Annotated in this window: 63 protein-coding genes (1 of these 63 cut by a window edge); 9 read left to right on the top strand and 54 right to left on the bottom strand. The window is 32.3% G+C overall.

What is annotated here, in order from left to right; all coding sequences use genetic code 11:
* The 5 genes from SHI72_RS17610 to panB form a co-directional block, all read right to left on the bottom strand.
* Nucleotides 1-3878, bottom strand: partial view of a PAS domain S-box protein gene (locus SHI72_RS17610; protein WP_323490854.1) — the 5' portion only. It extends 151 nt beyond the left edge of the window; only the first 3878 of its 4029 coding nucleotides appear in the window; its start codon is at nucleotides 3876-3878; its stop codon lies beyond the left edge, outside the window.
* Nucleotides 3879-3972: 94 nt separating this feature from the next.
* On the bottom strand, nucleotides 3973-4770 hold the full coding sequence (locus SHI72_RS17605; RefSeq protein ID WP_323490853.1) for a hypothetical protein: 798 nt from the start codon (nucleotides 4768-4770) through the stop codon (nucleotides 3973-3975).
* A gap of 197 nt (nucleotides 4771-4967) precedes the next feature.
* The gene (locus tag SHI72_RS17600; RefSeq protein WP_039116172.1) at nucleotides 4968-6296 is read right to left on the bottom strand and encodes an aldehyde dehydrogenase; all 1329 of its coding nucleotides are present in this window, start codon (nucleotides 6294-6296) and stop codon (nucleotides 4968-4970) included.
* Nucleotides 6297-6369: 73 nt separating this feature from the next.
* Nucleotides 6370-7059 carry an RluA family pseudouridine synthase gene (locus SHI72_RS17595; protein WP_039116171.1) on the bottom strand — a complete coding sequence of 230 codons (690 nt, stop codon included), beginning with the start codon at nucleotides 7057-7059 and terminating at the stop codon, nucleotides 6370-6372.
* Between the two features lie 205 nt (nucleotides 7060-7264).
* Entirely contained in the window at nucleotides 7265-8083 is an 819-nt protein-coding gene (gene panB, locus SHI72_RS17590) for a 3-methyl-2-oxobutanoate hydroxymethyltransferase (RefSeq protein ID WP_039116170.1), read from the bottom strand.
* A 441-nt stretch (nucleotides 8084-8524) separates the two neighbouring features.
* Between panB and SHI72_RS17585 the strand changes: the two genes are divergently transcribed.
* The 9 genes from SHI72_RS17585 to SHI72_RS17550 all read left to right on the top strand — a co-directional run bounded on the left by SHI72_RS17585 (nucleotide 8525) and on the right by SHI72_RS17550 (nucleotide 20259).
* Complete coding sequence (locus tag SHI72_RS17585) at nucleotides 8525-9868, top strand: sigma-54 dependent transcriptional regulator (protein WP_323490858.1); 1344 nt, start codon at nucleotides 8525-8527, stop codon at nucleotides 9866-9868.
* A 291-nt stretch (nucleotides 9869-10159) separates the two neighbouring features.
* Entirely contained in the window at nucleotides 10160-10441 is a 282-nt protein-coding gene (locus tag SHI72_RS17580) for a hypothetical protein (RefSeq protein ID WP_035626556.1), read from the top strand.
* Nucleotides 10442-10788: 347 nt separating this feature from the next.
* Entirely contained in the window at nucleotides 10789-10866 is a 78-nt protein-coding gene (gene kdpF, locus SHI72_RS23620) for a K(+)-transporting ATPase subunit F (protein WP_016362011.1), read from the top strand.
* 92 nt (nucleotides 10867-10958) lie between these two features.
* Nucleotides 10959-12680 (top strand): potassium-transporting ATPase subunit KdpA, encoded by a 1722-nt coding sequence (gene kdpA / locus SHI72_RS17575; protein WP_039117207.1) that lies wholly within the window; start codon nucleotides 10959-10961, stop codon nucleotides 12678-12680.
* Nucleotides 12681-12691: 11 nt separating this feature from the next.
* Complete coding sequence (gene kdpB / locus SHI72_RS17570) at nucleotides 12692-14725, top strand: potassium-transporting ATPase subunit KdpB (RefSeq protein ID WP_323490852.1); 2034 nt, start codon at nucleotides 12692-12694, stop codon at nucleotides 14723-14725.
* Nucleotides 14726-14825: 100 nt separating this feature from the next.
* Nucleotides 14826-15392, top strand: coding sequence for a K(+)-transporting ATPase subunit C (locus SHI72_RS17565; protein ID WP_039116165.1), 567 nt, complete (start codon nucleotides 14826-14828; stop codon nucleotides 15390-15392).
* 479 nt (nucleotides 15393-15871) lie between these two features.
* A complete protein-coding gene (locus SHI72_RS17560; protein ID WP_323490851.1) occupies nucleotides 15872-16948 on the top strand; it encodes a porin in 1077 nt (358 codons plus the stop codon).
* A gap of 89 nt (nucleotides 16949-17037) precedes the next feature.
* Nucleotides 17038-18165, top strand: a complete 1128-nt coding sequence (locus tag SHI72_RS17555; RefSeq protein ID WP_039116163.1) for a histidine kinase — start codon at nucleotides 17038-17040, stop codon at nucleotides 18163-18165.
* 375 nt (nucleotides 18166-18540) lie between these two features.
* A complete protein-coding gene (locus SHI72_RS17550) occupies nucleotides 18541-20259 on the top strand; it encodes an ATP-binding protein (protein ID WP_039117211.1) in 1719 nt (572 codons plus the stop codon).
* Nucleotides 20260-20474: 215 nt separating this feature from the next.
* On the opposite strand, the gene SHI72_RS17545 is transcribed toward SHI72_RS17550, so the two are convergent.
* The 49 genes from SHI72_RS17545 to SHI72_RS17305 form a co-directional block, all read right to left on the bottom strand.
* On the bottom strand, nucleotides 20475-21902 hold the full coding sequence (locus SHI72_RS17545; protein WP_086894021.1) for an L-serine ammonia-lyase: 1428 nt from the start codon (nucleotides 21900-21902) through the stop codon (nucleotides 20475-20477).
* 297 nt (nucleotides 21903-22199) lie between these two features.
* Nucleotides 22200-22646, bottom strand: a complete 447-nt coding sequence (locus SHI72_RS17540) for a carboxymuconolactone decarboxylase family protein (protein ID WP_323490850.1) — start codon at nucleotides 22644-22646, stop codon at nucleotides 22200-22202.
* A 78-nt stretch (nucleotides 22647-22724) separates the two neighbouring features.
* A complete protein-coding gene (locus SHI72_RS17535; RefSeq protein WP_039116156.1) occupies nucleotides 22725-23297 on the bottom strand; it encodes a Crp/Fnr family transcriptional regulator in 573 nt (190 codons plus the stop codon).
* A gap of 151 nt (nucleotides 23298-23448) precedes the next feature.
* Entirely contained in the window at nucleotides 23449-23904 is a 456-nt protein-coding gene (locus SHI72_RS17530) for a GyrI-like domain-containing protein (protein WP_323490849.1), read from the bottom strand.
* A gap of 52 nt (nucleotides 23905-23956) precedes the next feature.
* Nucleotides 23957-24382: a DUF3995 domain-containing protein gene (locus SHI72_RS17525; protein ID WP_323490848.1), complete on the bottom strand. Its 426-nt coding sequence runs from the start codon at nucleotides 24380-24382 to the stop codon at nucleotides 23957-23959.
* A gap of 28 nt (nucleotides 24383-24410) precedes the next feature.
* A complete protein-coding gene (locus tag SHI72_RS17520) occupies nucleotides 24411-25211 on the bottom strand; it encodes a class I SAM-dependent methyltransferase (RefSeq protein WP_323490847.1) in 801 nt (266 codons plus the stop codon).
* 226 nt (nucleotides 25212-25437) lie between these two features.
* Complete coding sequence (locus SHI72_RS17515) at nucleotides 25438-25902, bottom strand: SRPBCC family protein (protein WP_323490846.1); 465 nt, start codon at nucleotides 25900-25902, stop codon at nucleotides 25438-25440.
* A gap of 25 nt (nucleotides 25903-25927) precedes the next feature.
* On the bottom strand, nucleotides 25928-26686 hold the full coding sequence (locus tag SHI72_RS17510; RefSeq protein ID WP_323490845.1) for a methyltransferase domain-containing protein: 759 nt from the start codon (nucleotides 26684-26686) through the stop codon (nucleotides 25928-25930).
* A gap of 294 nt (nucleotides 26687-26980) precedes the next feature.
* Nucleotides 26981-28720: a CocE/NonD family hydrolase gene (locus tag SHI72_RS17505; RefSeq protein ID WP_323490844.1), complete on the bottom strand. Its 1740-nt coding sequence runs from the start codon at nucleotides 28718-28720 to the stop codon at nucleotides 26981-26983.
* A gap of 65 nt (nucleotides 28721-28785) precedes the next feature.
* The gene (locus SHI72_RS17500) at nucleotides 28786-29535 is read right to left on the bottom strand and encodes a DUF3667 domain-containing protein (protein WP_323490843.1); all 750 of its coding nucleotides are present in this window, start codon (nucleotides 29533-29535) and stop codon (nucleotides 28786-28788) included.
* 52 nt (nucleotides 29536-29587) lie between these two features.
* Nucleotides 29588-30280: an aspartate/glutamate racemase family protein gene (locus SHI72_RS17495; protein ID WP_323490842.1), complete on the bottom strand. Its 693-nt coding sequence runs from the start codon at nucleotides 30278-30280 to the stop codon at nucleotides 29588-29590.
* A 44-nt stretch (nucleotides 30281-30324) separates the two neighbouring features.
* Nucleotides 30325-30711 carry a DUF5367 family protein gene (locus SHI72_RS17490; protein ID WP_323490841.1) on the bottom strand — a complete coding sequence of 129 codons (387 nt, stop codon included), beginning with the start codon at nucleotides 30709-30711 and terminating at the stop codon, nucleotides 30325-30327.
* Nucleotides 30712-30732: 21 nt separating this feature from the next.
* A complete protein-coding gene (locus SHI72_RS17485) occupies nucleotides 30733-31245 on the bottom strand; it encodes a DUF1772 domain-containing protein (RefSeq protein ID WP_323490840.1) in 513 nt (170 codons plus the stop codon).
* An 88-nt stretch (nucleotides 31246-31333) separates the two neighbouring features.
* A complete protein-coding gene (locus tag SHI72_RS17480) occupies nucleotides 31334-32191 on the bottom strand; it encodes an AraC family transcriptional regulator (protein ID WP_323490839.1) in 858 nt (285 codons plus the stop codon).
* 16 nt (nucleotides 32192-32207) lie between these two features.
* Nucleotides 32208-32600: an ACT domain-containing protein gene (locus SHI72_RS17475; protein ID WP_323490838.1), complete on the bottom strand. Its 393-nt coding sequence runs from the start codon at nucleotides 32598-32600 to the stop codon at nucleotides 32208-32210.
* Nucleotides 32601-32931: 331 nt separating this feature from the next.
* Nucleotides 32932-33690 carry a hypothetical protein gene (locus SHI72_RS17470; RefSeq protein WP_323490837.1) on the bottom strand — a complete coding sequence of 253 codons (759 nt, stop codon included), beginning with the start codon at nucleotides 33688-33690 and terminating at the stop codon, nucleotides 32932-32934.
* 37 nt (nucleotides 33691-33727) lie between these two features.
* On the bottom strand, nucleotides 33728-34108 hold the full coding sequence (locus SHI72_RS17465; RefSeq protein WP_323490836.1) for a VOC family protein: 381 nt from the start codon (nucleotides 34106-34108) through the stop codon (nucleotides 33728-33730).
* A 143-nt stretch (nucleotides 34109-34251) separates the two neighbouring features.
* Nucleotides 34252-35496, bottom strand: a complete 1245-nt coding sequence (gene fabF, locus SHI72_RS17460) for a beta-ketoacyl-ACP synthase II (RefSeq protein ID WP_323490835.1) — start codon at nucleotides 35494-35496, stop codon at nucleotides 34252-34254.
* A complete protein-coding gene (locus SHI72_RS17455; protein ID WP_323490834.1) occupies nucleotides 35496-36053 on the bottom strand; it encodes a TetR/AcrR family transcriptional regulator in 558 nt (185 codons plus the stop codon). The genes fabF and SHI72_RS17455 overlap by 1 nt, the downstream gene beginning before the upstream one ends.
* 136 nt (nucleotides 36054-36189) lie before the next feature.
* A complete protein-coding gene (locus SHI72_RS17450; protein ID WP_323490833.1) occupies nucleotides 36190-36738 on the bottom strand; it encodes a hypothetical protein in 549 nt (182 codons plus the stop codon).
* 20 nt (nucleotides 36739-36758) lie between these two features.
* Nucleotides 36759-37340 carry a TIGR00730 family Rossman fold protein gene (locus SHI72_RS17445; protein WP_323490832.1) on the bottom strand — a complete coding sequence of 194 codons (582 nt, stop codon included), beginning with the start codon at nucleotides 37338-37340 and terminating at the stop codon, nucleotides 36759-36761.
* Between the two features lie 35 nt (nucleotides 37341-37375).
* Nucleotides 37376-37690, bottom strand: coding sequence for a barstar family protein (locus SHI72_RS17440; RefSeq protein WP_323490831.1), 315 nt, complete (start codon nucleotides 37688-37690; stop codon nucleotides 37376-37378).
* Between the two features lie 7 nt (nucleotides 37691-37697).
* Nucleotides 37698-39092 (bottom strand): alpha/beta hydrolase family protein, encoded by a 1395-nt coding sequence (locus tag SHI72_RS17435; protein WP_323490830.1) that lies wholly within the window; start codon nucleotides 39090-39092, stop codon nucleotides 37698-37700.
* 106 nt (nucleotides 39093-39198) lie between these two features.
* A complete protein-coding gene (locus tag SHI72_RS17430) occupies nucleotides 39199-39705 on the bottom strand; it encodes a GNAT family protein (RefSeq protein ID WP_323490829.1) in 507 nt (168 codons plus the stop codon).
* Nucleotides 39706-39715: 10 nt separating this feature from the next.
* Nucleotides 39716-40414, bottom strand: a complete 699-nt coding sequence (locus tag SHI72_RS17425; protein WP_323490828.1) for a formylglycine-generating enzyme family protein — start codon at nucleotides 40412-40414, stop codon at nucleotides 39716-39718.
* A 123-nt stretch (nucleotides 40415-40537) separates the two neighbouring features.
* Nucleotides 40538-41107 carry a Crp/Fnr family transcriptional regulator gene (locus SHI72_RS17420; protein ID WP_039116125.1) on the bottom strand — a complete coding sequence of 190 codons (570 nt, stop codon included), beginning with the start codon at nucleotides 41105-41107 and terminating at the stop codon, nucleotides 40538-40540.
* Between the two features lie 3 nt (nucleotides 41108-41110).
* A complete protein-coding gene (ribB, locus tag SHI72_RS17415; RefSeq protein WP_323490827.1) occupies nucleotides 41111-41779 on the bottom strand; it encodes a 3,4-dihydroxy-2-butanone-4-phosphate synthase in 669 nt (222 codons plus the stop codon).
* Complete coding sequence (locus SHI72_RS17410) at nucleotides 41776-41997, bottom strand: DUF2798 domain-containing protein (protein ID WP_323490826.1); 222 nt, start codon at nucleotides 41995-41997, stop codon at nucleotides 41776-41778. The genes ribB and SHI72_RS17410 overlap by 4 nt, the downstream gene beginning before the upstream one ends.
* A gap of 510 nt (nucleotides 41998-42507) precedes the next feature.
* The gene (locus tag SHI72_RS17405; protein ID WP_416348482.1) at nucleotides 42508-43023 is read right to left on the bottom strand and encodes a ClbS/DfsB family four-helix bundle protein; all 516 of its coding nucleotides are present in this window, start codon (nucleotides 43021-43023) and stop codon (nucleotides 42508-42510) included.
* Nucleotides 43024-43068: 45 nt separating this feature from the next.
* Nucleotides 43069-43320, bottom strand: a complete 252-nt coding sequence (locus SHI72_RS17400; protein WP_039112898.1) for a hypothetical protein — start codon at nucleotides 43318-43320, stop codon at nucleotides 43069-43071.
* A gap of 76 nt (nucleotides 43321-43396) precedes the next feature.
* Nucleotides 43397-43939, bottom strand: a complete 543-nt coding sequence (locus SHI72_RS17395; RefSeq protein WP_323490824.1) for a Crp/Fnr family transcriptional regulator — start codon at nucleotides 43937-43939, stop codon at nucleotides 43397-43399.
* Nucleotides 43940-44031: 92 nt separating this feature from the next.
* On the bottom strand, nucleotides 44032-44358 hold the full coding sequence (locus SHI72_RS17390; RefSeq protein WP_039112896.1) for a DUF2085 domain-containing protein: 327 nt from the start codon (nucleotides 44356-44358) through the stop codon (nucleotides 44032-44034).
* Nucleotides 44359-44556 carry a hypothetical protein gene (locus tag SHI72_RS17385; RefSeq protein WP_323490823.1) on the bottom strand — a complete coding sequence of 66 codons (198 nt, stop codon included), beginning with the start codon at nucleotides 44554-44556 and terminating at the stop codon, nucleotides 44359-44361.
* A 15-nt stretch (nucleotides 44557-44571) separates the two neighbouring features.
* On the bottom strand, nucleotides 44572-46071 hold the full coding sequence (locus tag SHI72_RS17380; protein WP_323490822.1) for a serine hydrolase: 1500 nt from the start codon (nucleotides 46069-46071) through the stop codon (nucleotides 44572-44574).
* A 104-nt stretch (nucleotides 46072-46175) separates the two neighbouring features.
* Nucleotides 46176-46910: a class I SAM-dependent methyltransferase gene (locus SHI72_RS17375; RefSeq protein WP_323490821.1), complete on the bottom strand. Its 735-nt coding sequence runs from the start codon at nucleotides 46908-46910 to the stop codon at nucleotides 46176-46178.
* Nucleotides 46911-46945: 35 nt separating this feature from the next.
* Entirely contained in the window at nucleotides 46946-47485 is a 540-nt protein-coding gene (locus tag SHI72_RS17370) for a GNAT family N-acetyltransferase (protein WP_323490820.1), read from the bottom strand.
* 103 nt (nucleotides 47486-47588) lie between these two features.
* The gene (locus SHI72_RS17365) at nucleotides 47589-48323 is read right to left on the bottom strand and encodes a phosphodiester glycosidase family protein (protein ID WP_242667420.1); all 735 of its coding nucleotides are present in this window, start codon (nucleotides 48321-48323) and stop codon (nucleotides 47589-47591) included.
* Between the two features lie 7 nt (nucleotides 48324-48330).
* On the bottom strand, nucleotides 48331-48687 hold the full coding sequence (locus tag SHI72_RS17360; protein ID WP_086893994.1) for a hypothetical protein: 357 nt from the start codon (nucleotides 48685-48687) through the stop codon (nucleotides 48331-48333).
* A gap of 112 nt (nucleotides 48688-48799) precedes the next feature.
* On the bottom strand, nucleotides 48800-49198 hold the full coding sequence (locus SHI72_RS17355; RefSeq protein ID WP_086893993.1) for a hypothetical protein: 399 nt from the start codon (nucleotides 49196-49198) through the stop codon (nucleotides 48800-48802).
* 31 nt (nucleotides 49199-49229) lie between these two features.
* Nucleotides 49230-49916: an SH3 domain-containing protein gene (locus tag SHI72_RS17350; protein WP_323490819.1), complete on the bottom strand. Its 687-nt coding sequence runs from the start codon at nucleotides 49914-49916 to the stop codon at nucleotides 49230-49232.
* Nucleotides 49917-49998: 82 nt separating this feature from the next.
* Nucleotides 49999-50676 (bottom strand): carbonic anhydrase, encoded by a 678-nt coding sequence (locus SHI72_RS17345; protein ID WP_323490818.1) that lies wholly within the window; start codon nucleotides 50674-50676, stop codon nucleotides 49999-50001.
* A gap of 110 nt (nucleotides 50677-50786) precedes the next feature.
* On the bottom strand, nucleotides 50787-51689 hold the full coding sequence (locus tag SHI72_RS17340; protein WP_323490817.1) for an arginase family protein: 903 nt from the start codon (nucleotides 51687-51689) through the stop codon (nucleotides 50787-50789).
* A gap of 303 nt (nucleotides 51690-51992) precedes the next feature.
* Nucleotides 51993-52424, bottom strand: coding sequence for a GNAT family N-acetyltransferase (locus SHI72_RS17335; RefSeq protein ID WP_323490816.1), 432 nt, complete (start codon nucleotides 52422-52424; stop codon nucleotides 51993-51995).
* 9 nt (nucleotides 52425-52433) lie between these two features.
* Nucleotides 52434-53312 carry a DUF4349 domain-containing protein gene (locus tag SHI72_RS17330; RefSeq protein WP_323490815.1) on the bottom strand — a complete coding sequence of 293 codons (879 nt, stop codon included), beginning with the start codon at nucleotides 53310-53312 and terminating at the stop codon, nucleotides 52434-52436.
* Between the two features lie 69 nt (nucleotides 53313-53381).
* Nucleotides 53382-54284: a PhzF family isomerase gene (locus tag SHI72_RS17325; RefSeq protein WP_323490814.1), complete on the bottom strand. Its 903-nt coding sequence runs from the start codon at nucleotides 54282-54284 to the stop codon at nucleotides 53382-53384.
* Nucleotides 54285-54286: 2 nt separating this feature from the next.
* On the bottom strand, nucleotides 54287-54910 hold the full coding sequence (locus SHI72_RS17320) for a class I SAM-dependent methyltransferase (RefSeq protein WP_323490813.1): 624 nt from the start codon (nucleotides 54908-54910) through the stop codon (nucleotides 54287-54289).
* 110 nt (nucleotides 54911-55020) lie between these two features.
* A complete protein-coding gene (locus SHI72_RS17315) occupies nucleotides 55021-55602 on the bottom strand; it encodes a hypothetical protein (RefSeq protein ID WP_323490812.1) in 582 nt (193 codons plus the stop codon).
* A gap of 164 nt (nucleotides 55603-55766) precedes the next feature.
* Nucleotides 55767-57023, bottom strand: a complete 1257-nt coding sequence (locus SHI72_RS17310; protein WP_323490811.1) for a retropepsin-like aspartic protease — start codon at nucleotides 57021-57023, stop codon at nucleotides 55767-55769.
* A 57-nt stretch (nucleotides 57024-57080) separates the two neighbouring features.
* Nucleotides 57081-57647, bottom strand: coding sequence for a hypothetical protein (locus SHI72_RS17305; RefSeq protein ID WP_323490810.1), 567 nt, complete (start codon nucleotides 57645-57647; stop codon nucleotides 57081-57083).
* Between the last annotated feature and the right edge of the window lie 24 nt (nucleotides 57648-57671).

Genomic DNA, 57671 nt, shown 5'->3' with positions numbered 1-57671 from the left:
TTTAATTTACGTATTGCTTTTGTAGCTTCATATCCATTCATGACAGGCATTTGTATGTCCATAAAAATAATGTCTGGATTAATTACTTTGTGTAATCTAACGGCTTCTTCACCGTTTTCGGCATCGTAAATAATAGCATTTACAAATAGGTTTTTTATAGTGGCTCTAAGTAATAATCTATTCACGTTATTATCCTCTACAACAAGGAACTTTATTTCTCTAGTGAGTAGGTCTTTGTTTAAAGTAGAAGTACTATTGCTGTTTTCGGTCTCATTTATGAAAAGATAAGGCACATATGTATCGCAACTTTTTATATCTAAATCAAAATAAAAAGTACTTCCAATATTTAGTTTGCTTTCTAGTTTTAAATGGCTGTCCATTAAACTAAGTAGTTTATTAGAAATGGTCAATCCTAATCCTGTACCTCCAAATTTGCGGGTGGTCGAGCTGTCTTCTTGTGAAAACGCTTGAAAAATTCGTTTTTTATTTTCTTCAAGAATCCCAATGCCAGTATCAGAAACCGAAAAGCGTATTGTGTATGTATCGTTAATCTTATCGAGTACAGACACATTTAGTGTTATAGTTCCTTTCTCGGTAAATTTAACGGCATTTGCTAGTAAGTTAATCAGGATTTGTTTTATTCGGAGTACGTCAATCCAAAAGCAATTTGGTACATCTTCGTTTATGTTTAATTCTAATGTAAGTTTCTTGAGATTAGATTCGTATAATATTAAATCGACTACTTGATTGAGTATTTCTCTAATATCATATTTATCGATATTTAGTTCTAATTTTCCAGCTTCTATTTTAGAAAAATCAAGAATATCATTTATAATATTTAGCAATGATTGAGCCGATTGATTAACGGTAATCATATATTTTTGCTGAATTTCCTGAAGATTAGTTTTCATCAATAAATTTGTAAAACCAATAATTCCGTTTAAAGGTGTTCGGATTTCATGAGACATATTTGCCAGGAAATCTGATTTTGATTTATTTGCAGCTTCTGCTAATTGCTTTGCTTTTATAGCATCTTCAGTTTCTTTTTTGCTTGTAATATCAAAATAAATTCCACCAACAAAATCAATTGTATTTCCTTTTTTAATTACATCACCAAATTCTTCTACCCAAATGTATTCGCCAGATTTTCTTTGTATTCTGTAAACACAATGTATTGGTATTCCTCTTTTTAAATCATTTATTTGGTTTTTAATGATGTTTTCTTTGTCCTCTGGATGCATTAAGGAAATAAAGGATAATCTGTTTTCGAGAAACTCAGTTTTTGGATATCCGGTTAAATTCTCGATTTCATCGTTTAGGAATACTTTGGAGCCTAATTCATCAAATTTGGATAAATAAACTGTACCAGGAATATTATTAGCGATTAGCTTAAATTTTTCTTCACTTTCGTGAATTCTAGCTTCATTTCTGTTTCTTTCTAAGGTCGAAGAAACGTTATTAGCAAGCGATTGTAAAATATAAATTTCGTCTTCAGACCATTTTTTTTCATTTGTACAATCATCAAATCCTATAAAGCCAGTAAAATCGTCATTAATATATAACGGAAGTATCAAGATTGATTTGATTTCATTGGCTATTAATAGCTCTTTAAAAAACGAATCTTTAAGTTTTCTGGTTAGTGTATTTAAGATTTTTTTGCTTTGAGCCTGATTGAATATCTCATGTAAATTATCGGAGGTAAAACCTCGTAATTCGGTGATTTGCTTAGTAATTCCTTCTCTTGCCCATTTGTATTTCTGACTTACAAGATGGGTGTCATTATTTTTTTCATAATAAAACATATGATCCACCTTTGTAGCTTTTCCTATTATTTCAAAGGTTTCTTCAAACATTTTAGAAGTGCTTTTGCTTAGTAAAAACTTTTCGGTACATAAAGCAAGTGCGGATAATAGCTGACTTTTGAATTCTAATTTTTTCTCGGTCATTAACCTCATTTGCGAAGAAATTGCTAATGAAATAATATCCGAAATGGTTCGGGCAAAATTGATGTCTTCATTATCCCAAATCCGTTTGGTTTTGGTAGATTCAAAACAAAGAATACCTGTTAGTTGTCCATTCGTAAAAATAGGAACATCTAGCATCGATTTAATATCGTTTATTAAGAAAGCTTCTTTTGTAAATTCTGATATTTCTAAATGATTAAAAACATCTGGAGCATTGATGATGGTTTTGTTTTTTATTGAGTTAAAATAGATAGGGTATAATTCTCTTTTTAAAATCTTTTTTTTCTCTAGTTTGTGATTGTCTACGCTAAATAAATTAGTACAAGTAATTATATCTTCAGTATATTTCCAATGGCTAACCCGATTGGCTTTAGAAACAATTGCGGCTTCTTTTATGATCAGTTCTACAACACTATCTATGTCATCGTAATTACTGAAGTTTGTGGTCGATAATTTTTTGGAGACAGTATTGTAATCTTCAATTTTTTCATGCCTGATCTTATTCTCGTTTTCAATATTTTTTAATTTTGTAATATCTCTGGCAATACCTGAATAACCAATTATTTGGCCTGCATCATTTTTACGGATAATTACTTTTAGGGAAACCCATAATTCTTCGCTATTTTTTTTCAATAACGGAATTTCTATAGCAGGAAAATCATTTTCCTTTTTCTTTAAGTTTTCTTCCAGATTTTCATAAAAATTCACCGTATTTATGGTGTAATCAACGTGAATGAATTCTGAATAATTATGAGAAATAATTTCTGACTCTGAATATCCTAATGATGAAATTGCAAATTCATTGATGAAAGTAAAGTTACCGTCATCATCGGCTTCAAAAATTAAATCGGTAGCGGTCTGGATTAGATTTTTATATAAATCTTTAGTGTTTATTTGCTCCGTTATATCTTGTCCTATACTAATTATTAGGTCCTCTGAGAATTTTTTATCTTTCCATTGAATGTATTTATATTCTCCGTTTTTACATTTTAATTTACGGATGTAGAGTTTGTTGTCGATATAAGTTAAATGGTAATCTTCGCCAATAAACTCGGGATCTTCTGTAAGATTCCAGAATCCAATTCCCATAACTGCTTCGGGTGAATATCCTAAAATATCGATTATAGTTTCACTACAAAATAAGATTTCTCCTTTGCGATTACTGGCAATTGTAAGAGAGTTTCCTTTATGTACTATTTCGTTAGAAAACCGAAATTTGTCGTTTTCGTTTAATAAAACAGCATATTTTACGTAGTTGACAACAAATACAATAAGAGAAAAATTAATTAAAATTACAGATGTTTTTAAAGGAATAGAATGTGAAATAGTAACATCAACTAAAAACAAAAATAATAAGGCTGTAAAAAACCAATATAATTTTATAGGTTTTAAAATAGTATACGAAAAGTAATAGGCTACGACAAAACTAATTATTGGGGTTATATCATTAGGAAGAGAAATGATATTGCGTAATATATAACCAAAGAATAGTAAAAATAATACAATGAAGATAAATTGTACTTTTTTACGTAAGTATTTAACTTTACTAGTTATAAAGTAGAATAATAAAAAGAAAAGACCAATCGAGGTATTAATGATAAGTAAGCTTTTTGGTCTAATTTTAAATAGCTCATTAACAATCTCCATTACAATAATGGTAATCCCAAAAAACAAAAAATAAAGAAGATACTCTTTATCAGTAGTATCATTTTCTTTCTCTTTTTCGATAAAATTACCTAATTGCTTTTTTATATTAAAAAAATGATAACCTAAAAAAATAATAAAACCCAATAAAGCCAGTCCTAGTGCAGGAAATTTAGGATTATTGTAAGAAACAATCCATTGGAGGTTTACGTCGCTAAATAACAATAAATTATGGGCCAAGCCTGTTAGGTTTGGCCATGAGGATATCATTGTTATAAAACTACAGTAAAATACCATAGATTTTTGGTTAATTTAGGTTTAATTAAATAGATTCCTGGAGAAATTATTATATCAATTCTATCTGTTATAAAAATGTTTTTGGTCCTGATTTAGATTCTTCAATTTCGTCTAATGCATCTACACCGATAATTGCGCAATAAATTGCATAGGTCATAGAATAAATAAAAGGAAGGGTAAAAACTACCCCAATACAGCATCCTATAAATCCTACCATTGCTGCGATTCCGGCAACAATTAATAACCCAATAAGAATTAGAGGTTGTTTTGAAACAAGCATAAAGCTAGTTTTAATAGCATTAATGGCATTAAAATTTCCAAAGACAATTAATGGAATTGTTAGGTAAGTAAAAAGCGAAATTAGTAATGAAATTACTGTTCCATAAATTGATAGATTTATCATTTCTGTCGCTATTGATATGGCGATACTTATAACCGATATAATAAAAGTAGCTCCTATAATGTTTGTTAAGTATGGTAATTTGTAGTAATAAAAAATTGTAGCAAAATTAAATTCTTTGTCTTTATCTGCACAATCGGCCATTTTTAAAAACCCAGCAGTAAAGGGAGCAATAAATACAGCCAATAAAATCATAGATGTCATATATATTATAAGGAAATTTCCAGATAATTTTAAATGTTGTAAGTTTTCTATAGATTCTTTTGTTAGACTTCCGATTCCAAATAAAGAAATCACAATACTCGAACCGAAAATAGCAAGTACAAAGTAAAAAATAAGAAGAATAGACCCTGCGTAAAGCGCTATTTTTTTATAATTTTCGAAAGCATGATTAAATACATTTGAAAAGTCTAATTGATAACCAATTTTGTTGATTTCTTCTATTCGTTGTTGCGTACGATTCATAATTTTTGAAAGTAGTTATTCGTTATATTTTGGATTTTTTTTAGATTATCTTTTTATAAAATATCAGAAGTAAATATAGTATATTTTTTAAGTCGGCAAAGTTAAAATCGGGTTTTTAGCAAAATGATTTAACGCAATTATCTGATTTAGTTACGGAAAATAATTTTGATTAATTGATTGTTTAAACTAAGATAAATTTAGATCCAGTCTAATAATTTTTTTATAGTCGCTAATTTATCTTTATATGGTGCATATCGCATTGGTAAATCGAGCCAGTTGGCTTTTTTTACAATGCTTTTATGATGAGAGAAAGTATCAAAACTTAATTTGCCATGATAGGCTCCTAAGCCACTATGACCAACACCTCCAAACGGAAGCCTGTTATTTGAAAAATGAACAACGGTATCATTAATGCATCCTCCGCCAAATGAGTAACGTGTAATTATTCTTTTTGTAAAATTCTGGTTGTCACTAAAAACATATAAGGCAAGAGGTTTTTCGTATTGCTCGATAATGTTTTTTATATCAGCTTCGGTTTTGTAAGCAAGTATAGGTAATAATGGCCCGAAAATTTCTTCTTGCATAATATTACTTTCCATACCTGGTTCGTCGATAAGAGTTGGTGCGATATAAAGTTTTTTCGCATCGGTATGTCCTCCAAAAACCACTTTGCCAGGTTCGATCATGCTATCTAATCGTACCCAGTTTTTGGTATTTATAATTCTGGCAAAATCTGGTGATTCTTCGGGATTTGCGCCGTAAGCTTTATTAATTTCATCTTTTAGATATCCTATAAAATGAGTTTTCATATCTTTATGAATCAAGATGTAATCGGGGGCTATACAGGTTTGTCCTGCATTTATAAATTTTCCCCAAACGATTCTTTTTGCAGCTAGTTTTAAATTAGCAGTTTCATCTATAATACATGGGTTTTTTCCGCCAAGCTCCAGCGTAACAGGAGTAAGGTGTTCTGCAGCGGCTTTTGCAACAATTTTCCCAACGGCTACACTTCCTGTAAAGAATATATAATCCCAGCGTTTCTCTAAAAGTTTTTGCGAAACATCAACTCCTCCTTGTACCACTTCGACATGATTAATGTGAAATGTTTTCTGGATGATTTCGGTTATAATTTCGGCAGTTTTAGGAGTAAGTTCTGATGGTTTTAAAATGACTTTGTTTCCTGCTGCTACAGCTGATATTAATGGACATAAAGCTAGTTGAAAAGGATAATTCCAAGGAGCAAGAATTAATACTTTTCCGTAAGGTTCTTTGTAAATATAATCGGTAGAAGGAAAGTTAAGTATCGATGGGAAAACACGTTGTGGTTTTGCCCAGCGATAAATATTTTTAATGGTATCTTTTAATTCCGAAATAACATAATTGGTTTCGGTTAGAACGGCTTCAAAAGCAGGTTTTTTGAAATCATCATACAAAGCTTTAATGATTAAATCTTCGCTTTTTTGTATGTTGAACAATAGTTTTTTAAGCGTCTCTTTTCTGTAACCGATGTCATTTTTATAGTCCATTTTAAAATCTGCTTAGTTTTTACTATGCAAGTTAATTTTAAAATTTTAAATAAAAGTGATTTTTATCCAAAAATCATATAGCATTCCATATCACTTCATCTGGAGTAGGAGCAATAATGGTAAGTGGTTCTTTGGTTACAGGATGTATAAAGGTTAATTTTCGGGCATGAAGATGTATTCCTCCATCGGGATTACTTCGGTCAAAACCATATTTTAAATCTCCTTTTATAGGTGATCCAATAGCTGATAGTTGTGCTCTAATCTGGTGGTGTCTTCCTGTATGTAAATTAATTTCGAGGGCTACGTAATTCTGAAGTTCCTTAAAAACAGTATAATCTAAGCTTGCCAATTTACTATCAGGAACTTCTTTTAAATGCGCTTTTGAAGTATTGTTTTTCTCGTTTCTTTTTAGAAAATGAACCAATTTGGCGCTTGTTTCTACAGGTTTGTTCTTTACAACTGCCCAATAGGTTTTTTGAGTTTCGCGATTACTAAACAATTCGTTCATACGCGTTAATGCTTTGCTTGTTCTGGCAAAAACTACAATTCCAGTTGTAGGACGGTCCAATCGATGAATTACACCTAAAAATACGTCACCAGGTTTATTGTATTTGTCTTTTATGTATTCTTTTACAACATCCGATAATGGTTTATCGCCTGTTTTGTCACCTTGTACAATATCGCCTACGCGTTTGTTTACAACAATAATATGGTTGTCTTCGTGTAGAACCTGGAGATTATCTTTATTGGAAATGATTTTCATAGTTTATTTTTGGAGTTCCTAAGTGGCTAAGTTTCTAAGATGCTAAGAAGAAACCTTAGAACCTTATTTCCTTAGCATTTTAGAACCTTAAAGAAGTTTGGCTAAAGCCTGATTAACTTAAAATATTCCTCCTGCTTTAGCAGGAGGCTATTCAATTTTAAAACCTTTGAACCTTTGTTGCTTAGAACCTTAGTGCCTTAAAAAATTAATATTGCTCACCAGAGTTAGGGAAATCTCCAGATTTTACGTCATCAACATATTGGCTAATTGCAGTAGTCATTCCTTCGTATAAATTCATGTAACGTCTTAAGAAACGTGGACTAAACTCATTGTTCATTCCTAACATATCGTGAATTACAAGAACCTGACCATCTACCTGACCACCAGCACCGATTCCGATTACAGGAATAGAGATGCTTTCGGCAACTTTTTGAGCTAAATGTGCAGGGATTTTTTCAAGAACTAAAGCAAAACAACCAATTTTTTCTAGCAATTTTGCATCTTCAATTAGTTTTTCGGCTTCGTCTTCTTCTTTGGCACGAACGGTATATGTACCGAATTTATATATTGATTGTGGTGTTAAACCCAAATGTCCCATAACTGGAATTCCTGCGTTTAATATTTTTTTAATTGATTCTTTAATTTCTTTTCCACCTTCTAATTTTACTGCGTGACCACCGCTTTCTTTCATGATTCTGATAGCAGAACGCAATGCTTCTTTAGGGTCTGATTGGTAACTTCCGAAAGGTAAATCAACAACAACCAAAGCTCTTTCGATAGCTCTTACTACAGACGACGCATGATAAATCATTTGGTCTAAAGTAATTGGTAAGGTAGTTTCGTGACCAGCCATTACATTCGAAGCTGAGTCTCCTACAAGGATTACATCGATTCCGGCAGTATCAACAATTTTGGCCATTGTATAATCGTAAGCCGTAAGCATTGAGATTTTTTGCCCATTGGCTTTCATCTCAATTAATGATTTGGTAGTAATTCTTTTGTAATCTTTTTTTGCTACAGACATTGTAATCTATGATTTAGTACCGATAGAATCGGGATTGATTTATATTTTGAATCTGTAAAAGTAATAAAATGAATTTTTTTAAAATGAATTTTGGTAGGGAATATAAAAAATGAGAAGTAAAATTAATTGAGAAGAGTATATGTACTAAATTATAAATTGCCTCCTGCATTAGCAGAAGTCAATTTAAAACTTAAAGTAACTGAAAGTATTTCTGCGTTATCGTTGTGTTGATATTTTAGGGTCTGAGCAATCTGTTTTGTTTCTAGCCCTGATGGGAACGGCATCCTTTTATGGCTTTTTTTGCCATAAAAGATATAGTGTACAGCGGGATTAGCTCCTAAATAAAAGGGTAGATTATTTTATGCTAAAAAAGTATTTGGAAGTATTTAATTGACAAATGGGTAAAATAACTAATTTTGAAAAACTAATTCACAAATCCCCATTTTGAAAAATATTCTTATTATTGACGACGAAGAAAAATTACGCCATCTTCTCGCCAGAATTATACGCTCGGAAGGTTTCGAAGTTTTTGAAGCAGCAGATTTAAAATCGGGTTTCAAAAAGTTAGAACACAATGATATTGATGCTGTGTTGTGTGATGTAAAACTTCCTGATGGAAATGGTGTTGATTTTCTTCAGAAAATAAAAGCGGCTTTCCCGTTTACAGAAGTTATCTTATTGACGGCTTTCGGTAAAATTTCTGATGGTGTTCAAGCCATGAAAAATGGCGCTTTTGATTATATCGTAAAAGGTGATGATAATGATAAAATTATCCCGCTTTTATACAAAGCTTTGGAAAAAGTACAATTGCAAAAGAAAGTTAAACAACTTGAAAAGCGAATCTCTGATAAATACTCATTTGATAATATTATAGGAAAATCTAAAGGGCTTGAGCAGGTTATCGATTTGGCTCAAAGGGTTTCTAAAACAGATTCGACTGTGCTTTTGATGGGAGAAACCGGAACTGGTAAAGAGGTTTTTGCTCAGGCAATTCACGAAAACAGTAATAGAGTTGGTAAGTCGTTTGTGGCTTTAAACTGCAGCACTTTTAGTAAAGAAATTCTGGAAAGCGAATTGTTTGGACACAAACAAGGTGCTTTTACGGGAGCTATTAAAGATAAAAAAGGATATATTGAGGAGGCTAATGGTGGTACTTTATTTCTGGATGAGATAGGAGAGATGCCATTAGAACTGCAAGCTAAGTTATTACGTGTTCTGGAAACAAGCGAATACATTCAGCTTGGAGATACGAAGCCAAGAAAATCGAATTTTAGATTAATTGCAGCTACCAATCGAGATTTAAAGGTAGAAAGTGAAGAACACCGTTTTCGTTCGGATTTATATTTCAGGTTGAATATTTTTGAAATTAAAATTCCGCCTTTGCGAGAAAGGGTTAAGGATATTTCGCCGTTGGCACATTATTACGTAAAGCAATTTTCTGAAAAAATAAATAAGAAAGCTTTATCTATTGATGAAGGGTTTATGCAAAAAATGGAATCGTACCAATGGCCAGGAAACGTTAGAGAATTAAAGAACGTTATTGAGCGTTCGGTTATTCTGGTAAATGGCGATGTTTTAACTCAAGATGTTTTACCTTATGAAATGCAACACCAAGTAGTTAAAACAAATAAAAGTGTATCGGCATTCTCTATGCAAAGTGTAGAAAAATTGCATATTCAGAAGGTATTTAATTATACTAAGGGTAATAAAGCCGAAACGGCACGATTACTCGAAATAGGGATTGCAACCCTTTATCGAAAATTAGACGAATACAATATTCAATAATAATTTTAAATTCCAATTTAAAAGCTTCATCGGAGGGATACATATTTTGATTACGAAACGTTTGTCTACTAATTTTTAATTTTTCTATAAATATATTGTCCCAATGGGACTCAAAACTAAAAAATTAAAATCCTTATCATTTCAATAAAAGCCTATCATTTTGATAGGCTTTTTTTATGCCTGAATTTTAAGTAAATTTGATAAGGTGTTAGTTTATAGTGTATTGGGTTAAAAGTTTTTTTTTGGAATGTATTTTGGCATAAGGGAGGAAGAACAAAAAAAATCATTCTTATGAAAAATCAAGTCACCACGATTTATAAGCAAGCTGAACGGTTTGCCGAAATCACTAAGACAGCAATCATTAGCGGGAATATTGTCAGAGCAAAAAAATGTCTGGCGCTTGCCGAGCGATTATATACTACAGGGAGTTACGAAACTAAAAGTGCCATTTCGAACGTATACGTTTTCTCGGTTTCTTCTTTCATGGAATTACGGCATTGTACGATTTCGGATTTATTTCCAAAATCGTTGAAGGCTGAATATATAAAGCAAATTAATGCGTCGGGTGTCTAGGAAAGACTGATAGAGCCAAGAGAATAGGGTTAAGAGAATAGAGCCAAGAGAATAGAAACAAGATGTTAGGAGGTAGAAGAAAGACTAAAGTTGTTTTTTGAAATCTATTATCTATAAATGTTTAATCTATAATCTTTAAGTCTTGCCTCTTGTTTCTCCTCATCTTTAAATCTTGCCTCTTGCTTCTCCTAGTCTAGTTTCTTCTAATCTCGGAGTCTAAAAAATAATAATCCAATAATCTAAATAAATCAAAACCTATGTTAATCACTATTCTTTTACTCGCACTGGCAGTTTTGCTCTTTGCGATTTGTTTTAAATCTGTCGAATTTTTTGAAAAAATTTAAATCATGACTGCACTATTTATTATTGCCCTTGCCGTTTTCGGCTATTTGGTTTACGTATTAATCAAACCCGAAAAATTTTAATGATGTTAAAAGTTATAAGTGAGATGTTAGATGTTATACGTCGGTCTCCTTTTACAAATCACATCTGACATTTTACTAAAATTTAAAAAATTATGAACACAGAATTATTTGGCGTCATCAGTATTTTTATCATTACGATAGTTTTAGCCATTCCTTTGGGAAAATATATTGCTAAAGTTTATTTGGGTGATAAAACATTACTTGACCCGATTTTCAATCCAATTGAAAAACTTATTTTTAAAATCAGTGGAATCAATTCCACCGAAGAAATGAACTGGAAGCAACACTTAAAAGCACTTTTAAGTATAAACATGGTTTGGTTCTTTCTTTGCTTCTTTATCTTATTGTTTCAAGGGTCGCTATTTTTAAACCCCGACAACAATCCATCGATGAGTCCAGATTTGGCATTTAATACTGCCATTTCATTTATAGTAAACTGTAATTTACAGCATTATTCGGGCGAAAGCGGTGTGTCTTATTTATCACAAATGTTCTTGATGTTCTTGCAATTTGTTTCGGCTGGTGTCGGAATGGCTGCTGCAGCAATGGTTTTTACTGCAATGAAAGAAAGATCTACAGATAAATTAGGTAACTTTTATAACTATTTTATCAAAAGTTGTACTCGCGTTTTATTACCATTAGCTGCTATTGTAGCTACTGCTTTGGTATTTAGCGGTTCACCAATGACTTTTGAAGGTAAAGATGCTATCACTACTTTACAAGGTGATAATGTGGAGGTTTCTCGCGGACCTGCTGCAGCATTTATTGCCATAAAACATATAGGTACAAATGGAGGAGGTTTTTTTGGAGCTAACTCAGCACATCCATTAGAAAACCCTACTTATTTTTCTAATGCTGTCGAATTATGGGCTCAATTAATTATTCCGTTTGGGATGATTTTTGCCCTAGGTTTTTATCTAAAGAAAAGAAAATTATCATACGTTATTTTTGGCGTTATGACGGTTGGATTCTTATTACTGGTTATCCCAACGGTTATTAGTGAGATTAACGGAAATCCTGCTATCGAAAGAATGGGAATTACCCAGGCAACAGGAGCAATGGAAGGTAAGGAGGTTCGTTTAGGGCCAGCTATTTCGGGTTTCTGGAGTATTGCAACAACGGTAATTTCTACAGGTTCGGTTAATAGTATGCATGATAGCTCGATGCCAGTATCTGGTGCTATGGAATTGCTTGCCATGATGGTTAATGCATTTTATGGTGGTTGTGGTGTTGGTATTCTTAACTTTTATGTTTTCATTATTCTGGCAGTATTTATTTCTGGTTTAATGGTTGGTCGAACACCTGAATTTTTAGGAAAGAAAATTGAAGCTCGGGAAGTTAAAATTGCTGCTTTTGTTGCTATTCTTCATCCTTTATTAATATTATCAGGAACAGCTTTGGCTTCGTATTTTGCTGCACATGATACAGCAATGGGATGGTGGTTTAATGGGAATGCAACAGGTTGGTTAAACAACCCGGGAAATCATGGATTTTCAGAAATGTTATATGAATATACTTCTAGTGCAGCCAATAATGGTTCTGGGTTTGAAGGTTTAGGAGATAATAATCCGTTCTGGAATATTACTACTGGTATTGTGTTGTTGTTGAGTCGTTTTATTCCTATAATCGGGCCATTGGCTATTGCAGGATTATTGGCTAATAAAAAATATATCCCAGAAAGTGCAGGAACTTTAAAAACAGACACTTCTATTTTTGGAGTAATGGTTTTTGCAGTAATTGCAATTATCGCCGCCTTATCATTCTTCCCAGCGTTGGCTTTAGGTCCATTGGCAGAATATTTTACATTAAAATAATATAAAAGAAAATGACTAACAATAAATCCAATTCATTGTTTGAAAGTAAGCAGGTAAAAGATGCCTTAGTGCAATCTTTTGTGAAGCTTAATCCAAAATTGATGATTAAAAATCCGGTAATGTTTACCGTAGAAATTGGGACTGCCATTATGTTTGCTGTTTGTATTTCCATTTTGATGGGAGCAAACGATCAAGGTAGTTTTGCATATAATTTAATTGTGTTTTTAATTTTATTAGCAACTCTTTTGTTTGCCAATTTTGCCGAAGCAATTGCCGAAGCAAGAGGTAAAGCTCAAGCCGATAGTTTAAGAAAAACACGGGAAGAAACACCAGCAAGACAAATCCTTGCTAATGGAGAAATCAAAAATATTAGTTCTTCGGAATTAAAAAAAGGAGATGTTTTCGTTTGTGAAGCTGGGGATTTAATTGCAACTGATGGTGAAATCATCGAAGGTTTGGCAACTATTGACGAAAGTGCGATTACTGGAGAAAGTGCTCCTGTAATTCGTGAAGCCGGTGGAGATAAATCATCGGTAACTGGAGGTACAAAAGTATTGTCGGATAAAATTAAGGTTATCGTAACATCTGAGCCTGGCGAAAGTTTTCTTGATAAAATGATTGCTTTGGTTGAAGGAGCAAGCCGTCAGAAAACACCAAACGAAATTGCATTGACTATTTTGTTGGCTGCATTTACTCTAATCTTCGTGATTGTTTGTGTTACCTTAAAACCATTTGCAGATTATGCTAATGCGCCGATAACAATTGCTGCTTTTATCTCTCTTTTTGTATGTTTAATTCCAACAACAATTGGAGGATTACTTTCAGCAATCGGAATTGCGGGAATGGATAGAGCGTTGCGTGCTAACGTAATTACAAAATCTGGAAAAGCGGTAGAAACTGCTGGTGATATTGATGTATTACTTCTTGATAAAACAGGAACGATTACTATTGGTAACAGAAAAGCTACTAATTTTTATCCTGCTAAAGGTGTTACAGAAAAAGATTTTATAGAATCTGCAGTATTAAGTTCTCTTGCAGATGATACTCCTGAAGGAAAAAGTATTGTAGAGTTGGCTGGTCCAACTGTAGCTCAAAACTTATCTATTGAAGGTGCTACTTTAATCAAATTTACTGCTGAAACCAGAACTAGTGGTGTTGTCTTAAAAGACGGAACTAACATTAGAAAAGGGGCTCAGGATGCTGCAAAAAATATTGCTCTTCAGGCTGGAAATAATTTCCCTGAAGATATTGCTCAAAAAGTAATTGATATTTCGTCTAAAGGTGGGACGCCGTTGGTAGTGGTTAAAAATAACCAAGTACAAGGGGTTATCGAATTGCAGGATATTATTAAAACTGGAATGAAAGAACGTTTTGACCGTTTGAGAAAAATGGGTGTAAAAACGGTAATGGTTACTGGAGATAATCCTCTTACGGCTAAGTTTATTGCTGAAGCTGCTGGTGTTGACGATTTTATTGCCGAAGCTAAACCTGAGGATAAAATGAACTACATTAAAAATGAGCAACAAATGGGTAAACTTGTCGCAATGATGGGTGACGGTACGAATGATGCACCGGCTCTTGCGCAAGCAGATGTAGGTGTTGCAATGAATAGCGGAACTCAAGCTGCTAAGGAAGCCGGAAACATGGTCGATTTAGATAATGACCCAACCAAGTTAATTGAGATTATTGAAATTGGAAAACAGTTGTTGATGACCAGAGGTACACTTACAACATTTTCTATTGCAAATGACGTAGCGAAGTATTTTGCTATTGTTCCTGCACTTTTTATCACTGCGATTCCTGCTTTGCAAGGTTTAAATATCATGCATTTGCATAGTCCTGAGAGTGCGATTTTATCGGCTGTAATCTTTAATGCGATTATTATCCCAATATTGATTCCGCTTGCGTTAAGAGGTGTTGATTATAAACCAATCGGAGCGAGTGCAATCCTTAAAAGAAACTTGTTGATTTATGGTTTAGGAGGATTGATTATTCCTTTTATCGGAATTAAATTAATTGATTTGGTTGTAGCTTTATTTATGTAATCTAAAAAAAGGTTCTGAGATACTAAGTTACTAAGGTTCTAAGGTTTTTTCTTAGCGTCTTAGAAGCTTAGTCTCTTAGAAACTAAAAAAAATAAAAACAATGAAAAATATATTTTCAATAGTAAAATTTACCCTACTTACGGTGGTTCTGTTTGCAGTTATTTATCCTCTGGCAATTTATGGTATTGCTCAGCTTGCACCTAACCAAGGTAAGGGAGAAACTATTTCGGTTAATGGTAAAGTGGTAGGGTATCAAAAAATAGGTCAGAAATTTGATAAATCTAATTATTTCTGGGGACGCCCTTCGGCTGTAGATTATAATGCTGCTGGTAGTGGTGGAAGCAATAAAGGACCAAGTAACGCTGATTATTTAGCGGTGGTTCAAAAAAGAATTGATACTTTTTTAATCGTTCATCCTTATTTAAGAAAATCTGAAATTCCTGCCGATATGGTTACTGCTTCAGGAAGTGGTTTAGACCCAAATATTTCCCCTCAAGGAGCTTTGGTACAGGTAAAACGGGTTGCTAAAGAAAGAAAATTAGCTGAGGATAAAGTTAAGGCTTTGGTTGAATCTAAAATCAATACTCCTAAGGTTATGGGAACTGCAATGGTAAATGTTCTGGAATTGAACATTGCTCTTGACGAACTTTCTAAAAAAGGTTCTTAGGTTTTTATCCTACAAGGTTTTTAAAACCTTGTAGGTATGACATTCAGTAATCAGTACTTAGATACCTAACAGGTTTTTAAAACCTGTTAGGATAACAAAAATACTTGTAAATATGATGATTAATACTAAACCCAACAGTCCCGAAATTTCGGGATAAAAACCTGTTGGCGAGGTTGCTAGTGCCTTGTATGTATGAAAATTTATGGACAAAATATAGATAGACTTGTAGTTGTTTTATCTGAGTTTGCCCTTTATTACCTAACAGGTTTCCAAAACCTGTTAGGATGACTAAAGCCCTTGTTGCCCCAAGTGTTTTAGCCCAGATGGAAGCGGTATCCTTTTTCTGTCCGCCGCGGCGGACAGAAAAAGATATAGCGGACAGCTGGTCCCGAAGTTTCGGGAGCTCCTAAAAAAAACTAATAACAAATAGAATAATTAAGAGAACGAGATTATTTCGTTTCTCGCAATGATAAAATAAAATGAAAAAAATAATACTTACAGCTTTAATAGCTTTCGGATATACAACAATGAATGCTCAGGAAGAATCTAAAAGTCCGTTTACGTTTTCGGGGTATATAGATACTTATTACAGTTATGATTTTGGAAATCCTGATAATCATACTCGCCCAAGTTTTCTTTATAATTATAACAAACACAATGAGGTAAACTTGAATTTAGGTTTGGCAAAAGTGAATTATGCTAAAGACAATGTTCGAGGGAATTTTGCAATTATGGCGGGAACTTATGCCGAATATAATATGGCTGCAGAACAAGGCTTGTTAAAAAATGTTTATGAGGCTAATGTGGGAGTAAAAATCTCAAAAGAGCATAATCTTTGGGTTGATGCGGGAGTTATGCCTTCGCACATTGGTTTTGAAAGTGCAATCGGGAAAGATTGTATGACTTTAACCAGAAGTATTCTTGCTGAGAACTCTCCGTATTATGAGGCGGGTGTTAAGTTAGGATATACATCTAAAAGTGAAAAATGGTATTTGGCAGTAATGTATTTAAATGGCTGGCAACGTATCCAGAAGGTTGAGGGAAATCAGACTCCGGCTTTTGGAACACAGGTTACTTATAAACCAACTTCGGCAGTTACATTAAACTGGAGTACATATGTTGGGAATGAACAACCGGATGTAGATAGAAAATGGAGATACTTTAATGATTTTTACGGACAGTTTAAAGTGTCTGAAAAAGTAAACCTGATTGCAGGTTTTGATATTGGAGTGCAACAAGCTACTAACGGAAGTTCTGATTATGATGTTTGGTATTCGCCAATTGTGGTGGCTCAATATAAACCAACAAATAAAATTATGGTTGCAGCAAGAGGAGAGTATTATCAGGATAAAAAAGGTGTAATCATTGCAACTGATACTCCAAACGGTTTTAAAACGTATGGTTTCTCGGCAAACTTTGATTATTTAGCCGCAGAAAATGTAATATTTAGATTAGAAGCACGAACTTTGAATAGTAAAGATGATATCTTTTTGAAAAATAATGATCCAACAGATAGTAACGTATTTATAACGACTTCTTTGGCAATTACTCTTTAGACTTTAGGCTATAAGCTTTAAGCAATAAGCTTTTTTTAGAGTTTGTATTGCTTAAAGCTTACTGCTTATAGCATAATGCAAATAAAATTATGGATAACGAAAAGGAAAATAATGTTAAGCACTTTCTCGATTTAATTCAGAAATCCCGTAAAGGAAAGTTTAAGGTCTACATTGGCATGAGTGCTGGTGTAGGCAAAACTTTTCGTATGCTACAGGAAGCGCATACATTATTAAAGAATGGAATAGATGTAAAAATCGGATACATAGAAACGCATAACCGTAAGGAAACGCATGAATTGCTGGATGGTTTGCCTGTGATTCCGCGTCGTTCTATTTTTTACAAAGGAAAGCAACTGGAGGAAATGGATGTGCAAGCCATAATTAATTTGCGACCAGAAGTGGTTATTGTAGATGAGTTGGCGCACACAAACATAGAAGGTAGTAAGAATGAAAAGCGCTGGCAAGATGTTCTGGAGATTTTAGAATCTGGAATAAACGTGATTTCGGCAGTTAATATTCAGCATATCGAGAGTTTAAACGAAGATGTAAAACGGATTACCAATGTTGATGTTAAAGAACGGATTCCTGATAATGTATTGCGATTAGCGGATGAGGTTGTAAACATCGATTTGACTTCAGAAGATTTAATTGACCGATTAAAAGAAGGGAAAATCTATACGGAAGATAAAATCCAGACTGCGCTGAATAATTTTTTTAAGTCTGATCAGATTCTACAATTGCGAGAATTGGCTCTTAAAGAAGTAGCGAGTCAGGTGTTGCGAAAAGTAGAAAATGAAGTTCCTAAAACTCAGGCGCTGCGACACGAAAAATTATTGGCATGTATAAGTAGTAATGAACGAACGGCAAAGAATATTATCAGAAAAACGGCTCGATTGGCTAGTTATTATAATAGCGATTGGTATGTTTTGTATGTTCAGTTACCAAGAGAAAGCAGTGATAAAATAGCGCTGGATAAACAACGTCACTTAATTAATAATTTTAAATTGGCGACTCAACTCGGTGCCGAAGTAATTAAAATAGAAAGTACCAATATTACTGATACGATGCTTAAGGTTGTAGAACAAAAAGAAATTACAACGGTTTGTATTGGGAAACCTCATTTTAATTTTTTTAAGGTAATTTTGGCGACATCGATTTTTAGACGTTTATTAACTCGTCTTTCTTTATCGAATGTTGACCTTGTTATTTTGTCTTAGGTATTGAGAGTTGTTAGATAATTGAGAAGCAAGATTTGAGATTTTTGATGTGAAAAGAGTTACCATATAAGTTATGTAAGTTCATTTAAGTTGTTTGAGGAGAGTTACTTTATAGTTTTAAAGTATTTTAGGAAACTTATATTTTCTTAAAAGGCTTATATGTTTAAAAAAGATTAATGTTGTTTGATGTGAAGAGATTAACCATATAAGTTATGTAAGTTCGTTTAAGCTTAGTTTTGGATAGGCTTATATTTTCTTAAATGTCTTATATGTTTAAAAAAAGATTAATCACTTAAGTTATGCAAGTACTTATTAAGCTGTTTAGAAAAGTTAGATACTTGGATAAAAAATAAAATGTTTTGTAAATCATAGGAAATGAAAATTAAAACGAAATTAAACTTGGGCGTGGGATTGTTATTTTTAATGATAATTATCCTTGCATTAGTTAGTGCCTTTTATATTTTTTTGATAAAAGGAGACACCGAAAATATTTTGAAAGCCAATTATAACACATTGGAATATTCTAGAAATATGCTCACTTCGCTTGATGAAATAAGTGGTAATGAAGATAAAGCAATTGTTTTTTTTAAAGACAATTTGAAAAAACAAATTATCAATGTAACCGAAGCTGGTGAAGATAAGGTAACGACTAATTTACAAATGAGTTTTAATAAATTAGAAAATAACTGGGAGGATCAAGCTGTTAAAAGTCAGATTCGTCAGGATATTTTTGCCATTATGAAACTCAATATGAATGCCATAAAACAGAAAAGTGATATTGCCAAGCAAACTGCCGAAACGGCTAATTTTTCGATTGCAATTGTAGGCACACTTTGTTTTTTGATTGCTTTTAATTTACTAATTAATTTGCCTAATAATATTGCAAATCCAATTAAGGAATTGACCGAAAGTATTAAGCAAATTGCGAATAAAAACTATTCAGAACGGGTACATTTTATGAATCATAACGAATTTGGGGATCTAGCAAAATCGTTTAATACAATGGCCGAAAAACTCGAGGAATATCATGATAGTAATTTGTATAAATTATCATTTGAAAAGAAACGACTGGAGACTTTAATAAATAATATGCATGACCCAATTATTGGACTTGATAATCAAGGGAAAGTTTTATTTGTAAATAATGAAGCACTTAAGATTATCGGAATGAAATCGGAGGAAGTAATTGGGGAATTGGCTACAACGCTGGCATTGAAAAATGATTTGATGAAATCTTTAATCATCAATGATCTCGAAAGTACAAAAGCACACCCGATGAAGATTTTTGCCGATGGTAAAGAAAGTTATTTTGATAAAGAGACTGTTAATATTACTATTACGCCAACAGGTGAGGATAAAACGATTAATATTGGCGATGTAATTATTTTACGAAATATTACGCTGTTTAAGGAACTTGATTTTGCCAAAACTAATTTTATTGCAACTGTTTCGCATGAATTAAAAACACCTATATCATCTATTAAATTAAGCCTTCAGTTATTAGAAAAGCCGAACACAGGAAGTATTAATGAGGAGCAAAAACAATTAATAGATAGTATTAAGGATGATAGCCAACGCTTGTTGAAAATTACGGGTGAGTTGCTGGATATGGCACAACTGGAAACAGGTAATATTAAGCTAGATATTGGACAATGTAGTCCGTATAAAATTATAGATTATGCTCTTGAAGCTGTGAAAGTGCAAGCAGAGCAAAAACAAATTGAATTGATTGTTGAAAGCGAACCTAATCTTGCAGATATAAAAGCTGACTCGGAGAAAACAACTTGGGTGATGATTAATTTTTTAACGAACGCTATTAGATACTCTTATGAAAAAAGTAGTATTACAGTTAAACTGAAAAAAGAAAAAAATCAGATTGTTTTTGCAGTAGTCGATACTGGTAAAGGAATCGATAGCCATTATAAATCCAAAGTATTTGATAAGTTTTTCCAGATTCCGGGAAGTCATAAATCAGGAACGGGATTAGGGTTATCTATTAGTAAGGAATTTATCGAAGCACAAAACGGAACAATTGGCGTAGAAAGCGAGTTGGGATTAGGAAGTTCGTTCTGGTTTAAACTTTTGAAAGCGTAGTTTTTAGTGTTCAGTACCAGTTTCAGTTTTCAGTCGCAGTCGCAGTTTTTAGTACCAGTCGCAGTTTACAGTTTTTGATAATTGTAAAGGTATAATTAAAAAAAGTGTTCAGTACAATCTGTAGTTTTTTAAAACTGCGACTGCAACTGAACACTTTTTTTATTGAATACTGAATACTGTGACTGTAAACTAAAACTGAAAACTGCGACTGAATACTAGCAATCCGCCATATTCACGGCAATTGCCAATCCTCCTTCGGAGGTTTCTTTGTATTTAGAGTTCATATCTTTTGCTGTTTGCCACATCGTATCGATTACTTTATCGAGAGGCACTTTTGCATTTTTAGAGTCTGTTTCTAGGGCTAATTCGGCTGCATTGATGGCTTTTATAGCTCCCATTGTATTTCTTTCGATACAAGGTATTTGTACTAATCCACCAATTGGGTCGCAGGTTAATCCTAAGTGATGTTCCATGGCGATTTCGGCAGCCATTAAAACTTGTGCTGGAGTTCCGCCCATTAATTCGCAAAGTGCTGCTGCTGCCATAGATGACGAAACACCTATTTCGGCTTGACAACCACCCATTGCGGCAGAAATTGTAGACCCTTTCTTAAAGATACTTCCTATCTCGCCAGCAACCATCAGGAATTGTTTGATTTCTTTTTCGCCTGCATCATGGTTTTCAATTACCAAATAATACATTAAAACGGCAGGAATTACACCAGCACTACCATTGGTAGGAGCAGTAACTACACGTCCTAAAGCGGCATTTACCTCATTTACGGCAAGTGCAAAACAACTTACCCATTTTAGGATTTGACGAAATTTAACCTCAGTTTTTCTTATTTCTTCTAGCCACGTTTGTGGAGAATTATAGTTGGATAAACCGATGAGGTTTTGGTGCATATCAAATGCTCTACGACGTACATTTAGTCCGCCTGGAAGTATTCCTTCAGAATGGCAACCGATATACATACATTCGAGCATGGTGTTCCAAATACGCATTAATTCGTTATTAATGAATTCTTCAGAACGCATCGATTTTTCATTCTCATAAACAATCTCCGAAATGGATTTGTTTTGAGTAATGGTATATTCTAAAAGTTCTGCTGCGTTTTGTATAGGAAACGGAAATGCACATTTTATCTCCGATTTTATTTTAGCATTTTCGCGTTCTTCTTTTACCACAAATCCACCACCGATAGAGTAGAAGATAGATTCGTATTCGGAATCATCTTTGGCGTAAGCCGTAAATTTTAAACCATTGGCATGAAAAGGCAAGAATTCTTTATTGAAAACAATGTCTTGTAAAAAGAAAAACGGAATGGTTATCTCGTTTCCAAGTATAATTGTATTGGTTTCTTCGATAGATTTGATAATTCCTGCAATGTCGTTTATAGGAATATATTCGGGATCCTGACCGCTTAATCCTAACATAACTGCCAAATCTGTAGCATGACCTTTTCCTGTTAAAGAAAGAGAACCATACAAATCGACTTTGACACGAGTGATTTGAGAAAACAGATTTTCACTTTTTAATTCAGCAAGAAAACGTTCTGCTGCACGCCAAGGTCCAAGGGTGTGTGAACTTGATGGTCCTACACCAATCTTAAGCATATCAAATACCGATATACATTCTTCCATTATACTATAATTTTATTATCACAAAGATAATTGAATAACGCAATGAAATTAAAAGAAAAATTGTTAATGTTGCGTATTTATTAAAATTTGTATTTAATATTAATAATTTGGCAATAAAATAATAATGTAAAAAGTATTGATTATAATTTTTTGATTATCTTAAAATAAGGGTTTTAACAACAACGAGTAGGAAAAATCAGTTAAATAAGAAAGAAAAGATGTTTTTGTCAAACCATTAAGAGATTAAGTAAATTAAGAATTAAAACTTAATATCTTAATGGTTGGAACCTTTAATTTTTAACGAGTTAGAGCTGGTTTCATTTCGGTTGTAACCCCAATTCTGTTCCAGGCATTTATTGTAATAATTGCCATTATAATATTTGATAAATAGTTTTCATCAAATAAACTAGCTGCTTTTTGATAGGTTTCGTCTGAAACTCCTCCATTACTTATTAATGTAATTTCTTCGGTCAAAGCCAAAATTGCTCTTTCTTCTTCAGAGTAAAAATCAACTTCTCTCCAAGCATTCAATAAATAAATGCGTTGTTCGGTTTCGCCATATTTTCGAGCATCTTTTGTATGTAAATCGATACAATAAGCACAACCGTTTATTTGTGATGTTCTAATTTTTATTAATTCGTGATGTGTGTGGGTTAAAGGAGTTGAGTCTAAATAGGTATTCAAATCCAATAATGGTTTTACAGCAGTTGGTTGAGTGTGTGCGATTTTAATTCTCTTGCTCATGATTTCTTTGTTTTTAATTATTAAGCAAAGATATTTATAGGAACCATGAAAAATCTTAAGCTGGTTTAAGAAATGAGATTAAAGTGCGTTTTTTCTTATCTCGCTTAGATATTCCGGAGTAAGATTTAAGTAAGATGCTAGCATATATTGCGGAATTCGTTGCACAAACTCAGGAAATCTGGTAATAAAATGCTGGTAACTTTCTTCTTTTGTAAAGTCGTATAAATACTTCATTCGCAATTGTGCAGCCGAATAAGCTCTATGCAAAACAAGTCGGAAGTAGCGTTCTAGTTGAGGTAATTGGCTAAAAACTTTTTCCTGATTGTGATAATCAAAAACATAAACTTCGGTATTTTCGATTGCCTGAATATAAAACTGTGATGGCGATTGTGTATCAAAACTCATATAATCGGCAATCCACCAGTTTTCGATTGCAAATTGTGTGATTTGCTCCGTTCCTTTATCATTGATAAAAAAGAAACGTAAACAGCCTTTTTCTACAAAATAAAGTGAAGAACATATTTGTCCTTCTTCTAGTAAATAACTTTTCTTTTTTAGGGTAATTGGCTTCATATTAGCCAGAACTAATTGGGTTTGTTCATCGTTTAATTCGACGTACTTTTTTATGTGTTCAATTAGTTTTGGTTGCATTATTGTTTATATAAGTGTTGTAGTTATAAATTCTCGCAAAGACGCCAAGTCGCAAAGAAAGCTAAATTTTAACTTGGCGTCTTTGCGACTTTGCGAGAGAATCTAGAAAATTAAAACATTTTTTTGAAATTAACTGATATGAGTAAATTCACTAAATAGCTATAAAAATAGGCACTTCGGCATTTTCTGGATTAGATGCTTTTTCTCCGTATATCTCAAAATCGGCAGTATATTTTCTGTTAAGATCAGTATTCCAAATTTCTATCCATTTCTGGATTACAACACCGTCGGCTAATTTTCCTTTGGCTGTAAATTGTTTGTAGGTTTCTTTTGCAATGGTTTTTCCAATCATTCCGGTTGGTATATTCTCTAAATTTGAAACTTTACAGCCTAAAATAGTGGTGTACGGTTTTGTATAATCCTTTTCATATTCGGTGTAAACAGCATAGATTGAGCTATCTATTTTATTTGGAATATTTTCGATTGTGTTTTCAGACATAAATTTGTTCCAAAGCGCTGGAATATCTGTTGCAGATTGTTCATTTTCATTGGTAGTTCTTATCGATAATCCGATAATAAAAAACTCTTCGATAGTAATTAATTCCATGGTTTTTGATTTCAATTTATAATGTTATTCTATGTAAAAGTAGCACAAAAAATTATGCTGTTAATGCTAATGTTGTTGCTAAAATCGAAATAAATAAGCATAATGGAGAGAAGTATTTGGTATCCATTTGTGCAAATTTTGTGGTTTTGACTTTTTTAAAAAATCCAACGTATTTGAATTCGCCAATTGCTCTCACAATAAACAATATCGAAATAATCCAAAGTCCATATTCTTGTAACCAATTAGGCAAACTAAAGACTATTATTTCTGATTTTATTAAAATTAAAACCGAAAGACTCAGTAATACAATTGTAACTACCATACATTCTTTTAGTTTCGGATTGATAACTTTTTCATTGTTTGCGGTTGTTGGTATAGCGGCATCATTTCCCCATTTCCCACCAAATCCCCAATAAATATGAATTCCTGCCAGGAATAGAAAGATGGTTACTAGAATTAATCCAATTGCTGTTTGCATAATGTGATGAGTTATATTTTTTTGTCTACTACTTTTTTGTGGCAACTATCGAATATACCATTGGGATTTTATTGTCCAAATGTTTTATTCTGTATTTTTTTGGTTCAAACTCGATGGTGTTATTAAAGCAATTATATGGCGAGTAATCATATTCATTTAGGGCATTTAGTTCTAGTCCGTTTTTTATTAGACTATTTACAACTTCGCTCATACTATGATTCCAACATACGTACTCTAGTTCTATTGGAGCTTCTCTATCAGCGTAGGTTCCCTCTTGAGTTTCTATTATTGCTCCCGAATTAAAATAATTATATCCTACTTTTTCAAAATTATCATCGAACATCCAAACTACTGGATGAAATTCGACAAAGACTAATTTCCCATTTGGGTTAAGGAAATCAGAAATTAATTTTGCCCATTTATCAAGGTCTGGCAACCACGGGATTGCTCCGTAACTTGCAAATACAATATCGAATTTCTGGTTTAAATGGTTTGGTAAATCATAAATATCACAACATATAAATGTAGCTTCAGCATCAGCTTCTTGCGCAAGTTTGTTGGCGCTATCTATTGCTTTGTCAGACAAATCGACTCCCGTAACATTTGCGCCAAGTCTTGCCAAAGAAATTGTGTCCTGACCAAAATGACATTGCAAATGCAGGATTGATTTACCTTTTACATCACCAAGTAATTCTAATTCGATACTATTTAATGAAGTGTTTCCTTTTAGGAAACCTTCTAAATCATAAAAGTCAGATGTAAGATGTGACTCAACCCGACTGTTCCAAGATTGTTTATTAACTTCTATATAGTTGTTTTCTAAGCTCATTTTGTTGGTATGAATTAATAATGTGTTTTTTGCAGATTATCTATAAAAAGGAACATGGATGAAACGGATTCGCTAAAGTGAAAACACGATTCCGAAGTGTCGGGATTGCACCTTTTGCGGTTAATTTTTCTGCCTCAGATTAAAAGGATTACATGGATTTTTTATGCTTTGCGACCTTTGCGTAAATCATTGCGATCATTGCGGTTAATTTTTTCGCTCCGTTTTTTTATATATTAAACGCTTCTTTCGGAAATTTATCGGCTATAAGATTCAGGTTGATGTTATGTTCTAAATAGGCTTTTAGACCGTCTAGAACAGTGGTAAATCCGCCTGTAGAATCTTTGATTGTATTTAAAAGTTCGTCGCCTTCTTTATCAAAACCATAATTTTTGATAACCACATAAGTTGTATCGTCGGTTATTTTTCTGAATTCAAAATCAACGGTTGTTTTAGGTTCGTTCCATTCGATAGTAATCTTTTCGTTTTCGATAATTTCTTTTACAAAAACGGTAGTTGATACTTTATACATTTCCCATTCCCAGATTATATTTTTGCCTACAACCAGTTTATCACTTCCTTTTGTAAACCAAAAGTTCTTGGTTACATTCGGGTCTATAAAAGCATTAAAAACAATTGCAGCTGGTTTTCTTATCAGCATTTGGGCTTCAACAGATTTTGGATTACTACTCATAGCGATATTTTTTCTAGTTATGTTTTTAGAATTTTGCGTATAAAAGGATTCTTTTGAACGCGTATAATGATGGCGTTTTACTAAACCTTTTTTCTATTCTCTTTTTAAATTCTTTGATGAATTGTTCTTTAATTGCACCTTCTAATCTCTCGAAATAGGGAACTAATGTTGAGCCCAAAATAAACTCATATAATTCGTCATGCGACTTGGCTATCATAGGATATACCTTTTGGTAAATAACCATATCTGTACCGCCATTCTCGAATAAAATTTGAGCATAATCGTCCATTGTAAGAACAGGAGAAAGTCGTTTCCAATTATTTAATGCGCTCTTATATGGTTCTTCCTGCACTAATTCGATTACAATCTGATTGAGTAAATTCTCGTTCTGACAAGGCATTTGGATTGCTAATTGTCCATCGGGATTTAATAGTGATATAATTTTAGGAAATAATTCTTGGTGATTATCAATCCATTGTATTGATGCATTTGCAAAAACTAAATCCCATTTTTCTCCCGTATTAATTTGTTCTTCGATGGTTTTTTGATCAAATTGTATCGAGGTAAATTCTTTGGCTTTCTCCAGCATTTCTTTCGAGGAATCGATGCCTTTTACTGAAGGATTGGTTAGCTTTTCGGATAGCATATTGGTTAACTCTCCAGTTCCGCAACCTAAATCTATGACTTTCATATTTGGTTTATCCTGAATATGGGCAATCAAATCGAAGAAAGGTTTGTATCGAAGTGTTTTAAACTCGTTGTATTTTTCGGGATTCCATGCCATAATTTTCAGCGTTTTTATGTAGCAAACGAAGTTAAGAAAATTAAAGTTTTTATTTAGTTAAAAACAATAAACTGTGGTAGAGAAATTAACCGCAAAGGACGCAAAATTTTTTGAATCTGTGGCTTAAAAAATGGGACGCGGATAAAACGGATTCGCTAAGGCGAAAACGCGGATAAAAACGGATTTTTTTCTATTTTTTTAATCTGTTTTAATCTGCGTCTTTACTTTTGTAAATCCGTTTTATCCGCGTCCCATTTATAGATTATCTATGGCAGCAAATAGAGGTTATCTTTCCTAATCTTTCCAGATTGGAATTTTGACAAAACTATCATTATACCATTTTATTTTTAGAGGTTCTTTGGCATCTTTAATGGTTTCATCGCTTACGTCTTTACCAGTTCCATAATTTAGTTGGGCGAAAGCATTTTTATTTACATTTATTACCACAACCAAGCGGCTTCCTTTGCTTAATTGCTTGCTTACTAATCTGGTATTTGTAAATGGGATAGATTCTATTTTGTTAGGAACAAGAAGATTTCTGGTTGTAATATCTTTTGCATAACTGGCTCTGCCTAAAAAATAGGATAAGTGAAAGTATTCGCCATTAGGCATCAATTCATATAATACTACACCTAAATCCATATCTTTTTTGTTGATAAGCGCTTTTATTTCGCCTTCAAAAGCACCATTAACCAAAATAGGTTTATCAAGGGGTTCGCTTATAAAAAAATAGCCATTTATAGTATCGAGTTCTTTACGAATTATTGGATCTGGGTAATAGTCATTATTGCTAATTTCTCTGTTGGCAAAATCTACTTTCTGAGGTAAGAACCCAGATTTGGCTGGTTTTTTATCTGATAATAGATATTTATCTTTCGATTTGGTATTGGTTAAATATAATTTAAGAAAACCGTTACTCATTTTTTCTAATGATGGTGCATGTCTCCATTCATTAGCACCCATTACTTCATAGTTTATTTTATCTTTTAAAACGGCAGGTTTAGGACCACCTTTAAGAATGTAGTTAAACCATTCGTAGGTTAGTTTCTTGGTATTAAAAATCGCTATAGGATCTACTTTATAGTCATTTATGGTAGGGTCTCCACCTTTTTGAGCACCAAAATGTCCATAAGGTCCGATAACAAGATAATGCTCAGCATTTTTATTGTATTTAACTTGCTCTCTTAAATAGTATAAACTAGATATTTGGGAATCGTTATAATAACCATCGATGGATAAAATAGGGATGTTTATTTGGGCAAATTCATCTTTGTATGGAACCATATCTTGCCAGTATTTGTCATAGCCAGGATGTAATAACCATTTTTGTAAATACTTATTTGGTGTACCATCAATGCTGTCAATTTTGCGATAAGCAGTGCCTGAGTTCCACCATTTGTCCTGCATGGTTCGGAAACGTTTTCTGTCGTCTCCAACAACTGTATCTAAGGTTTTGTTATTGGTTACATAAAATGCCCATTCGTAATTAGGATTTATAAATACGCTATTTTCCATTGGTAATCCCATTCCTGGTCTGTTGGCTACATAAGGAACGATTGTTTTAAGTGCTGGATGCAATTTTTTTGCCGATGCCCATTGTGTAAAACCGTTATAGCTACCGCCAAACATTCCGATTTTTCCGTTGCACCATGATTGCTTGCTTGTCCAGTCGATAACATCATAGGCATCTTTACCATCATGCTCGTACGGAAATATTTCGTCGGGACTTAATCTTTTTCCTCTTGAATATGCCATAACTCCAACATAACCATTATCTGCGGCTTCTTTTAAACCTTTAATATCTCGATCGCGTACATAAATTGTAAATTGTAAAATAACGGGTTGTGGTGTTGTTATTCCTTTTTTACGAACTACAATTGCGGAAATTAATGCTCCATCTCTGGTTTTAATTAAAACATCATCCTGTATATCATAAAGTGATTTGGAATCTTCGGGTTTTGTAGCATTTACTTGTTGTGCTGATGTGTTGAGAACGATTAGGAAGAGAAACATAAATTTCAGAAGTACTTTCATTAAGAATTGTTTTAAAGTTTGTTTAGGTTGTTAAATATTTAAAAGTTAAACATAAAATGAGATTATTAATTGTGTAATTTGTTTAAAATTATGATAATTATAGATAGAATTAACATAAAGCTAACTAGGAATATTATGTGACTCAATACAGATAATAGAAAAGCTTTGGTTTTAGTGAGTTTATTAAAAAATTGAACATTTGTCCAATAAATTAATATAATATCTATAACATATAGAATTTGGGTTATCGTTTTTATATTGGGAGTTCCATTATAATAATAAAGCAACGGAAATAAAGCAATATGTACAAAGAGTCGTTGCGAGGCTTTAAAGGTGTTGAGTATAAAATATTCGATATAGTTGTATCCTTGTTTTCTAAATGCGATATATGTTCCCAATGAGTAAAATGGTATTGTTGCTAATGTTATCCATGAAAAATGAGTCGCGACCCATTCATTTGCTGCTTTGGGATTAATTATCGATAGTGTCTCACTATCTGTGGGAGCATCGGCAATTAGGTTGATATGAAAGTAATGATAAAGAACTCCATAAAGAGTTGCGAGAATAATTACTAAGGAAAGTGGTTTAAAATGTTTAATTCGTTTTCCTTCTATAAACTCTCTTATGGTATTTCCGGGACGCGTAAAAAGTTGTTTGGCGGAGTATAAAATACCTTTATCAAAATGAATTAATCCGTGTTGGATTTCATGCATCAGGAAATGAAAATCGAGTTTGTGAGTTTCGGCTGGCTGTCCGCAATTACTACAATAATGCCCTTTAAAATGCTGATTACAGTTCTTACAGATTATATTCATCTTGATTATTTATTATTTAATCATTTATTTATGCTGCTTTATATGATAAACTTTATGTATTTAATGAAAATGCTACTGCAGCTCTCGAGTGTAATAATACAGTATCAAATGTTGGGATGGTTACATCTTCGGGTTTTATAACAAGCGGAATTTCGGTGCAACCAAGTATGATTCCTTCGGCTCCGTTTTGTATCAATTTATCAATAATTTCCAAGTATCGTTTTTTGGTTTTTTCAGTGACAATTCCTTTTCCTAATTCTTCAAAAACAGTCATGTGTACAAACTCTCTGTCTTCATCACTAGGAATAATTGTTTCGATACCTCTATCGGTAAGTTTAGATTTGAAAAAATCAAGTTCCATTGTAAATTTAGTTCCCAGTAATCCTACTTTTTTTAGTCCGGTTTTTTCGATTTCTTCGGCTGTTACTGTGGCAATATGAATTAGTGGGATTCCGATTTCTTTTTCAAGTCTATCGGCAATATGATGCATAGTGTTGGCACATAATACAATTGCCGTTGCTCCCGAAGATTTTAAATGTTTGCATGCTTCATATAGCATCTGAAAAGTTTTCTCCCAATCATTATTATCATTATTTTTTTTGATGTCTTCATAATTAAATGAATAAATAATACATTGAGAAAAGTTTAATCCGCCCAATTTTTCATTTATTCCTTCATTAATAAGTTTGTAATAATCGACTGTAGATACCCAACTAATTCCGCCAATAAGCCCTAATGTTTGCATATTTTGTTTAAACTTTATATTGTTTGTACTGATTTAAAAACTAATTATATGTTTTGTAATTTGGTTTTAATCTTTAATTTCCAATAAAAGTATGCAATAGTAACCACCTCTGCAACAAGAATCCAGAGGAATTTACTAGTAAAAAAACTATGATAATTTCCCTGATTTGGGATTATGGTAAAAGGTACAGTTATGAGTACATCTAGTGTTAAAGCAGTTGTAACTATAATTAAACCAAGTATGAATCCGTTGGTTTTATTTCCGTTTTTATAGAAAATAAAAGCACCAAGAATTGTAAATGGAATTACCAATGGTGCAACAACTAAGAATTGTTGTAATGCAGAATCTTTAATGTTTGGAAGATAACTTAATACACCGAAAGTACTAAATATTAATAGCCAGATTAACGCTCCAACTAAAATTGCTCTCATTTTTTTCATTTCATTTTAATATTAAAAGTTACTATTTCTAAACAAACACACTATAATTAATAAGAAGAATGATAGTGCAGATGTTATAGTTCGAACCAAATGCAGATTATTCCATTTAAGTTCAAATTGATCTCTTAAACTTCTGGCATTTTCCAGAGAGATATTGGTTAAGTCAGTTTTGTCTAAAAGATTATTTAGCGGAATATTGCCCATAATTGTTACCAGAAATACGCCTACAAAATATAATATTGCCGCAATTAGTAATAGCCAGAAAATATAAGGATGATTGGATTTATATAGATAAGCTGTAGCAAAAGATAAAAATACTGGTCCCATAATTATCACTAAAAATAATGGGTTTACAATAGTACGGTTCATGTTCTGGAAAGCTCTTAGATAATTAATATCATCAAGCCTGCCAATACCTGGAGTTATAGCATTAGACCAAGTAAAAAAGATCCCAGCCAGAAGTCCGGTTAATAATGTGGTAAATAATAAAACAATAGTTTTTGTGTCGATAATAAATGGTTCCATGATTATGATGTTTAGTTAACAAAATAAAATTAGAACTATTGATTATCAGTTGTTTGTTTTAAAAGGATTAAAGTTTGTTCGAAAAGAATTATTTTTTTAGTTCGCTTGGTCGTACGCCAAATTTTTTATGGAAAGCATTCGAGAAGGAACTTAAACTTTCGTATCCCACAAACCAAGCAGTTTCCTGAATGTTCTTGTCGGTATTGCTTAATAATTCATGCGCTTTATTTAGTCGTTGCTCCTGAAGGTATTTAAATACAGGAATACCAAAAAGTTCTTTAAAATTCTTTTTGAGTTTGTTGTTGTTAAGACCAATTTGCTTAGATAACTCACTTAATGAGGGTGGAGTAGCAATATTTTGGGTCATAATTTCTTTTGCGTGAAAAAGTTTATCACGGTCAATTTTGTTGGTGGTTTTTTCTTTTTCGGTAGCAAGATGTGCAAAGAAATGTGCCAGTAATTCGGTTATCTGGCTTTTAAGAAACATTAATCTTGTATCTCCTTTGTATTGGGTATTAAATATTTTTTGAACTGCATTTTGCATATCGGGTGACATATAAAAACTTGGACCTTCTACAAAATTGGCTTCGGGATTAAGGAGTTGTTGTAAATACTCAGAGAAGATTTCGCTTTCACGTTCTGGCAGCATATTAAGATTTTTTATCTTCATGAATACGCTAATAGATTGCAATGGTTTATTAGGCGAAATTTTATGTGCAAATCCTACTTTGCTGTTTCCGAAAAATGAAATTGCAATTCCTGTAGTATTGTTTATAATTATACTATTGTTTTCATACGTAATTTCTAATTCGACATTTCCTGAACCATAGAAAGCAAAGCCAACTGCATCACCATCGATTTCGCATTTTTCGATAATCGTTTTTTCGGCATTCGATTGCTCGATTAAAACGACAAAGTTGTTTATTTCTATGATATCTGTTGTCATGGAATATGGATTAATTCTATTCAGAAAATTTATTTAAAATAGTAATGGCATTGTCTGTATCTTTTTTATTTACAAAGATATGATCGTGATAAAATGCAGCTACAACATTGCAACTAATGTTATTGTCTGATAACGCTTTCGCGAAAGCGGCAGTTAAACCTACAGCTTCTAATGATGAATGTACAGTTAGCGTTATCCACGACATTACAACCGAATAACTTAGTTTAAGTTCATCGGCAATTTCTTTTTTTAAGATTAAAGTAATGCCTTCACTTTCTGTAAATGACATTACAATATCTTTTAGAGCTATATTTTCAAGACTTTTAACGGTACAAAAAACATAATCACCAACATTGTGTTTGGGTTTCATGCTTTTGAGTAATTTCTCTAAATCTTTTTCTCCAGACATTTTAATGGATTGTTTTTATTTTATTAACCCGTTGAGCACAATTATTTTAAACACATAGATTTAGCACTCTCAAAAATAGACGTTTCACTTTACATACAGCCGCATAGTAACTATATCTTAGATGCACTGCGGTGCATCTCTACCTTCAAATGTATTATCTCAACTTGTTACTATGTGAGAGAAATGTTTTTCTTTTTGTATCCTTTTTTGCACATAAAATCTGTGTTTCTATGTGTTAAATCAATTCTATAATTACATAATTATTTATTAGTCATATGCAATGCAATCCTGTTTCCTTCGCAGTCTTTAAATTCAGTGAGTACGATAATTATTATTCGATTCGTTTTACAACATTATCAAGATTATCAACTACTAAATTTAAAACGATTTTGTTATTAGGGAATTCTTTTTGTATTTCATTTCTTAATAGGACAAAAGGAATTTGTGATTCAGGGATGTCTTCAATAGTTTGATTACATGGAATAGAAACTTCATAAGTAGAATTACTCTTTTTTATGTACACATATTTTTTAGTTGTATTTTCAAAAAATGCATTTTTTTCAAAGCCTTCTGCTAGTTTGTCTACTTCTGTTACGGGTATATTATCTTGATAAACAATTTCGTTTTTCATAACGCCATATTCTTTTGTTATTCCATCAAATTGTTCATTTTCTGTAAATAACACTACACATATAATAACACTAAATGTGATTAAAAGGGCAATAAAGCTGATTCCAATTGTTCGCCACCAACCAAAAAATGAACCACCAGAATTTATATGTTCATTTATTTTTTGTCCCTGAAAATGTTGTACGAAATAAAAAGCTATTCCAGTATATATTAAAGGGATTATCTGATTTGGGACTTTTACATCTTCAGGAATTAAAAAAACGCCACCAAATATTATTATTGTTGCTATAATTGCAATTATCCATGTTGTTTTTGCTTTTTTTGTGTCATTAAATGCCTTAAAATTCTCAGCTATCAAATATCCAGCTGCAAGGGGTCCTCCTAAAAATGTTCCAACCCAGATAGCTCGGTCTTTATAAATTTTTTGTGTAGGCACTTCATTCTCTTTTAATTCTTCCATTTTTATTGTAAAGTATTGTTTTGTATAAGTTGTTATATTATTTATTAGCCATATGTAATGCAATCCTGTTTCCTTCGCAGTCTTTAAATTCTGCTACTGAACCATATTCTCCGTTTGATGTTATTGGAAATAAAACTTCGGCACCATTTTGCAATGCGAGATTTAAAGTTTCCTCGATATCCTCTGTATTAAAATAAATAAGCGTTCCGTTTATCGTTGGGTTGTATATTTCTCCTTTTGCCAAAGCCCCCGTGATTCCGTTATGACCTTCGATAAGAGGAAAAAATGCCATTTCGTTATTATGTATAATATCTCGCTCAAAGGCGAAATTGAATACTGCTGTGTAAAATTGTATGGCTCTTTCTATATCGGTTACAGGAATCTCAAAATAGACAACTGGATTTGATTTGTTTTTCATTTTATTGTTTGATGATATATTTTATTACCAACGAAGTTATGGAAAATTTTATCTCGATTTGTTATTTGATATTGTCATATATAAAAAAACCTCGCTTAAATTGCTTAAACGAGGTTGCTTTATTTTTGATTTAATTACTAAAATCAGTCTGTAAATTTTTTAAATATTGAACTTGCTATATGTCCACCAAAGCCGAACGTATTGCTCATTGCATAATTAACTATTCTTGGTTGTGCTTTACCGAGTGTCAAATTAAACTTATTTAAAAATTCAGGTTCTACCGTTTGTGTATTTATTGTTGGTGGAACAATGTTTTCCTGAATAGCTTTTATACAAGCAATTGCTTCAATAGCTCCTGCTGCACCAAGTAAATGTCCAGTCATTGATTTTGTTGCACTAATATTGGCATTTGGATTTAATCCAAATACTTTTTCCATTGCCTTAAGTTCACTCAAGTCGCCAGTAGGAGTTGAGGTAGCATGAGCATTTATATAATCGATTTTGTCTGATGTTATTTGAGCTTCCTCAAGAGCAAGTTCCATTCCTAGAATAGCACCTTCGCCGTCTGGGTGTGTACTTGTTAAGTGATAAGCATCTCCAGCTAATCCACCACCAACAATTTCGGCAAGAATAACAGCATTCCTTTTTATTGCATGTTCATAGCTTTCTAGTATGACAGCACCAGCACCTTCACCTAAAACAAATCCGTTTCTTGTTGCATCAAATGGGCGTGACGCTTTACTACAATCCTCGTTTAATGTTGATAATGCTTTTGAGGCATTAAAACCTCCAATAGATGATTCTGTGACAGAAGCTTCAGAGCCACCACTAATTATCATATCGGCTTTGCCCCAACGGATGTAATTAAATGCATCAATGATTGCTGTATTACTCGCAGAACAGGCAGATACTGTGGTATAATTAATTCCGCGAAGTCCGTATTTTATAGAGATTGCTCCCGAAGCAATGTTAATAATCCTCTTTGGAATGAAAAACGGGCTAAATCTAGGTATGCCATTACCTAATTTATATTCTCCAATTTGTTCTTCGAATGTTGAAACGCCACCATCACCAGAGCCCCAAATAACTCCAATTCTGTTTTTATTTAAAGAATCAAAATCAATATTTGCATTTTTGATAGCTTCGTCTGTTGCATATAATGCGTATTGAGTAAAAAGGTCATATTTTCTTATTTCATTTTTCTCAAAAATGTTTTCGGGATTAAAATTCTTAACCTCACAGGCAAATTTTGTTTTGAAATTAGAAGTATCGAATTTTGTTATTTCAGATGCGCCACTAACTCCGTTGATTAGCGAATGCCAATATTCCATTACATTATTGCCAATAGGAGTTACAGCTCCCAATCCTGTTATTACTACTCTTCTCATTATTTTTTAGATTTTAGTTCTTTTAGAATTGTTTCTTTTACAATCACAAAATCATTCTCGTTTGTAAGTCTTGACAGTTGTACAATTGCAACCATATTTGTTATTATCATCAATGCCTTTGTTCTTGGCGAAGATTCGAAATCAAATATTTTAAGTTCTTTTCCTTCAGTTAGGACTTCGGTTAACCAATTAATAACTAGTGCTGCAAATACTTGTAGTTCTGTTTTTATAGACTCATCTAGAGTATTTAAGTCTGTTGCTAATGAACCAACAATACAGACTTTGTTCTCCTGTTTTATTTGAGTATGTATTGCCAGGAAAGCTTCAAGTTTTGTTAAGGGAGATTCATTGGCAACTTTTTCTTTTAAAGTTTCATATCTCTCGATATGTTCTTTGATTGTTGCTACTCCAAGGTCTGATTTTGCGGGGAAATGATAATGGATTGAAGCAGTTTTTATACCAATGTCATTAGAGATATCTTTAAAACTAAAGGCATTGTACCCTTTTTCTCTTATCAATTGATCTGCTTTGTCTATGATTGCTTCTCTTGTGGTCATCGCTTTTTTTAACAAATATACTACCTATTAGTAGATAGGCAAATTAATTGCGATTTATTTTTAATTATTTTAGCAATCGACTAACATGTTAGGTGTTAAAGAGTTTGATTGGTTGGTTTATTCTGTGTTGGGATTTCTATTTCACTTTGGTCATATACATATACCAATTCCATTCCCAAGATTCTCCATTATCGGCAGACATTGCCTGACTCCAAATAGGATTGTTTTTGTCTCTGGCATCCCAGCGAAATAGCTGAATTACTTTTTTTCCTTCATAAATATCTCTTGAAAAGAAATGACCTACTTTTTTTTCGAATGACCCAATTACGGGTTTATCTAAAACTCCGGTATTAGAGTCGGACCAATAAATACTCCACAGTTTTGTTTCGGGATTAAATAATCGTACCGTCATTCCTTCAAAAGGAACACCATCAAATTCAGCCAGAAAATTATCGATATTACCAATTCCCTGAAGAATCTTGTACATTTCCTGTGTTGATGGAAATTCAATCCATTCGGTACAATTCGAGAATCGGTATTTTAATTTTTTATTTATAATAGTAGATTTCCCCTGAAAAAAATCAAAATCATCTTTGGATGAAGTAGGGGAAGGAAGTATTATTAACTCTCCGCTTGCGTTAAAAATCAATTTCGGAATTTCTAAATTTAAATTATCTACAGGCATGTTTTTTGATTTTTGATGATTTATTCATTTCCTTTTTTAATCCATTTACCAACTTCTGGAGCCACGTAATTTTTCATTTTAAGGAGCAAATCCTCTGAATCTGTACTTACGAGTATCATTTGTTGGTTTATCTCTTTTAAAAAACCTTCATTTACCATTTTTAGTATAAATTCTAATAATAAATCGTAAAAACCACCAATATTTAAAATCCCGATTGGTTTTTTATGGAGTCCGAGTTGCGCCCAGGTAAGCATCTCAAAAAACTCTTCAAGAGTTCCAAATCCGCCTGGTAAAGCAATTACGCCATCGCTTAATTCGTTCATTTTGGTTTTTCTTTCATGCATGCTTTTTACAATAATTAATTCGGTTAAATTATCGTGTGCAATTTCTTTCTTCATTAAGAAGTCTGGTAAAACACCAATTACTTTTCCGTTTTTATTTAAAACTCCATCTGCAACTGCACCCATAAGTCCAACTTTGGCCCCGCCATAAACTAAATCGATATTATTTTCGGACATTGTTTGTCCAAGTTTAAAAGCTTGAGTTTCGTATTCTTTTTTGTTTCCAAAGCTTGACCCACAAAAAACGGTAATTCTATTCATTTGTTTAATTGTAAAATGTATTATGTAATCGGTAATTAGTTTTCCTGAGTAATTAAATCTACAAAGTCCGCCTTTGTAAGTAATTCGATTATGTATTGAAAATTTTCTGTACCAAATATTTTATTTAAATTTTCTGTTCCTGTTATTTCTATAATACATTCTCCGGGATATCCCGGACCAGCAGCCGAAATAGCATCATTAAATGCATCTAAGTTTTTCCCAAAATGTTTAGCCGATTCTGGGTCGATTTCTTTTGCGTAGGCATTCCAGAAATCTTCACGACTGTTGCAAACATTGCCGTTAATGAATATTTTTCGTTTGCTATTTTGTGCTGCTGATTTATTTTTCATCTAAAAATTATTTCGTCTGTATTTTTATCCAATCCAGAATTTCGTTCATAGCTGTTGGAGAAAATGTTTGTTCTATAGTTGCATATTCTTGAGGTAAACCAGTTTTGCATTCCTGAAATAAATGATTCAGATTTGGTAATTCTTTGGTTGTTACATTTTTATTTCCTCCTTTTAAGATGGCTTCTTTTATGGCGGTTAGATTTTCTTTTGGTGCAACTTGTAAATCTTTGGCTCCATTAAGTGCTAAAACAGGACATTTTACTCTCTCTAATGTTGGCACAGGATTAAAGGTAAGGAAAGTTACCATCCAAGGAGTTAGAATCTTGTCTGTTTGCAGTTTAACATATTCAGCATCAGTCATTCCTGTGGGTTTGTTGGGGTCATTCTTAGCAACTTGAGTCATGTAAGCCGTTAAATCGGTTTTTAATTGTTCTGGGCTTTTGGATTTAGCAATAATATTAAAAGCTGTTTTATTTGTTTCTTGTGCTTTCTGAATATCAGCTTCACTCATTCCTGCTGTTTGTGCAATTAATTTTTGTTGTGATAAAAGTAATTGATTCCCAGGAAGTCCAGGGCCAGCAAGTAATACAATAAAATTGACATTCTTAGAGTTTGTAGCTACAATTGGAGCAATTAATCCTCCTTCGCTATGACCTATCAAACCAATTTTTTGTTTGTTAATTTCTTTTCTGGTTTGCAAATAGTTTACTGCTGCCAGAGCATCTGTAGCAAAATCTAAAGAAGTTGAGTTCTTAAAGTTACCTGTAGATTGTGCAGTTCCTCTATCATCATATCGTAAAACCGCAATTCCGTTTTTGGTCAAAAAGTCCGATAATACTAAGAAAGGTTTGTGTCCTGCTAATTCCTCATCACGGTTTTGCGCACCACTTCCGCTTATTAAAATAACAACAGGAAAAACACCTTCTTTTTTAGGTAGGGTCAATGTTCCTGCCAGAGTTATTCCTGCTTTTTCATTCTTAAAAGTTACATCTTCAGAGTAATTTGGATATGGTTTAGTTGGTTCTTGCGGTCGTACCAGTTTCTCTTTTTCAATTTTTTCTCTCGATAAATTCATAGGAAATGCATGACCAGCTTGTTTAAAAGTACCGACTATTTTATTGTCTTTGCCAAGAATACCTTCATATTCTATTTTAGCATTTGCAACGGTAAGTTTTAAAGTTGAGTTCTCAAAACTTGTTGTAGTTACCGGAATATCTTTTGCGCCTTGGTCAGGACTATCCATTGTGGATTTAAAACCAGTGTCGGATTTATTAATATTAAAAACTAACCTTAATTGTGTTCCCTGAACATTTAAAAGACCATTCCATTGTCCTGTAATATCTTGTCCAAAAACGGTTAATGTGGTTAAAAAACTTAGTATTGTTACTATGTAATGTTTCATTTGGTTGGTTTTTTAATAAATTGGTTAGTTTATATTCTATGATTTAGTTAATAGACGATTAAAATGCATTCTGTTACAGAAATGATGTAAAAAGATCATTCTCTTTTTAATTTATTTTCCAATTGTCTTTAGTAACTATCATATTGAGCGAGATCCAAACTTCTTCCTGGACTATGATTTCGCTTATTTTGTCTGGATTTATGACAAACCCCGATTTCTCATAACATTTTATTGCTTGTTTATTCCAGTCGTAGACATTAAGTTCTACTTTCTCTACATTTAATTCTTCAAAAGAATATTGTACAAGAAGATTAACTATTTTTTCTCCAATTCCTTTTCCTCTAAATTTTGCATCACCAATAAGTATTCGGCAAAGTTTAGCCAAATTATCTTCGGATTGATATATTTCGGCATGTCCTAGTACTTCTTTGGATTCGGTATCAATTACTTTAAAAGGAATTCTATTTTCTTCTTTTAGATAATCATCTAACTGCTCAGTTGTTAATGGAAATTTAAAAATTGGACCTGAAAATTGAACTAACATTTCTTCATTATCTGCCCATTTTATTAATCTTTCAAAATCGGTATTATCGAATTTTTCTAGTTTTATCATTTTTTACTTATTATAAATTTCGAGCTAATCGAAAGCCTAAATCATCAATTTTAAACGATTTAGGATGGCTTCGTCTGCGATTTGTAGCCATACAACCTCTTTCGTCATCATACCAGCCACCACCGCGAATAGTACGGTAGGAACCATAAACGGTTTCATCGTATATATCCGAACACCATTCCCATACATTTCCCAGCATATCATAAAGACCATATGCGTTGGGTTCTTTTGTTCCAACATCTTGTGTCGTTTTCTCAGCGTTTTCTTTATACCATGCAATTGCATCAATCTCGCCGTATCTTATGCCTGTAGTTCCGGCTTTACATGCATATTCCCATTCGGCTTCGGTAGGAAGTCGGTAGCCATTTGCTTTGCTATCAAAAAGTATTTCTTCGCTGTTATTATTCCAAGAGTAGCAAGGGGTAAGTCCTGAATTCTCTGAAAGTAAATTACAAAAAACGATAGCTTCTTTCCAAGATACAGTTTCAACTGGTTTTTTATTTCCTTTAAAAGTACTTGGAGAATCCTGCGTGATTTCTAAATATAAATCTTGTGTTACAAGGTATTTTGCCATTAAGAAAGGCTGAATATTTGCGGTCCAGATATGTTTAATCCTATCGTCTCTCAATGTAATCTGACCTTGAGGAATTTCGACCATTTGCAGGCTAATGGCTTTATTATTTGATATATGGATACTATCTTGATTCATGTACGTTTGATTGCTTTTGCAATTGTAAACGAAGTTATGAAAAATATAGGTGCACATTTAAACAAAAAAGGCAATTACTAGAATCTAGTATTGCCTTTTTGTATTTTGAAAATTGAATAATGTTTAAGGTTTAGATTTTAACCTGCTTAGTGTTTCTTGCGAAACGTTAAGAAAGGAAGATACAATCTTGTTAGACAAACGTTGTGTAATTTTAGGGTTGGTGTCTAGTAATTGCTTGTATCTTTCGGTCGCATTTTGGGTTAAGAACGACATGAGTCTTTTGGTATTTGTTACATAAGCCATTTCCATATAATGCCTGTAAAAACTTCCCCAATTAGGTATAATTTCCAGCAAATGATAAAAATCCTGACGCGAAATATAAAGTAATTCCGTTGGTTCTAATGCCTGAACAAATTCTAAAGAAGGTTCATTTAGCACAAAGCTAGATAAGGCGGTTACAAAATTGCTTTCGAATCCTAAGTATCGTGTTGCTTCTTGTCCTTCTTCGGTTATAAAAAATATGCGTAAGCAACCATTGCAAATAAAATACATTCGTTGGGTGGTTTGCCCTGGGAAAACCAAGAGCTCATTTTTCTCAACTTCTATAGGATTAAAGTAACTGATTATTTTCTCCAGTTCTTCGTCTGTAACCGTTGATACCTCTTTTATATATTCGATTAATTGCTCTTTCATGTTTTAAATAAAATCTTTAACAAATTTACGATAATGTACAATATCTGCTATTGTTAAAACTACCAATTGATGCTTTTGGGCAAATGATAAAATCTCGGGTAATCTTGCCATCGTTCCGTTAGGATTCATTAATTCGCATAATACAGCTTCAGGTTTTAAACCTGACAATTTCATTAAATCGACACTTCCTTCGGTATGTCCGTTGCGCTGTAGTACACCGTTATCATTTGCTCTTAGCGGAAAAATATGTCCAGGTTTTACTAAGTCCGAAGATTTTGCATTATCTGCAGATGCGGTTCTTATGGTTTGAATCCTATCTGATGCCGAAAGTCCTGTTGTAACTCCATTTTTTGCTTCTATAGTTACAGTAAACGGAGTCTGAAAAAGACTGGTGTTTTCTTTTACCATATATGGTAATTCTAATTCATCGGCTTTTTCGTTAGTGAGGCAAAGGCATACAATTCCGCTACATTCGCGTATCATCAATGCCATATCTTCGACTGACATATGTTGGGCTGAATAAACTAAATCGCCTTCGTTCTCACGGTCTTTGTCGTCTAGTAATAAAATTCCTTTTCTGAGCCTAAGTTCATTAATTGCATTTTCAACGCGTTCTTGACTAGTTGTACCAAATGATACTAATGGGTTTTCGTTTTCTATTTCGGTAATCATTTTGATGTTGTTTTTTGGGCTAGCTTTCTAGCATTTGGAATAATTATAAAAGCGGTACTATAGGCAACAGGAATTATGACGCGCCAAGCTTTTAGGAATTTGAAGGACAAATCTTCTCCAAAGCTATAATTGCGCATAAAACCCACAAACGCCATAATGAGAGCTATAGGAGTAATAACAAATAAAGTGTTGGTGTATTTAAAATACTTTTTGTTCATTTTTAATTAATTATTAAATTTTTGAAGGAACAAAATTGTTTAAATAAGAAAGGGAAAACATTGATGTACATCAAAAAAAACAAAAAATCCCAAACTTATAATAGGTTCGGGAATGTATATTTTAAAAATAAGTTAGCCTTTGTAAATTATTATTTTCTTGAAGGTGGCGCGAGCGCATGTCATTAAGTTAAGCTTTTTAATTGTTTTCTCGACAAAGATTGTCTATAAGGGAACGCGGATGACACAGATTCGCTAAAGCGTAAACACGGACAAACACGGATTTTTTCTCGTCCCGACGTTTATTGTCATTAATTTAAGCTTTTTTAGCTAATTACGATTAATCTTTTTCTCGCAAAGACGCAAAGCCACAAAGAAGAGGGAATAAACTTGGCGATTTTGCGACTTTGCGAGAGATTTATTAGACATAGCATTTGAGTTTTTCTCTTAACTTAATGACATTGGGCTCGCGTTAGCAATAATCTTTTTGAGAAAAATTATAGTTTAATAATCCTATTTCAGGTTATTTTCTTTTTTCCATTTTCTAATTCTGCCTCGTGCATTTTTATATGGCGATGAGGTATTAAATTGTATCATTCTTCCCATTGTCCATTTTTCATACCATGCTTGCTCATAAAGAGTTTCATTGTTGTGGCTTTCTATCAGGATTTGTAACTTATTTACTGTTGCATCTAGTTTTTCTTGTAGTGCAATAAAATCTAAATCCTGATAATCGGCATAGAACTTCTGCGCAAGTTTGCCTAACTCGTTCCATTTATAGCCTGTTTCTGGAAAATCTACAACTTCGTTATTATTCTTTTTATGATGCCATTTTAGGACTAATTCTCCCCAACCTATTAGGTATGAAACTAAATTATTCACGCTCATCATGGTGTTTTTAGAATGTCCTTCGAGTGTTTCCTTTGCAGTAAGTTCAACAGGAATTGTTTTTAAATCCTCTCGAAGTTTTACATATGTTATTTCAATCTCTTTTAAAAGTTCGGTTTTATTTTGAGGTACAGCCATTATTTTTTTAGATAACAAAATACCTCAATTATAAAGAAGAGGTATTCTTTAATTTAGTTCAATTATTTCTTTTAATCTCGAGGATTTTAATTCAAATATATCAAATAAGCCAATTTTTTTCAACAAATGTGCTTGCACTTTTATATCTTGAATTGCTGTTTTGTATTCTTCTGAATTTTGATTGTTTTGATTAATAATTTTGCAATTTTCCATAAATGCACCTATGGAACCTTTGCGGATTTCTTGTCCTTGTATCGTTACAAAATTTTCGTTTTCTTTTAAAATGTCTTCTGGTTTCATTGTTTTATTTTTAAATGTGAATGACAAAATTCTTCATTTAAAAATAGTCCAACGATAACAATTGTTAATTAATGTATTAACGCCTATTCCTAATTCTGCTTAGCGATACTGCCGATATTCCTAGATAAGAGGCAATATAATGTTGTGGAATGCGCTGTAAAATTTCAGGATTGGTTTTTAATAATTCCTTATACCGTTGTTCGGGTTTGTCTGCAATTCGGGAAAGAAAAAGTTTCACATAGTTGCCGAGACGTTTGTAAATATAATTTTCAAAATCTTTTTTTGTACTCGGGTTGCTATCGAGGACTTCTTGAAAATCACTTCTTTTTATAGTATGAATTATGCTATCTTCGATGGTTTCGATGCTATATAAACTGGGTTGTCCTGTCCAAAAACTTTCAAATGAGGAAACCATTTGTCCTTCAAAGAAAAACTGAAAGGTGATTTCTTTTCCGTTGCTATTGAACCAAACTCGTAGACATCCTTTTTCTACATAAAACATTTTTTTAGAAATTTCTCCTTCGCTCAGTAATACCGTTTTTGATTTTAATTTCTCAGAGTAAAAAAAATCTTTCGAAGCTTTCCAAAAGGATTCATTGTGATTTAAATGGTTCAACATAGTTTTTGTTTTTATAGCTAAAAAAATAGTGATGCTTAGGTCAATGATAAGATTGAAATTATCAATAAAGATAAGCAAAGGAGCTGTTTTTTCTAAATCATTTTTAGTATAAAATCAACCGTTTTCCAAATGATTATACCCATCGAAAAGCCTCCTATTGTACCTGTCAAAAGTCTCATAAAGTTGCTATGGTATTTGTGTAATGAATTTTGGGAATACCAATCTGCAAGCATTAATGCTAAACCAATTATCGAAAAGTAAAAAGGAGGGAGGAAATAAAAAAAGTAACAAATAGCACAAAAAATATGTCCGATGCTTGCACCCAAACATCTTGCGCAAAAAGGCATGTGCTTGTCATTAATTTTATAACACCTCTCGGGGATTCCGTGGCAACCTAAAGTAAAATCATCTAGTTTCATTTACCAGGTACGTTTACAATTTAAACAAGTCATTCTAACTTTATTCGATTTATGAGTGCCACATAAGAGTCCTAAAGGTCCAGCCAGAATTGCTCCGCAACACGCTTTTTTTCCGCTAAAGCCTTTTTTATCTACATATATTTGGTTCGAATGACATTTTGGACATCTAATTTGGTTGTCTTGATTGATAGTGTTCATGGTTTTAGTTTTGGGTTAATTTTTGGTTTCAATTTCGAATATTTTTCTTCCGTTATCTCCCAAATAATGGAAAAGTAGTTTTTCATATACTTTATAACCATCATCGACATTGGTAAAAATTAGTATTCCTTGTTTTGTTTTTGGGAGAATAAAAAAGATTGTTTGTACTCCTTGGTCTGCACCACCATGAGACAATGCTATTTCTCCATTTCCTAAATCGTAAATAACGAAACCTAAGCCATAATATTCTTTGGGTTTCATTTCTACTTGGTTTGTTCTCATATCATCAAAAACTTTTTTAGATAATCCGTCACCATTCATAACACTAACCAAAAACTTTCCATAATCTTCTATAGTTGTTAATACATCATCGGCTGCATTGGCAGTTTTTCTCTTCTCTGTTTCGTATGCATTTCCCTTTGGATCATATCCAATTGCATAGCGGGATTCATCAATTTTTTTGTCCCAGATATAATTGGTATCGTTCATTTGCAACGGAGTAAAAAGTAATTCCTTTGCTAATTGATCCAGGGTTTTATTAAACTTTTTTTCTAATGCTTTTCTAAGATATTCAAACCCTTCACCAGAGTATTGGTATTTTGTTCCCGGCTCAGACTCAAAGTGTAGTTTTTTATCAGGACTGTTCCAGCGCCAATTAGGAAAACCAGTTTGATGGCTTAAAACCTGCCTTGTTGTAATTTTTTTTGTTTTGGGATCATTTGCAATATCAGGATCAATCCAGTATTTATAAAGAGGTTCATCCAGATCCCATTTGCCTAAACTAACCAATTTTAGGGCTACCATTGCAGTGATTGGTTTGGTAAGTGAAGCAATATTAAAAATGGTATTGTATGGTGCTGTGACTCCTTTTTTTAGTTCGCCAAAAACTTTAATCTGTTGCAGTTTGCCATCATTGATTATTCCAAGTCCAAGAGTTGGAAGATTATTTTCTTTAAGCCATTTTTCAATTTCGGTATCATTGTCAAAAATAGCAGTTTTATTAGCAGTAGTTGTAGTATTATCATGATCGTAACTAAGAGCGCGAGCTAGTCTCCAAGTATCTTTTTGTAGCAGCCATAAATGGGTAAATCGAGCGCTACTTCCCGGAGTTTCTTTTTTGTCAGGAGTTATTCTGTAAAATTTATGGATTCCGATTTGTATTGCTCCATAGAGTACTTTGTCTTTATAAAGTGGGTAAATCTCGGTACTTCCTGTAATTAAATCTCTTCTTAACTGATATGTCTTAGTAGAAGCACATAATCCGTTGCGAAGGTTATAAATGAATTTCTTTTTATTAGATATACTGTCTTCGTCATGAAAAAACTCAAAATCTTCGGTTAATAAAGTTTCAAATTGTCTGATGTCGCAAGTATTAAAACCAACTTTAAAGAGCAAACTATCTCTGGAAATGATGGTTTTGTATAAATCGGAGTTTTTATCAACCTGAGCTGATAATGAGAGCGATGCTAGAAAGAATAGCAGTAATAAATAACGGTTGATTGTTTTGATTGTCATGATTGATGATTTTTTTATATGACGTAATATGAATTTTTTTGTTACAAAAAAACATAATGTCTATATTCTACTATTCAGACAATTACTTGGTTTAAGTATCAAGTTTAATTCTTAACTGCTGATATCAATATAAAAATTGGTCTTCTGGCTTCGTCAATCATTTCAGGATATTTCTCTACTATTTCCTCAGAAGGTTTAGGTTCAGATATTTGTTTAATTGTAAAGTTAGCATTGATTAATGTGTTTACAATAGTCTCAAAAGTTCGATGGTATTTAATTACTTCGTGACCTAAAAATTGTGTGTGTCTTATACCTTCATCCTGATAATTATCTATTGGCCAGTGCAAGCGATTTCCGCTTGAGTCGGTAAACCAATCTTGTTCTGGTCGAGAGGTAAATGCAGGATGTTCCATTGAAAAAATAAAGCTTCCGTCTTTTTTTAGATACGTATTGATTTTATCAAAAATGTCTTTTAGATTTTTTACATAATGAAATGCTAGTGAACTAATCACAACATCAAATTCTTCGGGTTTAAAATCGATATCTTCAATTGCCTTTTGTGTGTAATCTATAACTAAGTCTTTCGAATTCTCCTTAGCTTTTTCAATCATTTTTTGAGACAAATCGATACCAACAACCTTTTTTGCACCTTGTTCTTTGGCATAAATACAATGCCATCCATATCCACATCCTAGATCAAGAATATTTTTATCTTTAAATTTAGGAAACATTTTGCGTAAAATATACCATTCGCCAGCAGCATTTAATCCTTCGGCAGAACGAAGCATTTTGCTATAATTATCAAAAAAGGATTCGTCGTCGTATTTATTTTGTTTCATGTGTGGTATTTTTTTTTTGCAGCTAAGGTTTTTGTTTATGCTTTTCTCAATGTATAAGTTACCAAATTCTCAATATTTAGATGGGTATTATTATAAGGTTTGTCTTCGTATTGAAAATTAAGCTTCTTTAAAATGGAGACTGAATTAACATTGTCAGAAGAAGGAAAAGCGGTTATTATTGCTGAGTTTATTTCTTCAAAAGCATGTTTTACAACTTCTTTTAATGCTTCTGTCATAAAACCTTTTCCTTGGTATTGCGATAACATTTCGTAACCAATCTCGACAATTTTATTTTCAATATCAAAATTCCAAAGACAAACAGAACCTATTAAATCATTACTTTCTTTTGTCGTGATTACCCAATATATGCATTCGTTTTTGGCAACCAGATTATCCATTCGGAGTATATATGCTTTTGCTTTTTCTAAACTAGAGGAATTATCTCTGCCTACAAATGCATTTACAATTGGATCAGAATGTAATTTATGAATGAGTTCGAAATCTGGATTTTCGAGATTCCTCAAAGTTAATCTTTGAGTTTTGAGTCTTGGGAATTTACTAAAATCTAATTTCATAACATTTTATTATTTAAAATGAGTACTTGTCTTAATAAACGAAGTTATGAAAATATAAGTTTTCTTGGTAAGAAATTCTCTATTTGATAAATGCAATAATGATTTATTCCTTTTTGCTAGTTACTCCAATCATTACCCCAAAATCACCATCGGTTTGAATCCAGTTTTCTTTTGGTATATAAGCTCTTGATACTAATCCATCAAGATACAAGGCATTTTTGCAGCCTAGGGTTTTGAAGTAATTTGCAAAATCATAAAAATTGATTTTTTCTTTGGATAGGACAAAAACAACTTTGTTATTAGGCAAAATACCTACGCCGTTTCTTATATTTAAGTTTATAGATTCGGGTTTAAAAGCAGAATGGATTTTATGATCTATTACTAACATCGGTCCAGATTGTGTAGCATATTTTATTTTTCCGTTATTTATAAAATCTTGTGTTGTACAAATTTCAGGAATGTTTTTGGTAGTAATATAAAATACGCCATTTGGTTTTAGATAAAAATTACCATTTCCGTTTGCAGTATCTAGAAGTGTTATAGTTTTTTGTTTTTCAATAAAGAGTCCTTGTGGCGAATTATCTTTTTTATACATTCCCCCATTCATTGCAAAATCTAATTTTAAGTTGTTTTTTTCAACCCAAAGTTTTAAATTCAGTATGCTTTTAAGGTTTTGATTTTTTTCATCTTTCCAATACAGTTTCAAATTTTGCTTGTTTGGATCAACTATATAAGTTACAAAACGGTCGTCATTAATTTCTTTTGATTGTAAGTGGATAAAAACTCCTATTGTTGAAAGAATTACAAGTGTGATTGCTATTAGAAGTGTTTTTTGCAAGGTAATTTTAGTTTTTAGTCTTTGAGTTTAAAATAACAGGAGTTTCTGCTCCACACCATGTAGATACATTTGAAGGACTAAAATTAGGACAGCTTTTCATATCTTCTTTGGATATCGTAATAATATCTTCGGCTTTTAAACCAGCATTGTAATAATAGTTATTATAATCTTCGCCATATACCCAAATATCACTAGAAGGGCTTTGCATGGTGGTAGCATTAAAAATAAGTAAGTTTGATTCTTTTGGTAAATGGTAATTCTTATCAGAAATATATCCCCATGCGTTCATAAGAAAAGAAGAAACGAACAATACGTAAAACATGATAAACAATAAACTCCAAATTAAATATTTTTTATATTTCATAGCGGTAATTTTTTATTTAAAAATTAAAACAGGAGTTAATATTATTTACATTCGTAATTGTTTTACAACTAAAAGTAATAATTAAAAGTAATAATTATAATGTTTTTTTAAATTATTCATAGCGAATAATCATTTTGTACTTTTTTTGATTTGGATTTTTTATGATATAGATTACCTTATTTATCGAGGTTGTAGCGCAGATTTCATCAGATACTAATCTATGAATTAAGTAAATAGTATCATTCTTTATCTCTATATCTCCCACATAGGTTCCGCAAGCATTTACATCAATATATTTTGTGACATAAATAACATCATCCAGATACTGCGTTTTAATAGGAGAGTCCATTTTAGGTTGTAGTTTATACCATTCATCATCGCCTAAGTCTGCCATGAAATGAGAATTAAAGTATATCAGGTTTTTATTCTTTTTACTATCTTCTTCTTTGGTTTCTGCTCTATTTTGACACGAAATGATGAGAGGGATTAGTATATAAAATAAGTATTTCATGGACTTTTAATTTTATAATGCTCTATGATTTTTAGAAAGGACGGGCTTCAGCTCTGGTTTTGAATTTCTTTTTCTCGATTACCCATAATATCACGTAGCTACCAGCGCCATCACTATTGGAAGATTGTATATACAATATGTCATTTACAGAATCGTAGTTGACCATAGTTTGTTCCAGATTAGGCTCAAATGCATTCTTTAAAGCATTTTCGGGTACGTTTATTAAAATTTTATCAACTTCTATTTCAATTGATTTGTACTTTCTTTTAGGGATATTTCCATCAGTTCCAAATATAACTTGATCATCAATAGTTTCTAATAAAGTTGGACTTTCACTATTATATTTTAGTTTGTGGTTTTTTGGACTAAATGCAATTTCAGTGATCGCTACCTTAACATTGTTGTTTTCGAGTTTTATAACTCCATTTTTATTTTCTCTAACTGGTATTTTTGTGAAGTTTGTTAAATCGATTATTCGGTCTTTATAGACATATCCGTTTAAGTTTTCTTTACCTTTTTTGTAGTCAATATTAACCCAGTTACCATCTGGTTCATAATTATAAACGATTGCTCCATTATCTAATTTGTCAATTATTTTGTTCGATTTTCCTGCAGAATTTCTAACATTAACATAACCATCAGGGTCATTTATAATTCCGAATTGAGAGAAACAAATATTAAAGGCTAGAAGCAGAAGAATGCTGGTTATTTTTTTCATGGTTTCTTTATAATTAAGCTTTGATAAAGAAACAAATATATAAGTTTTTTATTACGTTTTGCAAGTATATTTCTATGTATTGCTACAATTGTATTATTTTTCCCGTATGAACATCATATTGCATAGACACAACTTGTGTTTTGTGTTCTTTAATGATTTTATTTTCCTGGATGAGTTTTGTCGAATGCTTAATGTTGGCATTAATTGCTCCCAAATAATTAGTTGCTTTAGGAGTTATTTTATCAGCTTCTATTTCTTCATTTTCTTTTGCTATCATTTCTACGATATCATCTATATGGTTAAAGTGTTTTTTATATTCACCATCTTTATCGTTAATGTATGCTTTTATGGCACCACATTCTGTATGCCCCAAAACGACAATTAATTTTGTATCCAAGTGCTCTACGGCATATTCTATACTTCCCATATCAATATCAGAAATTAGATTGCCAGCATTTCTAATAACAAATAAATCGCCAATACCTTGATCAAATACAATTTCTGGAGAAACCCTACTATCAGAACAGGTTATGATAACAGCAAATGGTTTTTGTCCATCCTGATTTTCAAGAACAGATTTTTTGTTTTGGTGTGGATGAATTGATTTCTCATTCAAAAATCTTTGATTTCCTGTTGTTAATTTTTCAATAGGAGCCAAATTACTATCTGTATTTGTAGTTATAGTTTTTGGATTGTCGTTGTTTTTACAGCTTACTAAAGAAAGTACTGCAACTACTAAAGTTAAAATACTTGTTTTCATCATTTTTGTTTTTAATTGTTAAAAATAGAAGCAATTAGTTATAAAACCATTTACATCAGAATATAACTACAAAAATATAATTTTTATTTTAAATATGATTATCTTAGGAATTATTTGGACCATGTAGAATTAAAAGTCGCAGCAAGATTATCTACAAAAGCTGCCGTATATTCTCCTGTAGTATCTAAATCGGGATCTAGGATTGTTATCTCAAATCCAGTAAGTTTTTTGCTTTGGAATAGGAGGGAAGTAAGTTCGTTAAATTCCTGATACGTTAAACCATCAGGTGTTCGGCTATCTACGCAAGGCATTATCAAATCATTTAAAACATCAACATCGATATGGAGCCAAAATCCATCTAGATTTTTATTTTCAATTTCTAAAAGAAACGATTGAATGCAATTTGTAATACCTCGTTTTCTTAATAAATCCAGGCTAATATATGTGGCGTCCGATTTACGAATTTCATTTTCATATTCGTCATCGTATTCACGATTACCCACACACCAAAGGTTTTCTTCTTTTATATAAGGAGATAGATTTAAGATATTGGTTAACTTTTTATGTCCGTTGCCAGTTACTATAGATGCAGCCATACCGCCAACACCACCAGTTTCTGACAAAGAAATATCTATAAAATCGGTATGTCCGTCTAGGTAAAACAAACCATAATTCCCGTTTTGTTTTAATGCAATTGCAGCGCCTAAAAGAATGCTGCAATCTCCACCAATTACAAATGGAAATTTATCAGTTGTGATTAGGTTATGTATTAATTCAGCTTGTTTTATCGCATAATCTGCTAAAGAATTTGCGTTGAGAATTTTAGTTTCTGGATCTTTTTTGCTGCTGTATGCAGGAGAATCGAGCCTGAGAATACTTTCTGGATTTATTAAGTTATGCAAATTGTGTTTCTTTAACCAATCTGGTAAAAGTTTTACGCCAGGTTCTTTTCCTGGTTGAGGTTCTTTTAAACCCAAATTTGATGGAAACTCAACGATACATATCTTTTTCATGAAGTTTGTTTTAAGATGATGATTTGAAAAAAACTTAACACATATTCCCGCAGCCAATGTCATCAAGTTAAGCCTTTTTGAGCTAATTATGGTTAATTATATTCTCAACAAAGATTGTCTATAAGGGAACGCGGATGATGCGGATTCGCTATAGCGAAAACACGGATTAAACACGGATTTTCTCCCGTTCCGACGCTTCGGGACGTTAGTCAAAAATCTTAAATCTTTTTATCATTTTTCTCTTAACTTAATGACATTGTGCTTCGGGATTGTGACTATGTGTTAAAATTAATTAGAATCATATTATTCTGGATTCTTTACTAACTCAAATAGAATAAAAGTTCCTTGCTCAGATTCTCCTTTTCCTTTCTCGATGAAGCCTTTTCTTTTATAAAAAATTACTGCTTGTATGTTCTTTTCTAGACATTTTAAAGTAACGGGAAAATTAGTTTTCTTGAGAGCGGCTTTTAGCAACTGAGTTCCTATGCCTTTGCCATGATATTTTTTATCTACATATAAATGGTGAATAAAGTTATCGGGCAGCCAAATAGAAATAAATCCAATTGTAATATCATCGAGAATAGCAACCAGAATATATTCACCTTCGGTTTCGGTATCAAAATCATGCAAATGAAATGTAGCTGAATCTACCCACGAAAATGTTGTTTGCCTTTCTTCTAAGAATATCTTCCTTAGAGAATCTAGGTCACTTTTTCTAATTTCTACAATTTCCATCGACACTTATTATTGTGCTTGGTTTTTACGTTTTCTACGAATTTTTCTAAAGATGTATATAATACCAGTTATTAGGATGATAAATGGCCAAATTGAAAATAGCCACAATAGGAAATCAACAATAGAAGTCCATCCTTCACTAATAGAATTTTTAATTCTTTCCGAAAATTTATCTTGTTCTCGAGCTTTATAGATATACTCTTTTTCTTTATACAAATTTAAATTCAGCGTACTAAAAGATACTTGGTCGCTAAGGTATTTTAAGCGTCCTTCTGTACTTTCTATTTCTTCTTCGATTACTCTTATATTTTCCTCGATGGCAAGAATATCTTTTACGGTAGAAGCCTTGGAAAGTAATTCTTTATAACGTTTTAAATATTCTCTTTTATTAGCCAAACGAGTTGTAATGTCAACAAATTCTTCGGTTACATCTCTGGCTTGTATACTTTTGCTTGTAAGTTCATCTTTTCCATTTTCGATATTAGATATTAGTTTTTCGAAGTTATCGGCTGGAACTCGTATTTTTAAATCGTATGAAATCGACTGATCATTATTTTGTAGATCCTCCGTTTCATAATAGCCATTAAGTTTTTTTAGTAATTCATCAATATTTTTTTTGCTTGCAGCAATGTCATTTGTTTTAACCGAAACAGTTCCGTCTTTTATGATTTTTTTTTCTTTTACTACAGGCTTAATAGTTTCTGGTTCAGTATTTTTGTCTTCAGATACTTCTTTTTTATCTTTATAATTAGTATCAGAACCCGTAGAAGGAGGAGGAGGAGGAGGTGCACTCAATGCCACTACTTCATCACTACTAGTTTCATTTCTGTTAGAATTACAAGATGAAGCAATTAATAAAACAATTAGACTTAAAAAGAATGATTTCATACAGGGTTCGTTTTAGGGGGATTTACTTTTTTGAATAAAGATATTACTTTGAATGTTTGCGTACTTGTTTTAAATGGCTATTTCGGTTCTAAAAACTACCACAGCATCTCCTTTTATCTGAATCAATGATGGTTTATTATCTTCAATCTTAACTTTAACTTTTATTACGCCAAGTCGATCTATTTTCTCACCTTGTCTTCCGTTAAATTCGAATTCATTACCATTAAAATCAACGATTTTGTTTTCTATTAAATATCCTCCTAGTGGTCCATTTGCATTACCAGTAACAGGGTCTTCATTGATACCAATTCCAGGGGCAAACATTCTGCCGTAAGTCAAGATATCTTTATCATCAGAGTCGAATGTAAAGACAAAATACCCATTGCAATTAATCACTTTACTTAAGTCGGCGAGAGCATTGTAGTTTGGAGTTAAAGCATTGAGTTTTGCTCTGCTTTTAATACCAATCATAACTTTCGAATGTCCTGTAGAAGCTATCTGAATCGGGCATTTCTCATCCCAATCAGATTCTTCCAGTCCTAATGCAGTTAACATTCTGTTGTTTATATCGTTATCGAATGTAGGACTAAGTTCAAAATTTCCCTGAGTCATTACAATTTGGTAATCTCCATTATTTTTGATGATTTCAAAAGGAAGAGTACCAATCTTGGTTTTGAATTTTAATACACAAGAATCTAAATTTTCTTCGACAGCTTTGGCATACATTGCAGCAATAGTAGCGTGTCCGCAAATAGGGACTTCAGTACTTGGCGTAAAGTATCGTATTACTCCATTGCAATCATTACTATCGGGAGGAAAAAGAAATGCGGTTTCGGAGTTGTTTAATTCTCTCGCAATTTGCTGCATTTCGTAATCATTTAGACCGTTTGCATTTACAACGACTCCTGCAGGATTTCCTTTAAATTTTTCTTTGGTAAAAGAATCAATCTGGTATGTTATTAGTTTCTTCATTATTATTTTTTTCGGCCAACAAATCGTATTACAGAACCTTTCCCATTATGAAAAAGACCTTCGTTCAATTCGATTTCTTGTTCTACTAATTCGATGATTTCATAATCTGGAAAGTCAGATTGTATTTCCTCAATAGAAAACAACATATCCAATTCTTTTGGCCCACCAATTTTTTCGTTCTTAGAGTTGTATTCGATATGTTTCTTGCTAAAAGCTTCGAAAATGATCAAGCCACCTTTTCGTAAAAACGTACTAAGTGTTTTGTGGTATGAAGATTTAATGTCGCCAGGAAAATGCGCATAAATTAATGCAATTGCATCAAATTGTTCTGGAGTATAATTTAATGTTTGTAACTCGCCAACTTGGTAGTCGATAGTTACATTATTTGCTTCGGCAAGTCGTAAGGCTTTGTTTTTTCCTTCTATGCTTATATCAAATGCCGAAACTGTCCAGCCTAGTTTGGCTGCAAAAATAGCATTGCGCCCTTCGCCTTCGGCAGGAAAAAGAATTGTTCCGGGATTACCTTTTTCTAATTGTTCTCTTAAATAGTTATTTGGTTGTTCGCCATAAGCAAACTCATCTGCGCTATATCTGTCATTCCATCTTTCAGTCCAAGTGTCATTCATGTTTTCGTAGGATTTAGTATTTAAATAGAAATGTTTTTTTACCTAACGAAAATACGAATTAAATAGAGATTTTATTAGTACTTAATTTTATAGAATCTAAGTTAATTATTTTAGTTCTTATGGTTGATTAAATCAAGAATGCATTGTTCGCGAATTTTCCAAATGTCTTCTAATTCTAATTTTATTTCTTCATTTTTGTTAAGCCATTCCTGTAGTTGCTTTTTGTGAAATTCAACTTTATAATTTGAAATTTGGTTTGGGAGCATTTCAATTTCTATAATTAAGTCACTTTCAAAATCTGATGGCTTTGAGTTAGGGTTTGTGAAGTCGAAAATTTGATTCTCGAATTTTAAATAATTATGAGCTTCTGGAATAAAATCAAGATTGTTTTTCTGTAATGTTTCAGAAATCGCAACGGTATTTTTAGAATTCATTTTAAAAATGCCAAGAATTAATTTTACTTGGCTAAATCCATTTTCATCAGCAAGTTTTTTTAGTAATGCATGCTTTGTACTGCAAGTTCCACAATTGTCAATAAATACAGTTTTTAAATCATTTTTATTCTGATTCCTCCCATAATTTAAATTTGCTACAAAATGAGTTGCATCACTAAATGTAGAAATATTGATTTTTAAAAATTCGTTTGAAATTTCTCCAAGTGGTTGAATTTTAAAACTCGGTAAGTTGGTCATAGATCTAGAGTTTTTGATTTACGGTGAATAGAAATTAATAATTGAACATTTTCTGTTAAAACGAAAATACGAATTTAAAAAGGGAATTTTATCGAAGATATAATGTTGTTAATAGTTATTTTACTTTGTATGGTTTTCCAGGTTTTAGGCTTTAACGGAGATTATTAATTTTCTAATTTGAGATAATTATGATCAAAACTAATGGTGACTTTCTTAAACTGACCAATTATATCTTGTCCGATATTGCCGTAATTTACTTTTCCATAAACACCATAATCAGATTTATCGACTTGCAATTTAGGTACGTTTATTTGATTTTTCCCTAATAAAATTTGTTGATCTTTTAGTTCCAAAAGTTCTGAAGTAATTTCTTGTCCGCCTGCACTGGCTGTTTTTGCAGAAATTAGAGTACTATTTTTATCCAAATAAGTTTTGAATAATTCGTAGAAAGATTTATTAAATGAACTTGTTTTTGCACCACTATCAAAATTAAATGGAAGAGTTTTTCCTTTAAAATTTAGCATTACAATGGCACGAAGTTCATCGATGAATAAGTTTTTGTCGTTGCTCTTGATCGTTTTGTTTTTAGAAAAAGTAAGGCTATTTTCTTCAATTGTAACAGTTCCTAATTCTTTGATAATAGGAAATCCGATGATGCCATTTATTACATATTTACCATTTGCAAATGTAAATGCTGAATCTGGATAAACCAAAAAGACGGCATTATGAATTTTTATATCTCCGATATTTAAAACTGGGGCAATGCCCATAAGCACTTTGTTTTTAACGCCAGTAAAACTCATAACTTCGATGTTGTTATCTGGTAAGATGATAAAGCCTAGTTTCTTTGCTAAACTTTCGGTTATGCAGCTAATTCCGGCTCCAGTATCAAAAACAAAATCAGTATCTATAGTATTTGCTAAAACATTAGTGGTAATTAAACCTGCTTTATCTTTTTTTGTTGCCACTGAAAGATTAGAAAAAGAATCGATTATTTGAGGTTTCTGTAATTTCAAAACTTCCCAAATACGTCTTGTATTCAGTTCATCATCCAGTTCTTCTTTTGTGAATTTTTCTGAAAATGTAGAGGTTAAAATACCAGATGTTTTAAAAGCATTTGCATAATCAAACAGCTTTATATAGTTGTCATTTTTTAATTTATAATATCTAAATTCTTTGGTGATTTGGCTTTTATTTAAGCTATCTAAATATAAGTTTGATAAATCAGGTTTATTACATACGTTGGCAAACAGTGCTTTATAAAAATAATAATCTTTAGTTCTAATTTTATTATTTAAGCTATCCATCTTTACAAATTGATGTTGCTCACTGAGTTTTTTAAGATTGTTCTCCGTTTTTATTTGAGAAAAGGCTACTCCAGTTTCTAATAATAAGAGGGTAAGGATTAGAAGTTTTTTCATTTTTAAGAAGATTAGTAATGTGCTGTTGTAGTATATGAATTTAGGAAATGTGGTTTGCTATTCAGTTAATATTGTTTTGTCATCATTTCTGTAAAGTAATGAAAACAATCCTAAAGCAAAAAGAATACAACTTAGTACCATATACGATCCGTTTTTTAATACAAAGAAAGAAATACCTACTGCGGGTGCTCCAATTATAACCATTAAGGCACTAAAGGTATGAGTTTTAATAAAATTTAAGGCATGCGCTGCCAATCCTATAAAAAGTAAAGATGGACCAATAATAACAAAAGGATATAAAATAGATGGCGTATTACTTATCTGATTACTTAATTCCGTTTTTGAGATTTCGTCATCTCCAAAACTCCACATTATAAAGTCAATAGTACAAAGCCCAACGTGACCTATAACTCCTAAAATGGTTAGAAAAGAAGCTACTGAATTAAGTTTATTCTTAGGGAATACATCATTAAAAGAAAGTAATAATACAGCTCCAATTAAATTAAACCAGTGTGCAAAATCTATAGGCTTTTGAAAATAAGCAAATTTAGAACCTTGTGAAAACATGATATAACTACTAACAAAAAGCAGTAATCCGATTAAGCAAATAGTTCTTGATTTCATAAATTTATTTTTGGTTGTTAATAA

Source organism: Flavobacterium sp. PL02 (assembly GCF_035013205.1).
Classification (GTDB): domain Bacteria; phylum Bacteroidota; class Bacteroidia; order Flavobacteriales; family Flavobacteriaceae; genus Flavobacterium.
Note: the sequence above shows the minus strand (reverse complement) of the source record. Positions and strands in the feature narration are given on the sequence as shown.

Coding starts and splice junctions, on each gene's coding strand:
- SHI72_RS17605 (WP_323490853.1), bottom strand. CDS start 4,770: ATGAATCGTACGCAACAACGAATAGAAGAAATCAACAAAATTGGTTAT.
- SHI72_RS17600 (WP_039116172.1), bottom strand. CDS start 6,296: ATGGACTATAAAAATGACATCGGTTACAGAAAAGAGACGCTTAAAAAA.
- SHI72_RS17595 (WP_039116171.1), bottom strand. CDS start 7,059: ATGAAAATCATTTCCAATAAAGATAATCTCCAGGTTCTACACGAAGAC.
- panB (WP_039116170.1), bottom strand. CDS start 8,083: ATGTCTGTAGCAAAAAAAGATTACAAAAGAATTACTACCAAATCATTA.
- SHI72_RS17580 (WP_035626556.1), top strand. CDS start 10,160: ATGAAAAATCAAGTCACCACGATTTATAAGCAAGCTGAACGGTTTGCC.
- kdpF (WP_016362011.1), top strand. CDS start 10,789: ATGACTGCACTATTTATTATTGCCCTTGCCGTTTTCGGCTATTTGGTT.
- kdpA (WP_039117207.1), top strand. CDS start 10,959: ATGAACACAGAATTATTTGGCGTCATCAGTATTTTTATCATTACGATA.
- kdpB (WP_323490852.1), top strand. CDS start 12,692: ATGACTAACAATAAATCCAATTCATTGTTTGAAAGTAAGCAGGTAAAA.
- SHI72_RS17565 (WP_039116165.1), top strand. CDS start 14,826: ATGAAAAATATATTTTCAATAGTAAAATTTACCCTACTTACGGTGGTT.
- SHI72_RS17560 (WP_323490851.1), top strand. CDS start 15,872: ATGAAAAAAATAATACTTACAGCTTTAATAGCTTTCGGATATACAACA.
- SHI72_RS17555 (WP_039116163.1), top strand. CDS start 17,038: ATGGATAACGAAAAGGAAAATAATGTTAAGCACTTTCTCGATTTAATT.
- SHI72_RS17550 (WP_039117211.1), top strand. CDS start 18,541: ATGAAAATTAAAACGAAATTAAACTTGGGCGTGGGATTGTTATTTTTA.
- SHI72_RS17545 (WP_086894021.1), bottom strand. CDS start 21,902: ATGGAAGAATGTATATCGGTATTTGATATGCTTAAGATTGGTGTAGGA.
- SHI72_RS17540 (WP_323490850.1), bottom strand. CDS start 22,646: ATGAGCAAGAGAATTAAAATCGCACACACTCAACCAACTGCTGTAAAA.
- SHI72_RS17535 (WP_039116156.1), bottom strand. CDS start 23,297: ATGCAACCAAAACTAATTGAACACATAAAAAAGTACGTCGAATTAAAC.
- SHI72_RS17530 (WP_323490849.1), bottom strand. CDS start 23,904: ATGGAATTAATTACTATCGAAGAGTTTTTTATTATCGGATTATCGATA.
- SHI72_RS17525 (WP_323490848.1), bottom strand. CDS start 24,382: ATGCAAACAGCAATTGGATTAATTCTAGTAACCATCTTTCTATTCCTG.
- SHI72_RS17520 (WP_323490847.1), bottom strand. CDS start 25,211: ATGAGCTTAGAAAACAACTATATAGAAGTTAATAAACAATCTTGGAAC.
- SHI72_RS17515 (WP_323490846.1), bottom strand. CDS start 25,902: ATGAGTAGTAATCCAAAATCTGTTGAAGCCCAAATGCTGATAAGAAAA.
- SHI72_RS17510 (WP_323490845.1), bottom strand. CDS start 26,686: ATGGCATGGAATCCCGAAAAATACAACGAGTTTAAAACACTTCGATAC.
- SHI72_RS17505 (WP_323490844.1), bottom strand. CDS start 28,720: ATGAAAGTACTTCTGAAATTTATGTTTCTCTTCCTAATCGTTCTCAAC.
- SHI72_RS17500 (WP_323490843.1), bottom strand. CDS start 29,535: ATGAATATAATCTGTAAGAACTGTAATCAGCATTTTAAAGGGCATTAT.
- SHI72_RS17495 (WP_323490842.1), bottom strand. CDS start 30,280: ATGCAAACATTAGGGCTTATTGGCGGAATTAGTTGGGTATCTACAGTC.
- SHI72_RS17490 (WP_323490841.1), bottom strand. CDS start 30,711: ATGAGAGCAATTTTAGTTGGAGCGTTAATCTGGCTATTAATATTTAGT.
- SHI72_RS17485 (WP_323490840.1), bottom strand. CDS start 31,245: ATGGAACCATTTATTATCGACACAAAAACTATTGTTTTATTATTTACC.
- SHI72_RS17480 (WP_323490839.1), bottom strand. CDS start 32,191: ATGACAACAGATATCATAGAAATAAACAACTTTGTCGTTTTAATCGAG.
- SHI72_RS17475 (WP_323490838.1), bottom strand. CDS start 32,600: ATGTCTGGAGAAAAAGATTTAGAGAAATTACTCAAAAGCATGAAACCC.
- SHI72_RS17470 (WP_323490837.1), bottom strand. CDS start 33,690: ATGGAAGAATTAAAAGAGAATGAAGTGCCTACACAAAAAATTTATAAA.
- SHI72_RS17465 (WP_323490836.1), bottom strand. CDS start 34,108: ATGAAAAACAAATCAAATCCAGTTGTCTATTTTGAGATTCCTGTAACC.
- fabF (WP_323490835.1), bottom strand. CDS start 35,496: ATGAGAAGAGTAGTAATAACAGGATTGGGAGCTGTAACTCCTATTGGC.
- SHI72_RS17455 (WP_323490834.1), bottom strand. CDS start 36,053: ATGACCACAAGAGAAGCAATCATAGACAAAGCAGATCAATTGATAAGA.
- SHI72_RS17450 (WP_323490833.1), bottom strand. CDS start 36,738: ATGCCTGTAGATAATTTAAATTTAGAAATTCCGAAATTGATTTTTAAC.
- SHI72_RS17445 (WP_323490832.1), bottom strand. CDS start 37,340: ATGAATAGAATTACCGTTTTTTGTGGGTCAAGCTTTGGAAACAAAAAA.
- SHI72_RS17440 (WP_323490831.1), bottom strand. CDS start 37,690: ATGAAAAATAAATCAGCAGCACAAAATAGCAAACGAAAAATATTCATT.
- SHI72_RS17435 (WP_323490830.1), bottom strand. CDS start 39,092: ATGAAACATTACATAGTAACAATACTAAGTTTTTTAACCACATTAACC.
- SHI72_RS17430 (WP_323490829.1), bottom strand. CDS start 39,705: ATGATAAAACTAGAAAAATTCGATAATACCGATTTTGAAAGATTAATA.
- SHI72_RS17425 (WP_323490828.1), bottom strand. CDS start 40,414: ATGAATCAAGATAGTATCCATATATCAAATAATAAAGCCATTAGCCTG.
- SHI72_RS17420 (WP_039116125.1), bottom strand. CDS start 41,107: ATGAAAGAGCAATTAATCGAATATATAAAAGAGGTATCAACGGTTACA.
- ribB (WP_323490827.1), bottom strand. CDS start 41,779: ATGATTACCGAAATAGAAAACGAAAACCCATTAGTATCATTTGGTACA.
- SHI72_RS17410 (WP_323490826.1), bottom strand. CDS start 41,997: ATGAACAAAAAGTATTTTAAATACACCAACACTTTATTTGTTATTACT.
- SHI72_RS17400 (WP_039112898.1), bottom strand. CDS start 43,320: ATGAAACCAGAAGACATTTTAAAAGAAAACGAAAATTTTGTAACGATA.
- SHI72_RS17395 (WP_323490824.1), bottom strand. CDS start 43,939: ATGTTGAACCATTTAAATCACAATGAATCCTTTTGGAAAGCTTCGAAA.
- SHI72_RS17390 (WP_039112896.1), bottom strand. CDS start 44,358: ATGAAACTAGATGATTTTACTTTAGGTTGCCACGGAATCCCCGAGAGG.
- SHI72_RS17385 (WP_323490823.1), bottom strand. CDS start 44,556: ATGAACACTATCAATCAAGACAACCAAATTAGATGTCCAAAATGTCAT.
- SHI72_RS17380 (WP_323490822.1), bottom strand. CDS start 46,071: ATGACAATCAAAACAATCAACCGTTATTTATTACTGCTATTCTTTCTA.
- SHI72_RS17375 (WP_323490821.1), bottom strand. CDS start 46,910: ATGAAACAAAATAAATACGACGACGAATCCTTTTTTGATAATTATAGC.
- SHI72_RS17370 (WP_323490820.1), bottom strand. CDS start 47,485: ATGAAATTAGATTTTAGTAAATTCCCAAGACTCAAAACTCAAAGATTA.
- SHI72_RS17360 (WP_086893994.1), bottom strand. CDS start 48,687: ATGAAATATAAAAAATATTTAATTTGGAGTTTATTGTTTATCATGTTT.
- SHI72_RS17355 (WP_086893993.1), bottom strand. CDS start 49,198: ATGAAATACTTATTTTATATACTAATCCCTCTCATCATTTCGTGTCAA.
- SHI72_RS17350 (WP_323490819.1), bottom strand. CDS start 49,916: ATGAAAAAAATAACCAGCATTCTTCTGCTTCTAGCCTTTAATATTTGT.
- SHI72_RS17345 (WP_323490818.1), bottom strand. CDS start 50,676: ATGAAAACAAGTATTTTAACTTTAGTAGTTGCAGTACTTTCTTTAGTA.
- SHI72_RS17340 (WP_323490817.1), bottom strand. CDS start 51,689: ATGAAAAAGATATGTATCGTTGAGTTTCCATCAAATTTGGGTTTAAAA.
- SHI72_RS17335 (WP_323490816.1), bottom strand. CDS start 52,424: ATGGAAATTGTAGAAATTAGAAAAAGTGACCTAGATTCTCTAAGGAAG.
- SHI72_RS17330 (WP_323490815.1), bottom strand. CDS start 53,312: ATGAAATCATTCTTTTTAAGTCTAATTGTTTTATTAATTGCTTCATCT.
- SHI72_RS17325 (WP_323490814.1), bottom strand. CDS start 54,284: ATGAAGAAACTAATAACATACCAGATTGATTCTTTTACCAAAGAAAAA.
- SHI72_RS17320 (WP_323490813.1), bottom strand. CDS start 54,910: ATGAATGACACTTGGACTGAAAGATGGAATGACAGATATAGCGCAGAT.
- SHI72_RS17315 (WP_323490812.1), bottom strand. CDS start 55,602: ATGACCAACTTACCGAGTTTTAAAATTCAACCACTTGGAGAAATTTCA.
- SHI72_RS17310 (WP_323490811.1), bottom strand. CDS start 57,023: ATGAAAAAACTTCTAATCCTTACCCTCTTATTATTAGAAACTGGAGTA.
- SHI72_RS17305 (WP_323490810.1), bottom strand. CDS start 57,647: ATGAAATCAAGAACTATTTGCTTAATCGGATTACTGCTTTTTGTTAGT.